This window comes from Acinetobacter sp. YH12064 (assembly GCF_013419735.1).
GTDB lineage: Bacteria > Pseudomonadota > Gammaproteobacteria > Pseudomonadales > Moraxellaceae > Acinetobacter > Acinetobacter amyesii.
In genome coordinates this window covers 115343-173013 of record NZ_VOZP01000008.1, presented here as the reverse complement: position 1 = coordinate 173013, position 57671 = coordinate 115343, and the positions used below count along the sequence as shown (strand labels likewise).

At 39.6% G+C, this 57671-nt stretch carries 62 protein-coding genes and 1 tRNA gene (2 of these 63 running past the window's edge); 28 read left to right on the top strand and 35 right to left on the bottom strand.

Annotated elements, in window-relative coordinates; all coding sequences use genetic code 11:
- The 5 genes in view from lptB to FTU13_RS10320 are tightly spaced (at most 35 nt apart) and all read right to left on the bottom strand, a layout consistent with a single transcriptional unit that may run on beyond the window.
- Positions 1-421, bottom strand: partial view of an LPS export ABC transporter ATP-binding protein gene (gene lptB / locus FTU13_RS10340; protein WP_078188759.1) — the 5' portion only. Its footprint begins 323 nt before the window's first position; 421 of the gene's 744 nt are visible here — the first part of the coding sequence; its start codon is at positions 419-421; its stop codon lies off the left edge, out of view.
- On the bottom strand, positions 421-987 hold the full coding sequence (gene lptA, locus FTU13_RS10335; RefSeq protein ID WP_111883783.1) for a lipopolysaccharide transport periplasmic protein LptA: 567 nt from the start codon (positions 985-987) through the stop codon (positions 421-423). The genes lptB and lptA overlap by 1 nt, the downstream gene beginning before the upstream one ends.
- Positions 977-1519 carry an LPS export ABC transporter periplasmic protein LptC gene (lptC, locus tag FTU13_RS10330; RefSeq protein WP_180027055.1) on the bottom strand — a complete coding sequence of 181 codons (543 nt, stop codon included), beginning with the start codon at positions 1517-1519 and terminating at the stop codon, positions 977-979. The genes lptA and lptC overlap by 11 nt, the downstream gene beginning before the upstream one ends.
- Before the next feature lie 35 nt (positions 1520-1554).
- A complete protein-coding gene (locus FTU13_RS10325) occupies positions 1555-2094 on the bottom strand; it encodes an HAD family hydrolase (protein WP_078188762.1) in 540 nt (179 codons plus the stop codon).
- Between the two features lie 4 nt (positions 2095-2098).
- On the bottom strand, positions 2099-3076 hold the full coding sequence (locus tag FTU13_RS10320; protein ID WP_078193567.1) for an SIS domain-containing protein: 978 nt from the start codon (positions 3074-3076) through the stop codon (positions 2099-2101).
- Between the two features lie 355 nt (positions 3077-3431).
- Here FTU13_RS10320 and cysS point away from each other — a divergent pair, with 355 nt between their 5' ends.
- The 3 genes from cysS (at position 3432) to FTU13_RS10305 (ending at position 7754) form a co-directional block, all read left to right on the top strand.
- A complete protein-coding gene (cysS, locus tag FTU13_RS10315) occupies positions 3432-4853 on the top strand; it encodes a cysteine--tRNA ligase (RefSeq protein WP_180127916.1) in 1422 nt (473 codons plus the stop codon).
- Positions 4854-4915: 62 nt separating this feature from the next.
- A tRNA-Gly gene (locus FTU13_RS10310) sits at positions 4916-4991 on the top strand.
- Positions 4992-5654: 663 nt separating this feature from the next.
- Complete coding sequence (locus tag FTU13_RS10305; protein ID WP_180127912.1) at positions 5655-7754, top strand: TonB-dependent siderophore receptor; 2100 nt, start codon at positions 5655-5657, stop codon at positions 7752-7754.
- 87 nt (positions 7755-7841) lie between these two features.
- Here FTU13_RS10305 and FTU13_RS10300 read toward each other — a convergent pair whose 3' ends face one another.
- Entirely contained in the window at positions 7842-8117 is a 276-nt protein-coding gene (locus tag FTU13_RS10300) for a hypothetical protein (protein WP_078193570.1), read from the bottom strand.
- A gap of 419 nt (positions 8118-8536) precedes the next feature.
- On the opposite strand from FTU13_RS10300, the gene FTU13_RS10295 reads away from it, so the two are divergent.
- The gene (locus FTU13_RS10295) at positions 8537-9244 is read left to right on the top strand and encodes a glutamine amidotransferase (protein ID WP_180127911.1); all 708 of its coding nucleotides are present in this window, start codon (positions 8537-8539) and stop codon (positions 9242-9244) included.
- 66 nt (positions 9245-9310) lie between these two features.
- Complete coding sequence (locus FTU13_RS10290) at positions 9311-9940, top strand: LysE family transporter (RefSeq protein WP_180127909.1); 630 nt, start codon at positions 9311-9313, stop codon at positions 9938-9940.
- A gap of 81 nt (positions 9941-10021) precedes the next feature.
- Here FTU13_RS10290 and FTU13_RS10285 read toward each other — a convergent pair whose 3' ends face one another.
- A complete protein-coding gene (locus FTU13_RS10285) occupies positions 10022-10618 on the bottom strand; it encodes a YceI family protein (RefSeq protein WP_078188771.1) in 597 nt (198 codons plus the stop codon).
- A 293-nt stretch (positions 10619-10911) separates the two neighbouring features.
- Here FTU13_RS10285 and FTU13_RS17470 point away from each other — a divergent pair, with 293 nt between their 5' ends.
- A complete protein-coding gene (locus tag FTU13_RS17470; RefSeq protein WP_249735018.1) occupies positions 10912-11427 on the top strand; it encodes a nuclear transport factor 2 family protein in 516 nt (171 codons plus the stop codon).
- 65 nt (positions 11428-11492) lie between these two features.
- Here FTU13_RS17470 and FTU13_RS10275 read toward each other — a convergent pair whose 3' ends face one another.
- From FTU13_RS10275 to FTU13_RS10260, 4 genes are all read right to left on the bottom strand, one after another.
- On the bottom strand, positions 11493-11936 hold the full coding sequence (locus tag FTU13_RS10275) for a GNAT family N-acetyltransferase (RefSeq protein WP_373423551.1): 444 nt from the start codon (positions 11934-11936) through the stop codon (positions 11493-11495).
- Between the two features lie 187 nt (positions 11937-12123).
- A complete protein-coding gene (locus FTU13_RS10270) occupies positions 12124-12339 on the bottom strand; it encodes a hypothetical protein (RefSeq protein ID WP_180119888.1) in 216 nt (71 codons plus the stop codon).
- Between the two features lie 183 nt (positions 12340-12522).
- A complete protein-coding gene (gene tkt, locus FTU13_RS10265; protein ID WP_180127907.1) occupies positions 12523-14511 on the bottom strand; it encodes a transketolase in 1989 nt (662 codons plus the stop codon).
- A gap of 463 nt (positions 14512-14974) precedes the next feature.
- Entirely contained in the window at positions 14975-15400 is a 426-nt protein-coding gene (locus FTU13_RS10260) for a pilin (RefSeq protein WP_180127905.1), read from the bottom strand.
- 444 nt (positions 15401-15844) lie between these two features.
- Here FTU13_RS10260 and metK point away from each other — a divergent pair, with 444 nt between their 5' ends.
- The 5 genes from metK (at position 15845) to FTU13_RS10235 (ending at position 20310) form a co-directional block, all read left to right on the top strand.
- Entirely contained in the window at positions 15845-17011 is a 1167-nt protein-coding gene (gene metK, locus FTU13_RS10255; protein ID WP_078188779.1) for a methionine adenosyltransferase, read from the top strand.
- Between the two features lie 169 nt (positions 17012-17180).
- Positions 17181-17621 carry an SMI1/KNR4 family protein gene (locus tag FTU13_RS10250; protein WP_180127903.1) on the top strand — a complete coding sequence of 147 codons (441 nt, stop codon included), beginning with the start codon at positions 17181-17183 and terminating at the stop codon, positions 17619-17621.
- Positions 17622-17772: 151 nt separating this feature from the next.
- Positions 17773-18117, top strand: coding sequence for a hypothetical protein (locus FTU13_RS10245; protein ID WP_078193577.1), 345 nt, complete (start codon positions 17773-17775; stop codon positions 18115-18117).
- Positions 18118-18262: 145 nt separating this feature from the next.
- Positions 18263-18964, top strand: a complete 702-nt coding sequence (locus FTU13_RS10240) for a VIT family protein (protein ID WP_180127901.1) — start codon at positions 18263-18265, stop codon at positions 18962-18964.
- A 134-nt stretch (positions 18965-19098) separates the two neighbouring features.
- Entirely contained in the window at positions 19099-20310 is a 1212-nt protein-coding gene (locus FTU13_RS10235; protein WP_180127899.1) for a YeeE/YedE family protein, read from the top strand.
- A gap of 38 nt (positions 20311-20348) precedes the next feature.
- Here FTU13_RS10235 and FTU13_RS10230 read toward each other — a convergent pair whose 3' ends face one another.
- From FTU13_RS10230 to FTU13_RS10220, 3 genes are all read right to left on the bottom strand, one after another.
- On the bottom strand, positions 20349-20870 hold the full coding sequence (locus FTU13_RS10230) for a hypothetical protein (RefSeq protein ID WP_180127897.1): 522 nt from the start codon (positions 20868-20870) through the stop codon (positions 20349-20351).
- A gap of 65 nt (positions 20871-20935) precedes the next feature.
- Positions 20936-21715 carry a TIGR03915 family putative DNA repair protein gene (locus FTU13_RS10225; RefSeq protein ID WP_180127895.1) on the bottom strand — a complete coding sequence of 260 codons (780 nt, stop codon included), beginning with the start codon at positions 21713-21715 and terminating at the stop codon, positions 20936-20938.
- Between the two features lie 9 nt (positions 21716-21724).
- A complete protein-coding gene (locus FTU13_RS10220; RefSeq protein WP_078193581.1) occupies positions 21725-22984 on the bottom strand; it encodes a putative DNA modification/repair radical SAM protein in 1260 nt (419 codons plus the stop codon).
- A 214-nt stretch (positions 22985-23198) separates the two neighbouring features.
- On the opposite strand from FTU13_RS10220, the gene FTU13_RS10215 reads away from it, so the two are divergent.
- On the top strand, positions 23199-24242 hold the full coding sequence (locus tag FTU13_RS10215; protein ID WP_180127893.1) for a nitronate monooxygenase family protein: 1044 nt from the start codon (positions 23199-23201) through the stop codon (positions 24240-24242).
- Between the two features lie 218 nt (positions 24243-24460).
- Here FTU13_RS10215 and dusB read toward each other — a convergent pair whose 3' ends face one another.
- On the bottom strand, positions 24461-25465 hold the full coding sequence (gene dusB / locus FTU13_RS10210; protein WP_313042773.1) for a tRNA dihydrouridine synthase DusB: 1005 nt from the start codon (positions 25463-25465) through the stop codon (positions 24461-24463).
- Between the two features lie 519 nt (positions 25466-25984).
- Between dusB and FTU13_RS10205 the strand changes: the two genes are divergently transcribed.
- Positions 25985-26314 carry a hypothetical protein gene (locus tag FTU13_RS10205; RefSeq protein ID WP_180161109.1) on the top strand — a complete coding sequence of 110 codons (330 nt, stop codon included), beginning with the start codon at positions 25985-25987 and terminating at the stop codon, positions 26312-26314.
- Positions 26315-26629: 315 nt separating this feature from the next.
- Positions 26630-26800, top strand: a complete 171-nt coding sequence (locus tag FTU13_RS10200; RefSeq protein ID WP_180127889.1) for a hypothetical protein — start codon at positions 26630-26632, stop codon at positions 26798-26800.
- Positions 26801-26892: 92 nt separating this feature from the next.
- On the opposite strand, the gene FTU13_RS10195 is transcribed toward FTU13_RS10200, so the two are convergent.
- Together FTU13_RS10195 and FTU13_RS10190 are read right to left on the bottom strand one after the other, a co-directional pair.
- Complete coding sequence (locus tag FTU13_RS10195) at positions 26893-27108, bottom strand: acyl-CoA thioesterase (protein ID WP_306422792.1); 216 nt, start codon at positions 27106-27108, stop codon at positions 26893-26895.
- Positions 27109-27223: 115 nt separating this feature from the next.
- Positions 27224-27406 carry a hypothetical protein gene (locus tag FTU13_RS10190; RefSeq protein WP_180106573.1) on the bottom strand — a complete coding sequence of 61 codons (183 nt, stop codon included), beginning with the start codon at positions 27404-27406 and terminating at the stop codon, positions 27224-27226.
- 277 nt (positions 27407-27683) lie between these two features.
- Between FTU13_RS10190 and FTU13_RS10185 the strand changes: the two genes are divergently transcribed.
- From FTU13_RS10185 to FTU13_RS10175, 3 genes are all read left to right on the top strand, one after another.
- Complete coding sequence (locus tag FTU13_RS10185; protein WP_180003816.1) at positions 27684-28889, top strand: DUF1615 domain-containing protein; 1206 nt, start codon at positions 27684-27686, stop codon at positions 28887-28889.
- The gene (locus tag FTU13_RS10180; RefSeq protein ID WP_180064243.1) at positions 28856-29485 is read left to right on the top strand and encodes an HAD-IB family hydrolase; all 630 of its coding nucleotides are present in this window, start codon (positions 28856-28858) and stop codon (positions 29483-29485) included. Before FTU13_RS10185 ends, FTU13_RS10180 begins: the two co-directional genes overlap by 34 nt.
- 176 nt (positions 29486-29661) lie before the next feature.
- Positions 29662-29865 carry a hypothetical protein gene (locus FTU13_RS10175; protein WP_180003812.1) on the top strand — a complete coding sequence of 68 codons (204 nt, stop codon included), beginning with the start codon at positions 29662-29664 and terminating at the stop codon, positions 29863-29865.
- Between the two features lie 82 nt (positions 29866-29947).
- Here FTU13_RS10175 and FTU13_RS10170 read toward each other — a convergent pair whose 3' ends face one another.
- Positions 29948-31042, bottom strand: a complete 1095-nt coding sequence (locus tag FTU13_RS10170; protein WP_078193588.1) for an acyl-CoA desaturase — start codon at positions 31040-31042, stop codon at positions 29948-29950.
- 12 nt (positions 31043-31054) lie between these two features.
- Positions 31055-32122 carry a ferredoxin reductase gene (locus FTU13_RS10165; RefSeq protein ID WP_180111071.1) on the bottom strand — a complete coding sequence of 356 codons (1068 nt, stop codon included), beginning with the start codon at positions 32120-32122 and terminating at the stop codon, positions 31055-31057.
- 144 nt (positions 32123-32266) lie between these two features.
- On the opposite strand from FTU13_RS10165, the gene fabR reads away from it, so the two are divergent.
- A complete protein-coding gene (gene fabR, locus FTU13_RS10160; protein WP_180127887.1) occupies positions 32267-32965 on the top strand; it encodes an HTH-type transcriptional repressor FabR in 699 nt (232 codons plus the stop codon).
- A 62-nt stretch (positions 32966-33027) separates the two neighbouring features.
- On the opposite strand, the gene FTU13_RS10155 is transcribed toward fabR, so the two are convergent.
- A complete protein-coding gene (locus FTU13_RS10155; RefSeq protein ID WP_180102653.1) occupies positions 33028-33825 on the bottom strand; it encodes an alpha/beta fold hydrolase in 798 nt (265 codons plus the stop codon).
- A 106-nt stretch (positions 33826-33931) separates the two neighbouring features.
- Positions 33932-34195 carry a PAAR domain-containing protein gene (locus tag FTU13_RS10150; protein ID WP_111883851.1) on the bottom strand — a complete coding sequence of 88 codons (264 nt, stop codon included), beginning with the start codon at positions 34193-34195 and terminating at the stop codon, positions 33932-33934.
- Between the two features lie 514 nt (positions 34196-34709).
- On the opposite strand from FTU13_RS10150, the gene FTU13_RS10145 reads away from it, so the two are divergent.
- On the top strand, positions 34710-35147 hold the full coding sequence (locus tag FTU13_RS10145) for a hypothetical protein (protein ID WP_180102654.1): 438 nt from the start codon (positions 34710-34712) through the stop codon (positions 35145-35147).
- A gap of 112 nt (positions 35148-35259) precedes the next feature.
- On the opposite strand, the gene rapA is transcribed toward FTU13_RS10145, so the two are convergent.
- The 6 genes from rapA to FTU13_RS10115 all read right to left on the bottom strand — a co-directional run bounded on the left by rapA (position 35260) and on the right by FTU13_RS10115 (position 41384).
- Positions 35260-38097 (bottom strand): RNA polymerase-associated protein RapA, encoded by a 2838-nt coding sequence (gene rapA / locus FTU13_RS10140; protein WP_180127885.1) that lies wholly within the window; start codon positions 38095-38097, stop codon positions 35260-35262.
- A gap of 141 nt (positions 38098-38238) precedes the next feature.
- The gene (locus tag FTU13_RS10135; RefSeq protein ID WP_180127883.1) at positions 38239-38883 is read right to left on the bottom strand and encodes an RluA family pseudouridine synthase; all 645 of its coding nucleotides are present in this window, start codon (positions 38881-38883) and stop codon (positions 38239-38241) included.
- A 133-nt stretch (positions 38884-39016) separates the two neighbouring features.
- Positions 39017-39721: a phosphopantetheine-binding protein gene (locus FTU13_RS10130; RefSeq protein ID WP_180127881.1), complete on the bottom strand. Its 705-nt coding sequence runs from the start codon at positions 39719-39721 to the stop codon at positions 39017-39019.
- A 161-nt stretch (positions 39722-39882) separates the two neighbouring features.
- On the bottom strand, positions 39883-40023 hold the full coding sequence (locus FTU13_RS10125) for a hypothetical protein (protein ID WP_180077730.1): 141 nt from the start codon (positions 40021-40023) through the stop codon (positions 39883-39885).
- Positions 40023-40214 carry a hypothetical protein gene (locus FTU13_RS10120; RefSeq protein WP_180127879.1) on the bottom strand — a complete coding sequence of 64 codons (192 nt, stop codon included), beginning with the start codon at positions 40212-40214 and terminating at the stop codon, positions 40023-40025. Before FTU13_RS10120 ends, FTU13_RS10125 begins: the two co-directional genes overlap by 1 nt.
- Positions 40215-40601: 387 nt before the next feature.
- Entirely contained in the window at positions 40602-41384 is a 783-nt protein-coding gene (locus FTU13_RS10115) for a hypothetical protein (protein WP_180127876.1), read from the bottom strand.
- A 156-nt stretch (positions 41385-41540) separates the two neighbouring features.
- Between FTU13_RS10115 and FTU13_RS17645 the strand changes: the two genes are divergently transcribed.
- Positions 41541-41729: a LysR family transcriptional regulator gene (locus FTU13_RS17645; RefSeq protein ID WP_373423887.1), complete on the top strand. Its 189-nt coding sequence runs from the start codon at positions 41541-41543 to the stop codon at positions 41727-41729.
- Positions 41689-42456, top strand: a complete 768-nt coding sequence (locus FTU13_RS10110) for a LysR family transcriptional regulator (protein ID WP_373423888.1) — start codon at positions 41689-41691, stop codon at positions 42454-42456. Before FTU13_RS17645 ends, FTU13_RS10110 begins: the two co-directional genes overlap by 41 nt.
- Positions 42457-42571: 115 nt before the next feature.
- Here FTU13_RS10110 and FTU13_RS10105 read toward each other — a convergent pair whose 3' ends face one another.
- The 4 genes from FTU13_RS10105 to FTU13_RS10090 form a co-directional block, all read right to left on the bottom strand.
- A complete protein-coding gene (locus FTU13_RS10105; RefSeq protein WP_180127874.1) occupies positions 42572-42982 on the bottom strand; it encodes a heme-binding protein in 411 nt (136 codons plus the stop codon).
- Between the two features lie 102 nt (positions 42983-43084).
- Positions 43085-44383: a glutamate-1-semialdehyde 2,1-aminomutase gene (gene hemL, locus FTU13_RS10100; protein WP_180127872.1), complete on the bottom strand. Its 1299-nt coding sequence runs from the start codon at positions 44381-44383 to the stop codon at positions 43085-43087.
- A gap of 35 nt (positions 44384-44418) precedes the next feature.
- The gene (gene thiE / locus FTU13_RS10095) at positions 44419-45039 is read right to left on the bottom strand and encodes a thiamine phosphate synthase (RefSeq protein WP_180077723.1); all 621 of its coding nucleotides are present in this window, start codon (positions 45037-45039) and stop codon (positions 44419-44421) included.
- A 592-nt stretch (positions 45040-45631) separates the two neighbouring features.
- Entirely contained in the window at positions 45632-46015 is a 384-nt protein-coding gene (locus FTU13_RS10090; RefSeq protein WP_180077721.1) for a DUF962 domain-containing protein, read from the bottom strand.
- 321 nt (positions 46016-46336) lie between these two features.
- Between FTU13_RS10090 and FTU13_RS10085 the strand changes: the two genes are divergently transcribed.
- Positions 46337-47797, top strand: coding sequence for an inorganic triphosphatase (locus FTU13_RS10085; protein ID WP_180127980.1), 1461 nt, complete (start codon positions 46337-46339; stop codon positions 47795-47797).
- A 225-nt stretch (positions 47798-48022) separates the two neighbouring features.
- Positions 48023-48454 (top strand): hypothetical protein, encoded by a 432-nt coding sequence (locus tag FTU13_RS10080; RefSeq protein WP_078193600.1) that lies wholly within the window; start codon positions 48023-48025, stop codon positions 48452-48454.
- 40 nt (positions 48455-48494) lie between these two features.
- On the opposite strand, the gene FTU13_RS10075 is transcribed toward FTU13_RS10080, so the two are convergent.
- The gene (locus FTU13_RS10075; protein ID WP_257226739.1) at positions 48495-49211 is read right to left on the bottom strand and encodes a TetR/AcrR family transcriptional regulator; all 717 of its coding nucleotides are present in this window, start codon (positions 49209-49211) and stop codon (positions 48495-48497) included.
- 116 nt (positions 49212-49327) lie between these two features.
- Between FTU13_RS10075 and FTU13_RS10070 the strand changes: the two genes are divergently transcribed.
- A complete protein-coding gene (locus FTU13_RS10070; protein ID WP_180127870.1) occupies positions 49328-50572 on the top strand; it encodes an MFS transporter in 1245 nt (414 codons plus the stop codon).
- A 35-nt stretch (positions 50573-50607) separates the two neighbouring features.
- On the opposite strand, the gene FTU13_RS10065 is transcribed toward FTU13_RS10070, so the two are convergent.
- Entirely contained in the window at positions 50608-51240 is a 633-nt protein-coding gene (locus FTU13_RS10065) for a hypothetical protein (RefSeq protein ID WP_111883861.1), read from the bottom strand.
- A gap of 108 nt (positions 51241-51348) precedes the next feature.
- Between FTU13_RS10065 and FTU13_RS10060 the strand changes: the two genes are divergently transcribed.
- Both FTU13_RS10060 and FTU13_RS10055 read left to right on the top strand, forming a co-directional pair.
- A complete protein-coding gene (locus FTU13_RS10060) occupies positions 51349-51750 on the top strand; it encodes a DUF3144 domain-containing protein (protein ID WP_078188837.1) in 402 nt (133 codons plus the stop codon).
- Between the two features lie 172 nt (positions 51751-51922).
- Positions 51923-52987 carry an amidohydrolase gene (locus FTU13_RS10055; protein ID WP_180111719.1) on the top strand — a complete coding sequence of 355 codons (1065 nt, stop codon included), beginning with the start codon at positions 51923-51925 and terminating at the stop codon, positions 52985-52987.
- 80 nt (positions 52988-53067) lie between these two features.
- On the opposite strand, the gene FTU13_RS10050 is transcribed toward FTU13_RS10055, so the two are convergent.
- Positions 53068-55836 (bottom strand): pitrilysin family protein, encoded by a 2769-nt coding sequence (locus FTU13_RS10050; RefSeq protein WP_180127868.1) that lies wholly within the window; start codon positions 55834-55836, stop codon positions 53068-53070.
- Positions 55837-55985: 149 nt separating this feature from the next.
- The gene (locus FTU13_RS10045) at positions 55986-56807 is read right to left on the bottom strand and encodes a PhzF family phenazine biosynthesis protein (RefSeq protein WP_180127866.1); all 822 of its coding nucleotides are present in this window, start codon (positions 56805-56807) and stop codon (positions 55986-55988) included.
- Positions 56808-56911: 104 nt separating this feature from the next.
- Here FTU13_RS10045 and FTU13_RS10040 point away from each other — a divergent pair, with 104 nt between their 5' ends.
- Together FTU13_RS10040 and gloB are read left to right on the top strand one after the other, a co-directional pair.
- The gene (locus tag FTU13_RS10040; protein WP_180127863.1) at positions 56912-57520 is read left to right on the top strand and encodes a flavin reductase family protein; all 609 of its coding nucleotides are present in this window, start codon (positions 56912-56914) and stop codon (positions 57518-57520) included.
- A gap of 109 nt (positions 57521-57629) precedes the next feature.
- Positions 57630-57671 carry the 5' portion of a hydroxyacylglutathione hydrolase gene (gene gloB, locus FTU13_RS10035; RefSeq protein WP_180127861.1) on the top strand. 690 nt of this gene lie beyond the right edge of the window, so only the first 42 of its 732 coding nucleotides appear in the window; it begins with the start codon at positions 57630-57632; the stop codon falls past the right edge of the window.

The following is a 57671-nucleotide window of genomic DNA, read 5'->3' as shown; positions in this document are numbered from 1 at the left end:
CAAGAGAATCTTTGATGTGTGTGATTTTAAAGTCGGCAAGCAATTCCGTTAAACGTTGCTGACGTTGTTGCTTATTTAGATCTTTACGGGTTTCTAAAATCGACATGATATTTTCAGAAATGGTTAATTTTCTAAAAATAGATGCTTCTTGGGGTAGATAACCAATACCTTTACGTGCGCGCTCATGCATTGCCAAGTCAGACAAATCAAGATCATCTAAATGAATCTCACCTTTATCCATACGCACCAGGCCAACAACCATATAGAAACTTGTGGTTTTACCTGCACCATTTGGACCAAGTAAACCCACAATTTGACCACTTTGCATGCTAAAGGATACATCCTTTACCACCCAACGCTTACTGTAGTTTTTGGCTAAATGTTTAATACATAAAGTTTGAACTTGCGAGGTTTGCTCCATTAATCACGTGCTCCTGGGAAGGACTTAGTGCTTGATGGTGGAATTACGATCTGTACACGACCCGAAGAAGATCCAGATTTATTTGGTGTACCCTCAGCAACGATGTCACCTTTATTCATACTGTATTTCAGGCTATTACCCCGAATACTTGCACCATCTTGTTGTAACAAAGCACCACCTGTCATGGTGATAATACCCGTTTCAGCATTGTAGACAATTTTCTGAGCTTGGCCTTTTGCATAGCCTTTGGCAGGGTCAGTTTTTTGTTGGAAATGTGCTGGCCCACCCGTTGCTGTAATCGTACTGATCTCTTTTTTGCTGTTTAAGTTCGCAACGATTGAGTTTGCCTGAAGCTTCATCGAACCCTGTTCAATGATGACATTACCGGTATACGTCGTAATCCCGGTTTTTTCGTTAAATGTTGCACGATCGGCAACCAATGAAATCGGTTGATTACGATCTGAAGGCAAAGCAAAAGCTGCAACTGAACATAACGCCAGTGAACCGAGTAGCGCTGTACGTTTTAGGAAAGTTTTTGCAGTTTTTCGATTAAAATTATGGTTCATACTTTCCTCGAATATTAAAAAATTCGTATTGACCGTCGTTTAAATTTGCTTTTAAACCTTGGCTGACAAATTCGGCTTGTGGTGAAATCACCGTTACAGTCTTGTCCGTTTCTATTTCACGCTTTTTTGGAAAAGCAGTTAGTTCCTCAGTACGAAACTCCATTTGCCCTTCACGCATCAATTTTGTTGCAACCACATTGTCACTCAGTACGACTTTTTGGTTATCATCCATACCATTGGCTTGTTTGGCAAAGAACGTGGCATCGACAGCACCATCCTGATAGGTCGATGCTTTCAGATTCACCAAATGAGACGTTTGCTTTTGCAAATCCTGCTCAAGTCGATCGACTTGCGCACGAATATGCAATTTTCCCTGCTCATCAGTCTGCGTCAGGTTAATGTTTTCAGCTGAGTAAGTCATACTTTTCGAAGAGTCCGCCTGAAGCTTATTACCCTTTCCACCGAAATAGTAAAAACCACCGCTTACTGCAGCAATGACCACAGCTGTCACGTATAAAACTTTAGTATCCATAAGCGGAGATTCAATCCAGTGACTGCATCAATTTATTAATAAGGTGCACTTGCATATTTTTCAAGTAGTTCCTGGTATACACCTTTAGAAACTAAAAGCATATCGCAGATTTCACGAACAGCACCACGTCCACCCATCGCCTGCGTCACAAGATCTGCACGGCGACGTACTTCTAAATGTCCATTTGGTACGGTCACTTTCATCCCCGCAATAGCGAAGGCTGAAAGATCGGGCCAGTCATCGCCCATATATAGGCAATCTGAAGGATCAATACCGAACTGTGCGCAGGCTTCAGTCAAGGCAACGCCTTTATCTTCACGACCTTGAAAAACCAAATCGACACCTAAGTCAGACATGCGTTTTTCAACAATATTACTTTTACGGCCAGTAATAATGATGACTTTGATACCCGCTTTTTGCACCAACTTCATGCCTAAGCCATCTCGAATATCAAAAGATTTGATTTCATCGCCGCTATTGGTCAATGTTACAAATCCATCACTTAAAATTCCATCTACATCCAGTACCAGTGCTTCTATGTGACGCGCTTGTTCTAGCAATACATACGATGCCATTTTCTTAATTTACCCCAGCCTGAATCAAATCATGCATGCTGATAATCCCAATCACTTTATTGACATCATCAACAACTACAAATTGTGTAATTTTCTTTTCGTTCATACGTTCTAAAGCATGTACCGCGCGTTCTTCTTGTGAAATGGTCAAAGGATTTTTAATCATCACTTCTGAGACTTTCATATTCACATCAAAGCCTTGCTGTTTATCAATCAAACGACGTAAGTCACCGTCGGTAAAGATACCCAATAAGGTATCGTTTTCATCGACAATCGTGGTGAGTCCCAAACGTTTATTTGAAATTTCGTAGAGAACTTTATTCATTGGTGTCTCTGGCGACACTTTGGGTAAGTCTTCACCTGTATGCATTAGATGTTTTACATGCAATAACAAACGCTTACCCAACGCTCCAGCAGGATGAGAGCGTGCAAAATCATCCGAGGTAAAGCCACGTGCATCCAATAAAGCAACCGCAAGGGCATCACCTAAGGCTAATGTTGCAGTGGTACTTGAGGTCGGAGCTAGACCCAAAGGGCATGCTTCTTGAATATTACCCAAGGTCAATGCGACATCGGCATTTTGTGGCATTGGGCCTTTATTGTCGCCACTCATAGTAATGAGAGGAATGCCCAAATGTTTGATCAATGGCATCAGCATCATAATTTCATCACTCTTACCTGAGTTTGAAATTGCAATGAGCACATCACCTTTAACCAACATGCCCAAATCACCATGTCCAGCTTCACCCGGATGCATGAAGAAAGATGGCGTACCAGTCGAGGCAAATGTAGCGGCCATTTTACGACCGATATGACCCGATTTGCCCATACCAGTAATCACTAAACGCCCTTTGCACTGTAAAATGATTTCGCAGGCTTGGCTAAAACGATCATCTATTTGCGTCGCTAATACTTGTAAAGCATGCTCTTCAATACGCAAAGTTTCTAATGCGACTTTCTGAAAATCGACTTGATTCGGCATATTTGGTGGATTCAAAGTTGTTATACCTTAAGCCGTGAGAGGTGCGCTCTCACTTTCAAAATAAAAAATTTTCACAATTTTATCATATCTATGCAAATAGCACGTTTCCAAATGTATAAGAATTCATGAATTATGCAGAAAAGATGCATTTCTTCATTTTTATCTTCCGGACAGATAAATTGAATTCAGCACTCGAATGAGATTCAGACTGAATCCAATTAACCTTCTACGCTATTTTTAGCAACGCAAAGACATCAAGCATTAAAAAATATCTGCTTTTTTGGGTTTTAACTTTATGAAAAAAAATGCTTAGGTTAAGATGAGCCATCTTTTGGTAGAAACAATTTGAAGACCTATGCAACCTTTTGTTCTATATAACTCAGAGCAACGTAAAAAAGTAGAATTCGTACCTCGCAAAGAAGGACATATCGACATGTATGTCTGTGGAATGACTGTGTATGACTACTGTCATATTGGTCATGCTCGAGTTATGGTTGCATTTGACTATATTATCCGTTTCCTGCGCAGTCAGGGCTGGAGCGTTAAATACGTTCGAAACATTACCGATATTGACGATAAGATCATTGCCCGTGCCAATGAAAATGGCGAAAGCATTACTGCTTTAACCGACCGTTTTATTAAGGCCATGAACGAAGATGCTGCCAATTTAGGTTGTGCAGCACCTGATGAAGCACCACGTGCAACAGACTATATCGATCAAATGCAGAATATGATTGGTAGCTTGGTTAACAAAGGTACAGCCTACCCATCTGCAAATGGCGATGTTTATTTTGAAGTTGAAAAGTTTGCCAAATATGGTCGTCTTTCGGGTCGTAAACTTGACGATATGCAGGCTGGTGCTTCTGAACGCGTTGATGTAGAAGTAGAAAAGAAACATCCTTTTGACTTCGTGCTTTGGAAACATGCCAAAGAAAATGAACCTTCTTGGGCTTCGCCTTGGGGCAATGGCCGTCCGGGCTGGCATATTGAATGTTCAGCGATGTCGACCTGCTGCTTAGGTAACCATTTTGATATTCATGGTGGCGGTTCAGACTTAACTTTCCCGCATCATGAAAATGAAATTGCGCAATCTGAGGCATCTACTGGCGAACAGTATGTTAATTACTGGATGCATGTCGGCTTTATTAATGTCGATGGCGAAAAAATGTCGAAGTCTTTAGGTAACTTCTTCACTATTCGTGATGTGATGGATAAATTCCACCCTGAAGTGATTCGCTTCTTTATTGTGTCATCACATTACCGTAGCCCAGTAAACTTCTCTGACACTGCTTTAAAAGAAGCGAAAAATACCCTTTCCCGTTTCTATCATTCATTTAAAGCTTATCAGCAAGTCTATGGTGAAAAAACCGTAGAAACTTTGGATGATGCTTTAGTTGAGCGCTTTAATGCCGCTATGCGTGATGATTTCAACACCGCAGAAGCAATTGCGGTATTGTTTGAAGTCAACAAAGAATTGAACCGTGCCGTAAAAGATGAAAATGCTGAACAAGCGGCTGTGTATTATTCGACATTGCGTCACTTGACCAATATTTTAGGTTTGGTTCAGCACAATGTTGATGAATTTTTAAAATCAGATATTGGTCAAGAAGCACTAGGTCTCTCTGAAGAGCAAATTGAAGATTTAATTCAACAACGTAAAGATGCGAAAAAGGCAAAAGAATTTGCCAAAGCAGATGAAATTCGTCAGTCTTTACTGGATCAGGGCGTAGTTCTGGAAGATACACGTCAAGGTACTATTTGGCGCCGTGCTGATTAATTAAGCAAACAGAAGCATAGAGAGTTGACAGCTGTGTGAAATTCTCTATAATTCACCTCATTGCGGGAATAGCTCAGTTGGTAGAGCATAACCTTGCCAAGGTTGGGGTCGGGAGTTCGAGTCTCCTTTCCCGCTCCAGAATACGAAAAACCCTCATCGAAAGATGAGGGTTTTTTTATGTTTAAATTTTTCTTCAAAGGCTTATTTTTAGATGTATTTACTCATGTTATGCACATGAAAGCAATTTCGCATTTTTAAAATAATATATAAGTCTATTCGACGGAGCCTTACATTTAGGGATTGAATACAGGGATTAGCTTCCAGCTGAAAGTACTCTTACGAAACGTTGTTTCTCACTCGGGAAAATGAGATGCGAAGCTTCGCAAGGAAACCATCTTGCGGCGCAATGCACCTCACAGACAAAACTCGTTCACTACCGTCAAATTATTCAAAGTATTCAAAGTATTCAAAGTATTCAAAGTATTCAAAGTATTCAAAAACATTTTGATTAGAAGTCGTCCTGTCTCAAACAATTGCGGATGACATTACCGCGTATCTTTATTATTTGAAGCAAAGTACGCTTCTGATATTACTGCGTAACATCTGTTATTTATTATATTGTAGCCACGTTAATAGGCCTTAATTTCTCCCTAACGAATAAGGCTGCCCCTATTGCCACACGACCTCTCACCCACCTGTTAAAAAATAATCTGATGAAATGCTCATCTCGCCAATTTTCCTCAATTTTTCTCCATAATTTTCCGTTATTCTTTGCCAAAATTACATTTGGACAACCAAATAATGCACGGCGCGCACACCACACTCAAACTGACCAGCTTAAGTTACGCATTACTTACGATCTCAACATCAATTTGGGCCGCAGATACTGTTCAAAATCTCCAAGAATCTGCAGCAGTTCAGCAAATGGAAGCTTTAACATTTGAAGTTCCAACAGCAAGCACTAAGCCCAAAGACCCAGATATCAGTGCTGTCGCAAAAACCATCATAAGCCGTGATGAAATGTTGAAATTTGGCGATCAGTCAATCAATGATGCACTGCGTCGTGCTGCAGGATTTCAACTCCCCGGTGTCGACGGTGGTCCACGTGGTGGTGCAGGTGCTGGCGGCATGCGTTTTCGTGGTGGTGGCGCACCCGTGTTTTTAATCAATGGTGAACCTGTACAAGGTGGTCCTCGTGGGGGCATGTCAGTTGTTGATAGCATTACACCGGAAATGATCGAACGCCTTGAAATCACCAAACAACCAAGTGTAGCTCAAGGCTCGGTTGCTTCATCTGCAGTCATTAATATTATTTTAAAAGAACCATTGAATGGCACGCGTTTGAGTGGTTCTGTACGTGCTGGTTATGGTCTAACAAAGTCAAATACACGTGAAGAAGAACGCACTAATTTAAACTTTCAAATGGATGGTCGTTCAGACCCTTGGATCTATAGTTTATCTGGGAGCCAAATGTGGAATGATTCAGATACGCTCATCCGTACACAAGATGCAACAGGAACGAAAACTCAAAAACGCATCACCAATCGTACGTCGCAAATGCTGACCCCACGTGTTGAATATCAACTTGATGATCAACAAAAATTGGTCGCTGAAATGTTTTATCGCAACAATGAAAGCAAAGGCACAAGTGGCACCCAAGTCCAAAAAGATAAAAATGACAGCATTCGACTCAACACACGATATGAGCGTAAAGACCAAGGTAATTCCGACAAAATTCGCTTATCAATCGAGCAGCAAAATGAAACCGAATTAACAGAGTATAGAAATTCTCAATCGTATATTGATGAACAAATTAATGAATATGGCTTGGGCTACGACGGTGTCCGAAAGTTCGACTCAAAACGCCAAATAAAATTTGGTACCGATCTACGTAGTAATGAACTTGAAAGCAATATTGCAGAGACCTTAGATGAACAATTGTATGCTGCTTATGTTGAAGGAAGTTGGAAATATACGCCGCGCCAAACCTTAACTCTAGGTGTACGCCAAGAGTGGATTGATCGTTCAGGTTTAGTGGATTATCAAGATCAGCATTTAAGTCCTGTATTAGCACACCGTTTTGACTTTAATGACCAATGGTCACTTCAAACCAATTTGAGTCAGGCTTTTAAAAACCCACGTAGCAATCAATTGATGCCGACGGTTTCAGTTTCTACAGATAGTGATGCAGGGACACTAAACAACCCTGATCGTGGTGGTAATCCTGACCTAAGACCTGAAACTATTAATGCTTACGAAACAACCTTAGGCTATAACACCCCTGCTGGCGGTGTAAATATCACTGCCTATTATCGAGAAATTAATGACTATATCGAAAAATCGATCCTGTCAGAAAATGCTACAGGCGGTCGTTGTGAAACAGGAAATACCGATTGCCGTTTTGTCGAACGTCCTTATAACCAAGACAGTGCAACCACCTATGGTGTGGAAATTTCTGGACGCTATGCACTGAAGCAAACGGAGAATGGCCATTCATTTATGTTGAATGCTCAACTTTCAACTGTACGTGCAAAAATTGAAGAAACTGACGGCTCTGATCGTTTGGCAAGCGATGTTGCACCTTATACCGCAAGTGCTGGTTTATCTTATAACTATCAACCGTGGCGTATTGCAACAAGTGTGAACCTCAATTATACCCCTGAATATACACGTGGGCTGAGTAACGAACCTTACAATCGCACCAGCAATGAACGTGTCAACATGGATGTGAGTTTTACTAAGCGCTTTGATCAAAATTGGTCTGCATCAATCAATGCACGTAATATTCTCAGCTCAGATTATAAAGAAGTGTTAAGAGAACAAAGTTCTGGCGCGCTATACCAATCTCGTATTAATGAAGCAATTCAAAGCTTTATGTTTACCTTAGAAAAGAAATTCTAAACCGTTTCTAAGAGCTTCCAATGAGATTTAAACTAAAAAAACCGATACGGATACGTATCGGTTTTTTTATTCGTACATGATCGCAAACTAGCGCTCAATTGCCTTCAACATTTTCGCAATTTTTAGGGTATGTTCCTTCTGCCCTTTTTTCTCTAAGACCTTTTGCTCAACCCACCATAAATATTCAAAAATTTCTGATTCACTTGAATCCTCTTGAATTAATTTAAAAATATTGGGCAAATAATCATCATATTCATCACGTAAAGCAGGAATACGGCGAATCCCTAAGGGGTCCCATTCCTTTAATAAAATTTTATGTATCGCATGCAAGAGACTAGCATCTCGATTATGTTTTGACTGCATACAAGTTCCCTGGCTTATATTTTTTTACTTTTAAAATCAGTTATCTAATTATGTGATGATATTAAAAGAAAAATGAACTGTTGTTTGTCGAAGATTTCATCATACGCATCTCTAAACGCTTTTCCATTGGTTTTTCATCTTTTTTTTATACTAAACCAAAGCTTTATCAAAATATCATGCACTTTTTCTCATAAATTTTGCCAATAAAGCCTTTCGAGAATCCCTTACTTCACAGTACAAAAGTTTTAAATGCTAAGTTCAATTTTCAGACCTAATCATTCAAAGAAAAAAACAATACGCTTCAGCCAACTTCTATATTTATCTCTTTTCGCAATTGTGAAAAATTTACAGTTTTCCTTTTTAATCTCCGACAATTCAAGCTACATTCTATTTTGAAATTTTAATCCTGAAAAATCCCTATGAGTACTGCATTAAACGAAACCATTTACGTCATTCAACACCTTGCATTTGAAGATTTGGGTTCATTGGAAGATGTATTTTACCAACTGGGTTATCGGGTAAGATACTTCGAAGCTGGTGTCGATGACCTCAGTAAAGCTATGCAACATACAGGGCTTACCATCATTTTGGGCGGCCCGATCGGAGTTTATGAAACTAATGACTACCCTTTCCTACAAAAAGAAATAGACTTACTTAAAGTACGTTTAGAGAGTAACTTACCGACTTTAGGCATTTGCTTAGGTGCTCAGCTTATTGCACATGCATTGGGAGCGAAAGTCTATCCAGGTCATAGCAAAGAAATCGGTTGGAGTGCCTTAGAGCTTGATGCCATTACTCACAATATTTTAGCGCCATTAGATCAAGTGCCTGTACTGCATTGGCATGGTGATACCTTTGATTTACCTACAAATGCACAGTTACTAGCCAGCTCAGCAATTTATCCAAATCAAGCGTTTAGTTATGGACCCAATATTCTAGCTCTACAGTTTCATATTGAAGCAGAAGCTCAGGCCATGGAAAAATGGCTAATTGGGCATACATGTGAACTGCATAAAGCACAAATTAACATTCCAAATTTGCGCATGGAAAGCCAACAACATACACCTCATTTAGAACGTGTTGCTCCCCTTATTTTGCAACAATTTTTACAACAGCTTGAGCTTTAAAACAGCTATTAATTTAAAACTAAATGGCTTATAACAGTTGCACTTCAAAACGTATAAGCCATTAGAATGACTCCCTTACTCAGCATTGCACTCATCCACTTTTTTGCTCTCATCAGCCCAGGCCCAGACTTCTTTTTTGTCACTCAAAGTGCTATTCAACAATCCAGATCACATGCATTATTTGCCGCATTAGGTATTTCACTTAGTATTTTAGTTTGGTCAATTTGTGCAATAAGTGGCTTACATTTTCTATTTCAAAAAATGGCTTGGTTACAACAATGCCTCATGATTTTGGGTGGCTTATATCTTTTATATTTAGGCTCTCAGTTATTAAAATCTGCATGGAGTAAAGACCTCGGCACAATAACGAAATCAACCGAGCAAGCTGTACAGAAAAAATCGCCTTTGACGCTGTTATTCCAAGGTTTCTTGACCAATATGGCCAATCCTAAAGCATTGGTTTATTTCACTAGTGTATTTTCCATTGGGATCAGTGCAAAGGTCAGCATTTTTGATCAAAGCTCTTTATTGGCTTTAGTCTTTATTGAAAGTTTGATTTGGTTTGCATTGGTTGCGGTCTTATTCTCAGCACCTAAAATGACCCATTACTATCAAAAATTTAGTAAAAAAATTGACGCCATTACCGGTGGAATTTTCATCAGTTTTGGCTGCCTATTGCTGCTCAATCGCGATTGACCACTCATCAAATACTCATCTACGAGACATAAAAAAGCACCCAAATGGGTGCTTTCCTAACTTAGCTGAGGAAGCTAAATCTTATTTCGCTGCTGCCTTTGCTGTAGACACAGCCGCTTCAGTCGTAATATTTACCGTAATTTTGTCGCCTACATTTGGTACATATGCACCGACACCAAATGCTGAACGATCAAAAGAAGTCGTTGCATTAAAACCAATCGTTTCCGCCTTAGTCATTGGGTGAACGGCTTGCTTGTTCAATACAGCATCCAATACCACTGGTTTAGTCACATTTTTAACTGTTAAATCACCCGTGATTTTGTATTTAGTTTTGCTGATCGCTTGAACTTTTGTACTTTTAAACGTGATATTTGGATATTTTTCAGCATCAAAGAAATCAGCTGTTTTTAAATGATCATCTAATGCTTTGACATTGGTATTTAAGCTCGATAATGGAATCGTCACATTCACAGACGAATTTGCAGGTTTTGCATTATCGACATTAATTGTCCCTTGAATGTCACTAAAGTTTGCAGAAGGCGTTGAGAAACCAAAATGATTCCAAGTAAATACTGTTGCTGTATGAGTAGGATCAATTTGATAGGCAACAGGTTTTGCCATAGAAATTGTTGTAACTGATGCTACCGCCAAACCGATTGTTAATGCTTTAAAGTTCATGTTTTTATCTCACTATCGAATACTATTAAGTCTATAGGTTTTTAGCCGTATTACAGCTTTAAAGATAAAACGTTTTGTTGCATGTTTAGAACGATAGTTTTGTAAAATCTGTAGCAGCATCTACAACCACTCTCAATTATTAAATTTCCCATATATTTCAAATAATTAATAATTTAATTGATCCATGAGTTATTTATCCTAAATTTAGGAAACATCAACCTATCTGAGTCGTAGGTTTTCTAAACAAATCCACTTAAGATTTTTAGACATCATAAAAATCTGAGTACCCAAAAATGACAGAACAATCGCTGGCTATTGAAAAAGCCTTAAATACTAAAATGCCCAAAGATGTCGTTTTGGCATTTCTTATGAATACTTCAAAAGAACTCGTCGAAAATGCAACTCAGCTGCTAGTTGCAGAAGACGCGGCGTATGTTTCCTTAAACTTCAGCAACCCAGAACTTAAACAAATTGAGCCGTGGGCTGGGTCTGGCACAGGCAGAGACATTTATATTTATACCTTTGCCAACGTCGGGACCTACTGGAATATCGACGACTTTCAAATCACGGATATGATCGCTGAAGATGAAACCGTAGCTGTATTTGGTCAATTCACCTACACCTCAGTCTATGCAAAAAATACTTTCACCTCGCCTTTTTCAATTAAAGCCAAAGTTCAAAATGGTTTAATCAGCTATTTCCAATTCATGGAAGATACCTATGCCTCAGCATCATCTTTCCGCGTAGGCGGAGAATGGATCATTCAGCAAGATGCAGACTCAGCTAAAAACTTTAAAGTTTCAGCTTAATACTTAGATGCAGCAGCTCTTCACGCAAGAGCTGCTGTTGATTTGGAATGGCCTTTTACATTAAGTTAATGACAGCGATATTGGATAAACCCAGTTTTTCTCGCGATTTGATCATACAGCTTTTGTGCTGTTTCATTGTCCTGATGCGTAAGCCAATACACACGGTCACACTGCCGCTGATCACAATATTCTTTCACTTTCGCGATCAGCGCCTTGCCAATACCCTGCCCGCGATATTCTTCAAGCGTATATAAATCTTGCAAATAGGCATAAGGCTGCAATGTCCAGCAGCTCTCATGTTCAATGACATGCACGATCCCAACCACTTGATGTTCAATTACGGCTGCAAAGCCATACATATGTTCGCACTCAGCAGCATGTAACCTTTGCCATGTTCGCTCGGTCACTGCATCCGCCACCTGACTTTTATAAAATTCTAAATACAGCTCCCAGAGCGGCTGCCATTGGCTTTTTAAAATTTCAGTTAAATTTTTAATTTGTATTTGCACGTTCAATGTCTTTTTTAAATGATCACTGGATTTTTATAACTGAAATAAAGCTTTTTGTGTTGAAAACACTGTATTTTATGCGCTCTTTTTAAACATGATGAGTCTTGAAAGAACGTTTTCTTATCTGTTTTATAAATACAATAGACAAATAAAAAGCCCGAAGATTCGGACTTTTTAACCATTCAGCTTATAGCTTTTCAACCAAGATCCGATCTACCTGCTTTAAACCTGTATGCTTTTCATGGTTCTTACGGCGAATCTTAATCACTTTGTCTTCTTGCAAATCTTGCAACATCAATTCTACTGCAACCATGGCTTCAAGCTCTAAGTTCGTGCCTATCCATTTCTGTTCACCAGCATCCATCAGTACAATTTCATCATTTATCTGATCGTAAAGGCTCATCGTTTCCTCACTTGGGGCAACATTGCACCCGTGGCTGAATACTGCATGAATGAATTAATTTTAAACCAATGCTTTAATTCATTCGTTACAAATCGTTATTTCACAATTAAAAAATATATTTGATCTCTGCAATAAAAAACGCCCCTTCTCTGGGGCGTCTTTTTTACTGTTAATCTTTATAGATTAAGCGGTAATTTCTTTCACTGCAGCAACAACAGCATCAGCTGTGATACCGAAGTGTTTGTACAAGTCTTTTGCTGGAGCAGATTCACCGTAAGTCGTCATACCGATTACACGGCCATCAAGACCTACAAATTTCCACCAGTAGTCCACATGCGCAGCTTCAACAGCAACACGCGCACGGATTGCAGCAGGAAGAACCGCTTCACGGTAAGCAGCGTCTTGTTTTACGAATTCTTCAGCACATGGCATAGAAACAACACGTACGCCGTCAAGCTGTGCGTAAGCATCCATTGCCAATGAAACTTCTGAACCAGTCGCAATGATGATTGCTTTCAATTCGCCTTTTTCTTTTGCAAGTACATAACCGCCTTTCGCAACGTCAGCAATTTGATCTGCTGTACGAGTTTGGAATGGCAAGTTTTGACGAGAGAAGATTAATGCTGTAGGGCCTTCTGAACGAAGCAGCGCAGATTTCCAAGAAATAGACGCTTCTACAGTGTCACATGGACGCCAAGTGTTCAGATTTGGTGTACCACGTAAAGATGCAATTTGCTCTACAGGTTGGTGTGTAGGACCATCTTCACCTAGACCAATTGAGTCATGGGTATACACATGAATCACACGCTGTTTCATCAATGCAGACATACGTACTGCATTACGCGCATATTCCATAAACATCAGGAATGTTGCTACATAAGGAACGAAACCGCCATGAAGTGCAACACCGTTAGCAATCGCAGTCATACCGAATTCACGTACGCCGTAATGAACGTAGTTACCCGCTGGGTTAGATTCAACGCCTTCTGCGCCTTTCCATAAAGTCAGGTTAGAGCCTGCAAGGTCAGCAGAACCACCTAGAATTTCTGGAAGTTGCGGTGCAAATGCTTGAATGGCATTTTGGCTAGCTTTACGAGTAGCGATTGTTTCAGCTTTAGCATTTACTTCAGCAATATAAGCATCCGCTTTTGCTGCGAAGTCAGCAGGAAGGTCACCAGAAAGACGACGTTTTAGTTCAGCTGCTTCTGCTGGATATTTAGCAGCATAAGCAGCAAATGTGTCGTTCCAAGCAGATTCAGAAGCAGTACCTTTGGCTTTTGCATCCCAAGCTGCATAAACATCAGCAGGAATTTCAAATGGACCTTCTGTCCAGCCCAAAGCTTCACGAGTTAAAGCGATTTCATCATTACCAAGCGGCGCACCGTGGCAATCTTCTTTACCTTGTTTGTTTGGTGAACCTAAACCAATAATGGTTTTACAAATAATTAGGGTTGGTTTCGCAGTTTCAGCTTTTGCTTCAACAGTTGCCGCACGGATTGCATCTGCATCATGACCGTCAACTTTAAGTACTTGCCAGCCGTATGCAAGGAAACGCTGTTCTGTATCATCAGAGAACCAGCCTTCTACTTCACCGTCAATCGAGATGCCGTTGTCATCGTAGTAAACAACTAATTTACCTAGACCCAAAGTACCAGCCAATGAACATGCTTCGTGAGAAACACCTTCCATTAAACAGCCATCACCTAAGAAACAGTAAGTGTTGTGATCTACAACTGTGATGTCTTCTTTGTTGAATTGAGCCGCTAAAGTTTTTTCAGCAAGTGCAAAACCTACAGCGTTTGCAATACCTTGACCCAATGGACCAGTCGTTGTTTCGATACCCGGTGCATAGCCCAATTCTGGGTGACCCGGAGTTTTAGAATGCAATTGACGGAAAGATTTTAAATCTTCAATAGACAGGTCATAACCTGTTAAGTGCAATAGCGCATATTGCAACATAGAGCCATGGCCGTTTGACAATACGAAACGGTCACGGTTTGCCCATTGTGGGTTTGCAGGGTTGTGGTTGAGGAATTCACGCCATACCACATCAGCAATATCTGCCATCCCCATTGGAGCACCTGGATGTCCTGAATTTGCTTTTTGCACAGCATCCATTGCCAATACACGAATTGCGTTTGCAATACGACGTTCGTTAAGCGGGGTTGTCATAGGTCAGAGTCCAAACAAATGGTTTAAAAGAGTAAGATGAATAAGAATTCAAAGATGCGTATATTGTCTTAAAAAAAGCGGAATGGGTAAAGCCTCAGGGGCAAATTTTCGCTAATTATTCTTGCACCACCTGTATTTTGGGCGCTTATTGCACAATTTCAGGCCTATGCATGTCGTTTATTTTGTATACAGTGACGCTTTTATATGGCGAATCAATGACAGCGCAATGCATATTTAGAGTTAAGTGGCGAAAGCAAACACTTCGTAATTGATAAAAGTCCAATACATCGAATGGAAAATGTGAATATAAATAGCAGCCAAAGCCGATCCAGATAAATGGCCATTAAAAATATGAAATATATTCAATAAAGAAACCTATGAATATTTATGAAACTCTAAGAGCATACTCATTCCTGTGAAATCAGCACTGATCCAATATCTTCGAGACCCTAAATACAGAACTTTAGATACCACGACATGTAGCAGGTAAATTTCGCTGCGAAATATCATCCGAATGACAATTCCAAGCACCATTTAAACCATCTGGAATACTAAAATAGATCTGCTTTGAGCGAAGAGCAAAATTGACATCTGTTGATTTAAACGTAAAAACCACTGAACACGTTCCTGCCACATCAGTAATTTCACTACTCGCAATATATTTGGTACTGATACTTTCATTCAGCGCTGTATTCAAATCTATGCAGCTTTGTTCTGCTGAATAATTTTCAATCAGTTTCAATTTATAGGATGAAATCATTGTTAAAACTTCAGCCACTTGCGCTCGAGCGACATAGCCATTGTAAGATACAGTAGCAATTGCAGCCAAAATGCCGATAATTGCCACTACCATCATGATTTCAATGAGTGTAAAACCAGACTGTTTCATTACGTTTCCCCATTCAACGTAATGACAACTAGGCAATTTGCGTACCAAGTCTCAAAGGTCCGCATTTAGTGTGTTTTATTTTTCAAATTAAACGAATAATTGTCGTTTACAGTCATATTCTGGCAGTTCATGACATTCATTATTGATAAATCTCAGGATATTGATTTGATTTTTTCTTATAATTGATTCACTTAAAATGCCACTTTAGGCATTTTAACGCCTAATCACATTGTTGCTTGTGCCAAAACAAAATATCTCAGTTTTATCTCATCATAAAAAATTAAATTGAGAAATCCATTGCTCATATCAATTTTTTAGATGCCTATATCAATTAAAAAGTCATTGAAATGAATTAATTTCATCCAATTTGGTCATGTTAAGCTAGTCCTAAACGCTTTCTCGATGTAACATATTGCGTCTTTAAATTTAACTGTGATAGGACTTATGCGCGAGTACGCTGTATTTACCTCGGAATCTGTAAGCGAAGGCCATCCGGATAAAATGGCTGACCAAATCAGTGATGCTATTTTGGATGCAATCTTAAAAGAAGACCCATATGCACGGGTTGCTTGTGAAACGCTTGTAAAAACGGGTGCGGTTGTACTTGCCGGTGAAATCACAACAACTGCAAATGTTGACTTTGAAGCGATTGTTCGTAATACCGTAAATGGTATCGGATACCACCATTCAGATCTTGGCTTTGATGGCTCAACATGTGCCGTGATCAACATGATCGGTAAACAATCACCTGAAATTGCTCAGGGCGTTGACCGTCAAAAACCTGAAGATCAAGGTGCAGGCGACCAAGGTTTAATGTTTGGATATGCAAGCCGTGAAACTGATGTGCTTATGCCAGCACCTATTTCATATGCGCATCGCTTAATGGAAAAACAAGCTGAACTACGTAAACAAGGCAAACTTGCTTGGTTACGTCCTGATGCAAAAAGCCAAGTAACATTTGCTTATGAAAACGGCATGCCAGTTCGTTTAGACGCAGTTGTACTTTCGACTCAGCACGATCCAAAAATTACTCAAGCTCAATTGAAAGAAGCGGTAATTGAAGAAATCGTGAAAAAAGTGATTCCTGCTGAAATGTTCCATGCAGACACTAAATTCCACATCAACCCAACAGGTATGTTCGTGATTGGCGGCCCTGTAGGCGACTGTGGTTTAACAGGCCGTAAAATCATTGTAGATACTTACGGTGGTATGGCTCGTCACGGTGGTGGTGCGTTCTCTGGTAAAGATCCATCAAAAGTGGACCGTTCTGCTGCTTATGCAGGCCGTTATGTTGCTAAAAACATTGTGGCTGCTGGTCTAGCTGACAAATGTGAAATTCAAGTGTCATATGCGATTGGTGTTGCAGAACCAACATCTATCTCGATCAACACATTCAATACTGCAAAAGTATCTGAAGATTTGATTATTGCACTTGTACGTGAACACTTTGACTTACGTCCATACGGTATTACTCGTATGTTGAACTTGATCCAACCGATGTACCAACAAACTGCTGCGTATGGTCACTTCGGTCGTGAAGGTTCTGATACCGCATTTACATGGGAAAAAACTGACAAAGTGGAAGCGCTTAAAGCATCTGCTGGTCTTTAATCTTAATAGATTAATTTCTCAAAAAAGCCTGCATTGATTGCAGGCTTTTTTATGCCCCATATGTCCATAACTAAATCATCTAGGATAAAAATAACGAGTGTAAAAAATATTGACTAAAATTTACGCCTAGCTTATTCATAAAACACCAAAATAATTTAAGAACAACATCATGCCCTTTCCATTAGACTTAAAATTTATTACTGCAACTGAAGAACAATTAGGATTTAAGTTTCCAGAAAAATATAAAGCCAGAATGCAAATTGAAAATGGTGGCGAATTCGGCATTAGCTTTTCTAGTGCGGATGAATTTAAAGATGGTGATGACATCGAAGCTTGGTGGCTTTTTCCCTTCCAAGACACCAGCGATGTGAAAAGAATAAAACGTACGATGAATCATCTAGCCGTAGAACATCAATCCATCAGTGAAATAGAAGACTTCCCTGAAAAAAGCATTGCTATTGCACATAACGGCGATGGCGATTATTTATTGATGCGTACGATAGACGATACACAATTGGGGGAAGAAATATATTTATGGCGCCATGAAGACAGTGAATTTATCTATCTACTTGTGACTTCAATTGAAGAATTATTTAGTCAAAACCCTTAACGCCATAAGCAGATATAAAGCCTTTCAAACTACAAAATAAGCTGGATAAAATTACACTAAATCAACAATTTTTGATCAAATATCGAATATTTTTTCAGCTAATATTAATTCAGCCCATGCTACGGGCATAACAACAAAAGGAAAGATCAAAATGAATAAATTACTTGTTGCTTTAGGTTTGGCTGCAACTGTTGCACTTGTTGGCTGTAATAAAGACAAAGCGCCAGAAACAGGTGCAACAACTGGTGAACACCTAGAAAACGCTGCTGATCAAGCAGGCCATGACATCGCTGATGCAACTTCAGATGCGGCAACTGCGACAGCTACTGCTGTTGATAATGCTGCAACTGCAACTGCGACAGCAGCCGAAAATGCTGCAGAAAATGCTGAAGCTGCTGCACACAATGCCAAAGAAGCAGCTAAAGACGCAACTGCTGCAACAGCAGGTGCTGTTGAACAAGGTGCAGCTGACGTGAAAGAAAAAGCGCAGCAATAAGCATTTTATAAAAAAAGCACCTTCGGGTGCTTTTTTATATCTGTATTTTATTCAACTTACTGTTTCAATCTATTTTTAACTTGAAATTTAACTGATGTCAGGTCAATCTTATGAGGTCATATAAATAACAAACTTAGAGAAAATAATGTCTTACTCACATCATGCCGAAAAACATTTTATGGAACGTACGGGTTGGCTACGTGCATCTGTACTCGGTGCAAATGATGGCATTATCTCCGTTACTAGTTTAATTATGGGCATGGCTGCAAGTGGTGCTTCTAGCCATACCTTACTCATTACCTGCATTGCAGGACTTATCTCTGGTGCAACCTCTATGGCGGCGGGCGAATATATCTCTGTGAAATCTCAAGAAGACGTCGAAAAAGCAGATCTTCACATGGAGCATAAAGAACTGCAAAAGAACCCTGAGCTAGAACTTAAAGAACTTACCCAAATTTATATTCAACGTGGTTTAGAGCCTACACTTGCCCATGAAGTCGCAGTCCAATTAACTGCACATGATGCACTTGAAGCCCACGCCCGAGATGAAATTGGAATCCATGACAATACAGCAGCAAAACCTGTTCAAGCAGCGCTATCATCGGCTTTAGCCTTTTCAATAGGTGCAATATTTCCGATGATTGCGATCTTGATCAGTGCTGACATGCATATTGAAAAAACTGTTATGGCCGTTGGCGTGATTTCCCTAGCACTCCTCGGTGCTTTAGCCAGTTATGCAGCTGGCACTTCTATGTTGAAAGGCAGTCTACGTGTTGCGCTTTGGGGCATTGCAGCCATGCTTTTTTCTAGTTGGATTGGTTCTTTATTTAATGTAAATCCAGTTTAATGTTTCTTTTATCAGTTTTACAAATATTGAAAATCAATTATTCACAGCAATTATTGTGTGAATTCTAAACAATATTAATTTTTACAATATATAAAAACCGTAAAATAGAGATACATTTTTTAAGCTTTTTTTCCATGTCTTTTATTGCTGCGCCAGCCAATCGATCCAATGTATCGATTTGGATGGCTTTTGTTTTATTAATTTTAGGCACCATTGGTGCTTATCTGGTTGTGGGCGTTAACCAAGCATTGCTATTTTTAATTGGCGGTGCTTTGGGTATGACGCTTTATCATGCGTCTTTTGGTTTCACCTCGAGTTGGCGTGTCTTTATTAAAGAGCGTCGTGGTCGTGGCTTGCGTGCACAAATGATCATGTTGGCTTTGGCTGTATTGCTCTTCTTCCCTGCTTTAGGTGCGGGTGAATTATTTGGCAACCCAGTCAAAGGTAACGTTAATCCTGTTTCAATGTCCGTGATGATCGGTGCCTTTATTTTTGGTATTGGTATGCAACTTGGCGGCGGCTGTGCATCAGGGACCCTGTACACCGTGGGCGCAGGTAGTGCACGCATGATTGTAACGCTGATCTTCTTCTGTACAGGTTCATTGATTGCAACTTCGCATATTCAATGGTGGTTTGACCTTCCCCACTTTGAGCCGATTTCTTTAGTCAAAAGCTTTGGTGTAGTCCCTGCACTGGCATTAAACTTTGTGCTTTTTGCAATCATTGCCGCAGCAACAGTTTACTTTGAAAAGAAACGCCATGGTCAGCTTGAAGTTGAACCGCAAGCAATGCAACACGGCTGGAAACGTTTTCTACGTGGACCATGGCCATTGGTTTGGGGCGGAATTATCCTGACTTTACTGAACTTTGCCACACTCGCACTTGCAGGCCGTCCTTGGGGCGTGACCTCTGCCTTAGCCGTTTGGGCCGCAAAATCAGCAAGTGTCATGGGCATCGATGTTTCATCTTGGGCATATTGGCAGCAGCCTGCAAATGCCAAAGCACTCACCGAATCATTATGGTTTGATATCACGTCGATGATGAATTTCGGCATCATGCTCGGTGCCTTACTCGCAGCGAGCCTAGCTGGTAAATTTGCACCAAACTTTAATATTCCAAAACGTTCACTGCTAGCGGCTGTTATCGGTGGTTTGATGTTGGGTTACGGCGCACGTTTAGCATACGGCTGTAACATTGGTGCGTATTTCAGCGGTATTGCTTCAGGTAGTTTACACGGTTGGTTATGGTTAGTATTTGCCTTCATTGGGAACGGTATTGGCGTCAAACTACGTCCAATCTTCTTCCCTGGTGAACGTCCACAACCGGAAAAACTAACAGGCTGCTAATTTCAGTAAATAAAAAGCCCCTCAAATGAGGGGCTTTTTTAATCTGTCAGAGCTGCTTTTAGATTACAACCATATTGCATAGTTTCTTGTGCCTGTTTATATGTGGTATAGCGGTTGATAATAAAATCATAAAATTGGTCTGCATTCGCAAATACCTGACTCAAATCTTCGTTTGCGGCATTTGGCAGTTTAACGTCTTTCACCAAGGCTAAGTTCACATGTCCGAGATGATACATTTCAGAAAAATAATGATTCATTACTTCGCAATAGGCAATTTTGGAGCTTTTTAAAGCGGTATTAGCAACAAAATGCTGATTTAAAGTTTTTAAGTTCTGAACATCTAAAGCGGATTGATCTGAAAAAGCCATACTTTCTACTTTTTTTAGTTGACTAAAATCGGCTGCTAGAGTTTGATTTAATTGTTCAAAGCGTTGTTGTAATCCCGCTGTATCGGCAACTTGATAACTTTTTGGATTGAATGTTTTCTTTTCTTGTTCATTTGCAGAACACGCCGTTAATGCCATTGTCGTCAGAATGGTCGTAACAAGAAATAATTTCATCAAAGTCTCACTTAAACAATCAAAAGCGCAATCATTATGCCCGAAATTCTTCAAATGATTTGAAATTAAATCGCTTTCTCATTCATATAACGCCAATAACGACGTGGCACATACTGCACATGTAATTTCATATTACGTCGGGCTTCAATATTGACACTTCTAAAATAATCTTTCCAAAGCTGATCATACAAAACCTCATCATCATCCAGTTCGATATTAAAGGATTGACTATGGCCTGATTGTATTTGCCTATCTATGGTTGTGGCATCCATATCCACTTGATGCACCTGTTTTAAATCATAATAAATGCCATAATTGCGTTTTTCATCGTAAATCAGCCAGCGTTGATCTTGATAGCGTGATTTAAAATGCAGTTCGATCAAAGGCAATACATTAAAGTCAGGTGAGACTAAACTGATAAACAAGCCATCCTGACATTTTTTAAAACGCACAAAAGCTTCCATTCGGTGCTTTTCACGCCCCACTTGCTTCGCCCACTGACTCATCCCTAATACATCAGCATGACCATAGTTTTTAGACACATCACGCTGTTGCTGGAACACATAAATCGCAAAATTAAAACAATGTTGAAAAGCCTGCTGCTGCTCGGATAAAAACGCATAATAAAACTGCTTTAAAGCACTTTCAGATGCTTTAAGCTTTAATCCTTGCCATACCCGCTGTGCTTGTTCATCGTGACTAGCCACATCAATGACTTCGGCGAAAAGACCTGCCTGCACTTGCCCATCTGTACAAATCTGAATGTCAAATTGCTTAAATTGAAAGGCCCGAAAAACACAACTTAACAATCCTGTCATCGTGCCATCAAAGACATAAATACTCACGACTGTGTCCTAAAAACCGAAGTTCAATTGTGGAGAAATTTGCTGCGTATATTTCGACTGGCCACTTTGCAAAATCTGCTGTCTTATTTGATGAGGCTGTTGTTCACGAATAAATTTAGGTGAATCTTCACAGCGTATAAAATGTTGTGCTCTGTTGTAGGAAATACCCATACGTTTTAATTGGTCGATATGAATTTTACCAAAACGTCGTGCTTGAACAATTTTTTTAGCAGAACGCACACCGATGCCCGGCACACGTAAGATCATTTGATATTCAGCACGATTGATATCCACGGGAAATTGCTCGGGATGACGCAGTGCCCACGCTAATTTAGGGTCAATATCCAATTCTAAATTTGGATGCTCTTCATCGACCAACTCTGTCGCTTCAAATCCATAAAAACGCATTAACCAATCACTTTGATACAGCCGATTTTCTCGTAATAAAGGTGGCGCAGACCCCACAGCTGGCAGCGCACGCTCCTCTTCATTAATGGGAATATAACCTGAGTAATACACACGCTTGAGCTTAAACTCTTTGTAATGACGGTCTGCCATCAGTATTACATCACGGTCAGACTCTTGATGTGCGCCCACCACCATTTGCGTCGTTTGTCCTGCGGGTACAAATTTAGGGACTGTACGTATTATTTTTCGTTCATCTTTGAATTGAATCAAACGATCTCGCACAATACCTAAGTCTTTTTGGACTTCGACATGACTTTTTTCAGGTGCAAATTTTTTTAAACCATCTTCTGTCGGCATTTCTAAATTAATGCTCATACGGTCAACATATAAACCTGCTTCGGTAATGATTTCCTGAGATGCCCCCGGAATAGTCTTCAGATGAATATAACCATTAAAATTTTCTTCTAAACGCAGTTTTTTTACCACCTGCAACATACGTTCCATGGTGTAATCCGCCGATTTAAAAATCCCCGAACTTAAAAATAGCCCCTCAATATAGTTCCGACGATAAAAATTCATAGTCAAATCGACCACTTCCTGTACCGTAAATGCTGCGCGCTTTACGTCGTTACTTCGACGGGACACACAATATGCGCAGTCAAAAATACAAACATTGGAAAATAGAATTTTTAATAACGAAACGCAGCGGCCATCTTCTGTATAGCTATGGCAAATACCGTTTCCAGTATTACCCAGACCTTTGTCTTTATTTTGGCGCTTACTACCACTCGAAGAACATGAGACATCATATTTGGCAGCATCGGCTAAAATTTGCAGTTTTTCACGGATACGTTCAGACATGGGAGAATTATAAAATTTAAAGTGAACACAGCATTATTTTAAAAGGATCCACCTCAAAAGTCGGGTCATACATCATTACTACGACACGAGGTGTCGCTTAATTTCAAGTACAACTTTCGTGTAAGCATAAGACCATTTTGATATGAAATAACGAATATTATTTGCTTAATTTCACTCGCTTGGGCAAAGTATTTAGAGTGATTGGAGTATGCACATGACTTTATTAGAAAAACTTGGCATCAAACACCCTATATTTCTTGCCCCAATGGCAGGTGTTTCTACACCTGAACTTGCTGCAGAAGTGTCAAATCAAGGTGGACTTGGTTCACTGGGTTTAGGTGCAAGCAGTGTTGAGAATGCACGTCAACAAATATTACAAACTCAAGAACTCACTGAACAACCCTTTCAGGTCAATTTTTTTTGTCATGACACAGTAGAACTCGATGAACAAGTTGCTGCCAAATGGATCATGCAATTTAAATCACGCTTTGCTCAATATAATGCAGAAGCTCCAGAAGCACTGAACTGTATTTATCCAAGCTTTAAAGATAATGACCATTTTCTAAACCTCTTACTGGAAACGCGCCCTAAAGCGGTAAGCTTCCATTTTGGTATTCCACATCCACATCAAATCCAAGCCTTGAAACAAGCGGGTATTTTGACTCTAGTTTCTGCAACCAACTTAGCAGAAGCTAAACTGATCGAAGCTGCAGGCATTGATATCGTGATTGCTCAAGGTATTGAAGCTGGTGGTCACCGTGGCATTTTCAATGAAAACTTTGATAGCAGCGTTAAGACTCGTGATTTGGTTCAGCTCTTGAAACGCCATATTCAATGCCCCGTTGTTGCTGCTGGCGGCATTATGAATGGACATCAGGCCTATCAAATTATGGAGTTGGGTGCAGATGCTGTTCAATTGGGCACTGCTTTTGTGCAATGCAAAACATCAAATGCAAATGAAGCTTATCGCAAAGCATTATTTGATGCACCCATCACGCAGATTACATCTAGTATTTCAGGCCGCCCTGCTCGTGGCATTATCAATAACTGGCACACAGATATTGACACACCAACACGCCCGACCGTCCCGGCTTACCCATATAGCTATGATTTAGGCAAACAATTACATGCCGCTGCTAGCAAGCATGGTATACATGAATATGGTGCTTTTTGGGCGGGAACCAATGTCTCTCAAATACGTGAATTGGAAGCACCTGACTTGATCAATCAATTGGTTTTAGAAATGCGCTTTAACTAAGACCTCGCTCAACGCGACATTCAAACATGAATGCCTATAAAAAGCCCTCAACATTGAGGGCTTTTTATGTGCAATTTAGGCTGTCATCGATGCACAATTTAATAATTGCTTCAGATCATTTGAATCAAGTTAGTTAAATCTATTTCAAATAAATCCAGCTAATTTTAATCGACCTACTTTGTATCACATTGCACAGATCCATTTCGATTGGCTTTAAGTTATTTGGTTTCAAGCAAATTGACCTGATCAACTTGAACATCACTCATGATCTGACCATGATCAAGTAAGTGATTAAAATAGTTCTCGACGACTTTATATTGATCTGCTGTAGATTCAACTTTATACATATTTTGGCGGAACTCATTACTAGAGCGTAAACCCTTGGTGTACCAAGCAATATGTTTGCGTGAAATTCGACAACCTGAATATTCACCATAAAAACCATATAACTCAGATAAATGTCCGAGTAATACGTCACGGACTTCCATAATACTTGGCGCCGCCATATGCTCACCCGTCGTCAGGTAATGTCCTATTTCACGGAATATCCATGGGCGACCTTGAGCTGCACGGCCAATCATGACTGCATCGGCACCAGTATAATCCAGTACATATTTGGCTTTTTCAGGTGTATCAATATCACCATTGGCAATCACAGGAATATTGATCAACGATTTCACATCTTTAATTAAGCTATAACGCGCCGTATTCAGATACATATCTTCACGTGTACGACCATGAAGTGCCAATGCAGCAATGCCAGCTTCTTCGGCACGTTTCGCAACGCGCATAATGTTTTCATGGCCATTGAGATAGCCCAAGCGGGTTTTTAAAGTCACGGGTACATCAACTGCATCAACCACAGCATCTAAAATGCGAGCCACCAAGTCTTCATCTTTGAGCAGCGCGGAACCTGCCAATTTATTACAGACTTTCTTCGCCGGACATCCCATATTAATGTCGACAATTTGTGCACCATTTGCCACTTGATAGCGAGCGGCTTCAGCCAGTTCAGCTGGATCTGATCCTGCAATTTGAGCTGAGATAGGTGCTATTTCACCATCAAAATTCGCACGATAAAGACTCTTTTTACTCATGCGTAAGGTCTTATCAGCCGTCATCATTTCACTGACAGCATGACCTGCGCCAAAGTATTTGCAAAGTGTACGAAATGGGCGATCTGTAACCCCTGCCATAGGTGCCACCCACAGTTTTCTCTCGATGGGACGATCGAATAATTCTTGAATGACAGGATGTTGACTCAATGTTTTAACCTCTAGCTATATTTAGCAAATGATGCGCGAACCACATTCGAAATCTTCCAAGCCACTTTTACAATGCTAAATTCAAATCTATGTTCGCAAAATCAGTTGAGCGTAAAAACGTTTCATGGCAATGATTATGCAATTGAATTATGACAATGAACATCAACATCGTTCAACGCTTAAATTGAGGAATTTGAAGCTTCGGAATTGGACGGCAAATTTGCAATGCGATAGTTTAGTAATTCCAAACAAAAATTTCTACGCTTTTGCTTAAGAGTCGTTGAAAGTTATGCATATACCTTCTAGCTAACACACTATCGATTCAACATCAGACTTTCAGCAGATCTGCCTGTACAGGTGTTACTATAGCGGGATACTGCTAAAATCATTGAAAACTTAAATCTATAAATTCACATCAGTGAGTTGAACTTTATGAAAAAATTGAAAATTCTCTCTTTTATATTTTTCGCTACCATATTGACTGCCTGCCAACAACCGAATGACGAGGTAGCTGCAGCTGAAAGTCAAAACGCTGATTTAACAACGGAACAAGCGACTCAACAATTTGAGCAGTCAGATGCGCAAATCAGTCAATACCTTGATGTTTTAGATGCTCAAAGTACATCGATCAAGGAAAAAACCCAAGTCTTATGTCATGACTACCCTCATGAATATAAAACCAACTATATGCCTGCCATGCTCAAACTCGCAGCCCAAGATTATACTCAAGATAAAATGTTAAATGATTTGAAGATTGCACAGGACTACTACAAAGTAAAACTCAAAATTGAATGTCCTGCCGAATAATCTCCCTTTCATCATGGCGTCATATTTCAGCGATAAATTGTAATTAAGCGAAAAATGTGTAAGTTTCGGTGTAATAACAACGTAAAATATACTTCCCGATTTATTCGGGTTTTTCTTTTTTTAAAGTCTTTAAAATATTAAACGATATTTGAATGACACATATTATTTTGTGATGGATTTCAAGCCATTGATTTATTGTGATAAATTTTTCGTTGGAATTCACAATTTGGACACAGAACAATCTATTTTAATTACACTTTTCTCATGATTAATACATTAAGTTGTTTTTTCCAAAAATAGACTGAAGATTGAATCATGAAAACTTTAAATAAAGCACTTTTTGCTGTACTTATCTCTACGGCGGCTGCAACTACATTTGCTGCTGAAGAACAAAAAGTTGAAGCTGCTCCATCTGAAGTTCAAACAACTGAAGTTGCTCAGGACGCGACTGAAGTAGCCTCTGCTTCTGAAGCTGTTGCAAAATAATTGAGTAAACATTTAAAAACCCACAGTTTGTGTGGTTTTTAAATTCACAGGCATTTTAAGTGTTCCGCCGTTTTCAATGATTTTGACTTCAATTATTTAAAATATAAACGTTGAATTTGACGTGCCCGCCGGTTTAAACCTAATATTTCTTTTCTTTGTAAAATGTCTTCTTCACTAAATCCCAAGCGCTGGATTAATTCAGACATAGCTAAATCTGCATGTTCGATCAACACGGCATCTTGTTCCGTTGACCAAATCACGGTTGATACCGTTAATTTGTGCTGACGTTTTAACTTTCTCATTTGCATAGTATAAAAGACTTTTGCCTAATTCACAAAAAAGCCCACCCTAGGTGAGCTTTACGCAAAGACTGTTTATTCTTCATTTATATAGATTGAAATATTGATTCACTGTGCAATGACGTTAAAGATTTTCATCCTTTGTGATCATCACTGAAGTTAAAATTGGAACTGCAAAACAAGGTAGTAAGAGTAAGATCCAATATTCCACCATTGGTTTAGCCACAACAAAGTTAATAACGATTACCCCTAATACCATAACTAACGCAATCAAACCTAAGAAACGACTGAAAAATTTAGCAGGCATAACAATCCCCTTAAAAAAATTATGGATTTCAGCTAGTATATACCTTCATTTTTTATAATCTGTTGAAAATGATATTGGAATATTCATCTATTTAGCTCAAAAAGCATTCTTTTTCCAATCATCCTGACAGAACTGCTTGTTTTTACACGCGTAGATCTCCATAAATAGATTGACAGTCCCCTATGAGGCATATACATATTTATTCATAATTTATGTAATTTGCATAGTATACTGCTCCTGCTTTGTCGCCCCCATATGGCTGAGTTTATTGGAAAATATGAACAAAACTTTTTCGACCACATTATGCTTTAAATCCCTTTCTGTACTGGCTTTATCCATTGGCTTGGCTGCTTGTGGTAATGGTTCATGGTGGAGCAAAGATGAACCCACTATGGAAGCGGAACAGATTAAAAAAGCCATTCCACCTCGCGTGAATGAACGTCTGTCATGGGCCAATGATATCTACGACATTAGTGATCAGCTCGGTATTCCGACCACGAAAGAAAATGTCTGTACGATTGTTGCTGTGGTCGATCAAGAGTCCAATTTTGTTGCTGACCCACATGTGCCGGGACTCGGTGAAAAAGCCGTCAAAGAAGTTCAAGATCGTCTTGAAGAAAAGTTTAAAGATAAATTGGGTGATGGCATCGGTGGTACAGTCGCTGGCTATTTCCAAGATGTGTTAAAAAATCAGCCAAGTCCAGAAGATAACTATCTCAGCCAAATGCGCCGTGTTCAAACTGAACGTGAGCTAGACGAGCTATATCGTGAAATTTTTGACTATATGTCTAAACATTATCACGTGAGTGCGTTAACAGGCGCGGCGAAACTGGTTGGACAAGATATTGGTGAAAAGCTCAACCCAATTACTACTTTGGGTTCGATGCAAGTCCATATAGGCTATGCCAAAGACCACAAACGCCAAGGTGGAAATATTGCCGCACTACGCACAGACATGTATAGCCAATATGGCGGTTTGTATTATGGCATCCACCGTTTAATGATGTATCCGGCTGAATATGACAAACCGATTTATCGTTTTGCAGATTATAACTCGGGTCGTTATTCGAGTCGTAATGCGGCATTCCAAAGCATGTTGAATGACTTAACCCCTGCTGAGCTCGGTTTAGATGGTGACCTCTTACTTTATAATAAAGATGGTTCTCCACGTTCAGCTAAAAGCCAATCGGAAACCGCGCTGATTGCCGTTTTTGCAGAAAACAATGTGATTGCGACTCCACGTCAAATTCGTTCAGATCTTAAAAAAGAAAAAGATCAGGACTTCGAAGATACTTTGACGTATAAAGCGGTCAAAAAGTTGTACCAAGAAAAGACTGGTAAAGAACCGTTTTATGCCATGATGCCTGAAGTCGTAATTTCTGGGCCGAAATTAAGCCGTGATTACAATACCAATTGGTTTGCCACACGAGTCGATGGACGTTATCAAACATGCATGCGCCGCATCAAAAACCTAAAACTCTAGCCTTATTTGATTTTGACGGAACCCTGTGTAACAAAGACAGTTTTACAGGGTTCATCTTCTATTCCCTGCCTAAAAGGCATATCGTGCGCCAAGGGATTAAAATTCTCCCTTGGATTCAAGGCTATTATCTCAAGCTATATCCTGCACATGCAATGCGTCCTCGCCTATATGCCGCAATGTTTAGCCAAGCCAATCATGAGCAGGTTTTAAATCAAGCAGCGCAATATGCTGAACATTTGATGGCAGAACTCAATCCTTCACTGTATGAACAATTACAGCAACACCAAAAACGCGGTCATGAAGTCGTATTGGTTTCTGCATCCGTCGATTTATATCTTAAACCTGTGGCCAAAAAGCTTGGGGTCAAACTGATTTGTACCGAAACAGCAGCCAATGACCAAATACTGACTGGTTTGTATCAAACCTTAGACTGTAGTGGCGAGCAAAAGAAAATTCGCGTTTTGGAGCAATTTAACCTTCAAGACTATGAGCATGTTTATGCCTATGGAAATAGCGATGAAGACCTCGCTATGTTTGAATTGGCCACCCACCATTTCATGAATGGAAAGGATAAACGCCTACCTGAACTCGACTAAAGTCGAGTGATTTAGTTTGGTTTATTAATCAAAGTTAACAATCACAAACTTAAATTTAAGTCGCTCTAATATATGATTAAATTTTGAAAATTCTGCTTTTATTTTGACTTTATAGTGTGCTATTTTTCTCATTAATTAGAAATAATGCGGTCAAATATTAAAAGCGGGAAAAGAATATGAATCAATTCAATCCACCGAAATATGTAAAAGGCCTCCATATTAAATTTGGCGAAAATCCATTTGTACTCCTTGCTCAATTTGCCTTCTCAGCCACTCGCCAGATGTGGACGAAAGAAGAAATTGAATTGGTCATTCGTATGGCTAAAAAAGGAAATTATATGAATTTGATTAAGATCCTCAAATTACATATCAAAAATTGAAATAAATATTTTCCCCAAAGTTAATATAAAAAAGCCATGCAATTGCATGGCTTTTTTTCCCGTAAATTTAGTGTAGCGTTTATTACTTTTTAAATGGAAACGCATATTTCACAATACGTTTTAGTACACTGCCGTACTGTTTCACTAAACTTGCGTTGTTATAGTTCAGACCATATTTTTCACAGACCGCCTGCACTTTTGGCGCCATTTTACGATAACGACGTGCAGGAACGTCAGGGTATAAATGGTGTTCGATCTGATGGCTTAAATGCCCTGTCAAAATGTGAAATGCTTCTGAACCAGTAAGGTTTGAAGAACCACGGATTTGACGCATGTACCAATGTCCACGGCTTTCATTTTCAAGTACTTTTTTCGGGAAAACTTCAACATCTTTGGTGAAGTGACCACAGAAAATAATGCTAAACGTCCAAATATTACGAAGACCATTCGCAACGAGGTTCCCTGTGAGCACAGGTAATGCTGCAGGCCCTGCAATAAGCGGGAAAAACACATAGTCTTTAAATAATTGCTTGCCGATTTTGGCTTGCATTGGCTTCCATTCTTCTTTGGTCTGCTGTTTTGTTTTGCGACCTTTAAAGTATTTACCCAATTCAAGGTTTTGAATGGCAACACCCCATTGGAACAATAAGCAAAATGGAATGCTATAAATCGGTTGTAATAGATAGCCCGGCTTCCAACGCTGTTCTGGGAATAAACGAACGAGACCATAACCAATATCATCATCCATACCTTTAATGTTGGTATAGGTATGATGTTTAAAATTGTGAGTTTGGCGCCAGTTATCTGCAGTACCCACAATATCCCATTCATAAGTCTGACCATTGAATTTAGGATCATTCATCCAGTCATATTGACCATGCATGACATTATGGCCTAATTCCATGTTTTCCATGATTTTGGCAAAACCTAAAAGACCTGTGCCTAAAATCCATGCTGGCGGAAACCAACCTGCAAACAATAATGCACGACCCGCCATAGATGAATATCGAATGGTCGAATACACACGGCGAATGTATTTCGCATCCTTTTCACCTAAGTCATCTAAAACTTCTTGCTTAATCGCGTCAAGCTCACGCGCAAGTTCATCTAATTGCGATTGGGTTAACTCACGGTTTTTAGGATTTTTAAAATATTCAATTTTTACAGGCATGTTCATATTTTTTCTACCTTATAAATCAATAACGAGATCTGACTGTGCTGAGTTCACACAAATTTTCAGTAAATTACCCGGTTCTGTATTTTGGCTACCATTGACCATATTTTTAGTCGAACCTTCAACTTTGTTGCAGGCACATTTATTACAAATGCCCATACGGCAACCGTGATTTGGTTTGATATTTTGCTGTTCAAGACTGGCTAAAATTGATTGGCCTTTTGGGATACTGACGGTTTTATTGGATTGTGTAAGCGTGACATTCACAAAGCCAATGTCATCCGTTTCAATTGGGCTCATGCTAAATGCTTCACTCATAAAGCATTGTGCATGATCAAATAACGCTTCGGCCTGAGTGACGAAACCCGATGGACCACATGCAAACACAGTACTGTGCTCAATGTCGTCAAATTGAGCAGCGTGAGAGGCATTTAATCGTGGATCGGGAACATCTTCTTGGGTAAAGAAAATTTGAAATTTAAAGTTTGGATATTGATTTGCCAAAGCTTCGAAGCGTAATTTGAATGCAGCATCATCGTGATACTTAACCCAATACATTAACTGAATTGGTTGCTCCGCAATTTGCTTAGTTTTGCTCATCCCTTTCAACAAACTCAACATTGGCGTAATACCACTACCCGCAGCCAATAGTAGCAAGGGTGTAGAATTTGACACCAAAGTCATATCACCAAAAGGCTGACCAAATTCTAAGATGTCACCAACTTGTGCTTGTTCTACCAGCCAAGTACTCACAATACCCGTATTCACTTTTTTTACGCTAAGCAATACGTGTTGATCATCTAACTGAGTCAAACTATAAGTACGTTCGTAACGGATCCCATTTACACGAGCAAAAACAGGATGATGCTGACCAGCTTCACCCATTTTAAACAAACGGTTCACCTGTATAGTTAGGCTTACCATCTCATTTGCTGCATTTTCTTTTTGTACAATTTTGCCGAGAGCCTGATTACCAGACCATAACGGATTAAATTTCTGCAACCAGAAATTTACCGCATTGACGTCTACAACACTGTCTTTGAGTGCGTTTAAAGGCTTTTTCGCTTTTTCGAGTACATGCATAATCAAATACAACTCATGGGAGGTTTTTAATTATTATACATATGTATATATATTTGTATATACGCTTGTGCATTTAATCGACATTTTCACAAAAGCTATTAGCAGACGCTATAATATGTTAATGTTTTTAATCTATTAAAAAATATGACTCAGTCTGCACAGACGAATATGGTTAGCATGTACCAGGAAGAATTACATTCTGAAGCTGAAACTCCACTTGCAGTTCGCACTGTAGGTCGTAAAGCAACGATTACCAAGGAAGAACTGTTTCAGGCAGCGCTTAATTTAATTGGTCCACAAAAAAGTATTTCATCACTGAGTTTGCGTGAAGTTGCACGTGAAGCTGGCATTGCTCCAAATAGTTTTTATCGTCACTTCAAAGATATTGATGAATTAGCCATTGAGTTGATTGATCGAGCTGGCGGTGTGTTACGTCAAATTTTGCATGAAGCACGCCTTCAGGCATCACGCCAAAGCAGTATTATTCGTAGTTCAGTTGAAGTATTTATTCAGCAGCTAGATGCCGATGAAGGCAACTTAAGCCTTTTACTTCGTGAAGGCTATACTGGTTCGCATTCCTATAAAAATGCAGTTGAGCGTCAACTTAACTATTTCCAACAAGAATTAAGAGAAGATTTAATCGTCCTAGAACGTTTAAATCAAAGCAAGTTGGCTCATCCTGACATCGTGGCACGTGGTATTACCCAATTGGTGTTTAACATGGGTGCAAAAGTCATTGATCTACCGACAGAACAACGCAAAGAAGTTGCCGAACAAACCATGATTATGATTCGTATGATCCTGGAAGGCGCTCGCCATTTAGACGAAGCACAGATTCGCTAAAAGTTAACGGTCAAAAAAAGGAGACGTTCAGGTCTCCTTTTTTATGAGCAAAATTTATTTTTCTAATGCTGTAAGTACTGCATGACGTGTAGCGCTGTCTGTTTCGGCTGCTCAAGTGGAAACATGTGCCCACCTTCAACTACACTATAATCTATACCATAGGTTTTCTTCATTCCGTCAGGCAAACCTTGTTTATAAAAATGGCTGTTATCTGCGGTGATAAGGTGTACAGGCATTTGAGGGGCTTTTCGTGGAGTACGCCACCACCATGCAGGTACTGTACGGAAAATTTGCGCTTCCACGGCTTTTGGAATGCTGAGGGTCACGCCACCGCGTTTTTCATCAGTGCGAACACCTTGTGCAAAATAATCCTCAAAACATTGCGGATCAAAACTTTTAAATAAACGATTATTCCGTAGTGCCGTATAGGCTTCATCCAAATTTGGCCAATGGTCATTACGCTTCAATGTAATTGCCGCTGGGGTAATTTTATCGACAGCTTTGAGCTTTAATTTTTGCATACCTTCAAAAATGGCAGACTTAGGACCGATTACGAAAGGTGGATCCATAATAATCAGTTGTGAAAACAAATCTGGACGTTTATAAGTCGCCATAAGAGTGACTAAAGAACCAAAAGAATGTCCAAGCCCAATCACTTGTTGTTTTGGAAATTGGTGCTCGATATCTGCTATGACTTGATCGACCAAATATCGCCAATCTTTGGTGATCGGATAGCGCTCATCCATACCAATAAGCGGAATCGCCTTCACATCAAATTGCGGTGTAAAGTAGGATAAAAACTTTCGATAACTTGCAGCAGGAATACCATTGGCATGGGTAAAATGGATCGCGCTTTTCATCTAGAACTCATCCAATCAACTGATGATGCCACATCATAAAGAGATCAATACGATTTAAACAGGACTCAATGAGTTTATCTAGATGACCTCAAAGTCAGTTTGCAGATTATTTTTGTGAACCGACCATTGATTGATTCGGTAAAAATGTTGCGCCACAAGTAGTTTTATCTCCAGCAACCACAACACCTCGCCCCTTTACCGTTGTACTTTGATCTGCCGCGATCGCAGCCACAGTCGAATTACATTTCGGGCAATAATGTTTCATGCCATTTAAATGTACTGCAATACCATTAATCACAAATGAAGTTTCACATTCTGAAACCACACCACCGTGTGACGTTTTACTACCTAAGGTAATTAAGGATTTCATATTTTTATTTTCTTCTAACGAACTGCTGAAATTTGAAGCATTTTAACGGAACTGCCCTCAACTCGCTAGCATCGACGTATAAATTTAACCAAGCCAAAACTTTACTTAACTAAAGCATCAAAACACGACATTAAGACAGTTCGTGAACAATCATTTGATTATGATGCTATCGCTATATGTCCGAATACATTTAATCATTTCACTTTCAGGATTCAATCGATATCAATAACGACAGTTTATGTCGCGATGCCGATTATTTTACTAATCAAAGCATGTATATTGGGTCTAGCAATGAGCATGAAGCAAAGCGCCCCATTTTACAATTTCAGTATTTAACTGAACTTCGAATCAGAACAAGGTGTGTTTCTACACCATGATTAACTTTAGATCGTTCAAAGATTGAAAACATTATTCAAAACCATTTTTAGTAAATATTTAGACTCAATACGTAGCACAACTTCATATAAATAGCGCAGATAAATAAAGCATAACCATTCTATTTTCAGGAGGTTTTATGATTTTAATAAATGACTTTAATTTAACCCAACCGCAAAAAGTCATGGTGTTAGACCATATACTGGATGACACAACGCTGTTAAGAGAAATACTCGCCTTGTGTAAGACTGCAGACCCAGAGCTCATCGTGGCGGAAAGCAAAGAGGCTGATTTAGTTCTACGCTTATTACCTGAAATACATGATTATTGTGGTGCCATTGCCTTAAAACAGCCGCTATGTAATGACATCGACTTTGATTTACTTAGTGTTCATTATGTAACACGCAGCCAAGCAGAACGAAGTACGATCCAAATTCAGTTAGCAAAAAATCATCCTGACTATACAAAGCTTGATGGCATATTTTATATGTTGGATGAAAATGAAGATTTTGATCAAGCTGTAGAATTGCTGAAGAATAGTTACTTTTTTTATGCCGATGTCGACAATTTAGATTAAAAATAAACAATACAAAACTTAGATTTAGCGTAAATCTGTCGTGATTAATTTTACAGTTATAATTTTAGCCATAAAAAAAAGCACCCTAAGGTGCTTTTTTAATATTCTTAGCTTATGGCTTAACCACTACCATAATTTGAATCGCTTCTGGTGTAACTGCCAAACCATCAAGCAGTGTTAAACCTTCTTTTTGCAGTTTTTGTAAACGTACAATTTCATCTTCACGAATACTTGGGTTGAACTGCTTCAAATAAGTCAAACGGTCAATTTCATACTGCCATTTGCTACCGTAGATTTCTTTGGCTTGTTGTTTAAAGCCCGGTAATGCACCACGCGCAATTTCAAGCGCTTGCGTATAACGCTGTTCAATGACATCACGACGCGCCTTAACCACTTGGCGGCAACTGTTACCATCAAGATGATGTAAATAAGGACGTAAAATTTCAGGTGCAATTTTTTGCGATAAATCCTGACCTTTTTCGCTCAGTAATACACGAACCAACTGTTGTGGCAAACTTGACGGCAAATTCAATGCTTTCGGTGCAACAACATCGACTTTAAACCACACTTCCATTAACACAGAACCTTGCGGTAAAGCGGCCGATTTCAATACAGCAACGTTGGTACTACCAAAGCCTTGCGTATTAATCATTTCCATCACACTTTCAGTGAATGGATGCTCAAGTGTTAAATACTGAGCATCTTCACGAATCTGTGCTTGGTCACGATAGAACGTCGCCGTCATGCCTTCTTCGTCCAAAGTCAGACCCTGAACTTGCATTTGATCTGTTGGCTTGATGATCACTGTACCGTTACTTTGTTCATCAAAATCAATGTTTGTAGACGCCATGAAGCGCTTCATAAACATTGGCAACGTAGTATTGTCGTCGTAGTCTTCAAGTGCAGTCACAATTTCTTGTGCCACGATTGGACGGCAAGAGTTGTACTCAAGTAAACGGTCACGACCTTCTTGAAGTTCAGCTTCAAGTGCTTCACGTTGTACACTCACCGCTTCGAGCAAATCTTCAAACTCTTGGCCTTTATCTGCTAACAAACAATCTTTCAGATTGACGATAAAGTTTTCTTGTAAGGTTTGCGCAGTCGGCGAGATATTACAGAAAATATTTAATGCTTCGTTATACCAACGGAACATACGCTCTTGAGCAGTACCAACCAGATAAGGCACATGAATTTGAATACGATTTTCTTGACCAATACGGTCTAAACGACCAATACGTTGTTCAAGTACATCTGGGTTTGCAGGCAAGTCAAACAAAACTAAGTCCGATGCAAACTGGAAGTTACGACCTTCAGAACCAATTTCTGAACATAGTAAAATTTGCGCACCGTATGACTCTTCAGCAAAATAAGCTGCTGCTTGGTCACGCTCTAATAAGCTCATGCCTTCATGGAACATCGCTGTACGAATACCCGCATGCAAACGAAGTACATTTTCTAAAGACTCAACCACTGGACCACTACGTGCAATCAATAACACTTTTTTGTGTTTCAGGTCTGTACGCAGACGTTCCATCAACCACATCACACGTGGGTCTGTTTCCATCCACGAGCCATCAAGCTGCGCTTCTTCAGGCCACATTTGTTCACGTAGCTTGCCATCTTTAGACCAGTTTTCTGGTGCAGGTAATGGCGCAGGCTGACAGTCACGACCTGGGAAGCCTTGAATCGCTTCACGGGTATTACGGAATAAAATACGACCAGTACCATGACGGTCTAATAATTCGTGAATGGCACGGAAGCGTTGTTCAGGTTCATCAGTAATACGATGACCTAATAGGCTTTCAATCGCTGCCAAATGCCCTTCTTCGAGTGGCAGATCAGACATGAGTACTTCAGCAATTTTAGCTGTTTGGTGATACTGCTCTTCTTCATCCAAGAAACGATCAAGCGAACTAAAACGTTGTGGATCGAGCAGACGCAAACGTGCAAAGTGACTTTCCACACCTAATTGTTCAGGCGTTGCGGTTAATAACAAGACACCCGGCGTTTTTTCAGCAAGTTCTTCAACAAGGTCATAACGGTCATTGCCGCCTTCTTCTTCTGACCACATTAAATGATGGGCTTCATCGACTACGAGCAAATCAAACCCAGCTTCAAGCGCTTGTTCACGCAAGTCATCATGGTCGATCATCAAATCGACACTGGCAATGATGCATTGTTCTGTTAAGAATGGGTTGAGATCTGGATCGTGTTCTTTAATCGATGCTGTACGTGTCAGATCAAATAATGAGAACTCAAGATTGAAACGACGACGCATTTCAATCATCCATTGATATTGCAATGAATCAGGTACTAAGACCAAGATACGTTCTGAACGACCTGTTTTGAGTTGCTGATGAATAATCAGACCTGCTTCGATGGTTTTACCCAGACCAACTTCGTCAGCAAGTAATACACGTGGAGCAAAACGTTTACCAACCTCATGCGCAATATACAGTTGGTGTGGAATGAGACCCACACGTGAACCTACCAAGCCACGTAGAGGGCTAGACTTCATATTGGCTTGAAGAAGCAGTGCTTCGATACGCAGGTCATACCATTCTTTATAGTCCACTTGGCTTGCAAGCAAACGATCTAATGGTTTTGCTAACTGAATACTTGCACCAATACGTGTTTCATTCAGTGCTTTACGCTCTTCTGTGCCATCGGCAAGTTTACGTACCGCGTTATAACGAACCACACCACCACGGTCTTCAAGCGATTCAACAATCCAAATTTGACCTTCTTGGTCTTGGACTTCGTCATTTACATTGAAAACAATACGAGATAAAGGTGCATTGTGACGGGCATAGACACGAGTTTCATCACTTTTCGGGAATAAAATGCTGACCGATCGCTCATCAACATCAATAAGAACACCTAAACCCAGTTCCGTTTCTGTATCTGATAACCAACGTTGACCAATAGCAAACTGCTGCAATTTTTCCACCTTTTTCTCAAGTTCGGTCTGAAAATATTATGCTCAAACTGTGAACGTTATTTGAGCAAAAATCTAGACCATAAAGCAATATATTTTGACATAAAGCCCACTAAATAGTGAGCAGAATTCTTAGGGATTTAAATGATTTTCCTAAAATGGGACAGGACAGTGAAATTCCACTGTTTGCTCTGTTTCAGGATGGTTAAAACTCAAACGCTCAGCATGTAAACATAAGCGCGGCATCAGCTGTTGTTGTTCAAGTGTTGCATATAAAGTATCACCTACAATAGGATGACCTAAATATTGCATATGAACACGAAGCTGATGTGATCGACCGGTAATAGGAGTTAAAACTACACGTGTTACGGCTTGCCCCTGAATCTCAAAATGTTCAGTGGCTTTCCAATGCGTAAGCGCAGGCTTATTGTGTGCAGGATCGGCAATATGCAGTGGCGGATGTTCTGGGTCATATATGACCGGTACATCGACAGTACCTTCACCTTCAAGCGTACCCGCAACCAATGCCTGATATGTTTTTGAAGTTTGACGTTCTTGGAACTGGCGTGAAATTCGATTTTGCCCTTGACGGGTTAATGCAAAAACCAAAATACCTGAGGTATCACGATCCAAACGATGAATGAGCAAAGTATTCGGCTCAATTTGTAATAATCGATTGATAACACAGTCTTGTAAATCTGCTGTTTTTCCCGGAACTGTGAGTAAACCTGCTGGTTTATGGATCACCATAAAGTCAGTGTCACGATGTATCAGGTGTTCGGTTAGAAAATTACTCAAAGTTCAATCCAGTTCTGATCTCGAAAAACAAGGCGGCAATAATAAAAAGCTTAGCCAACAATTACAATGCACAAAGCCATATTTCCCGACGTATTTTCCGATTTAGAACAAAAATAATTCCAATTGGCTTTGTTTAGTCTGTACTGAGCAATTTTTCTAGCAATGCTTTTAAACTTGCATCATCTAAAAAGTCTTCATAACGGATGTTTGCACCATTGGCACGCCACAAACCAATTAAGCTGACCATGGCAACGGAATCAAGCCCATAACTGCGTAAATCGGTTAAGGGATCTATTTCCAATGCCTCCATATCTAGCTGCTCTGCAATAGCCAATAATATGCCTTTGGCTGACAAAACGAATTCCGTTGGCGCTGACAGATTCCAAAGCCGCATCAAATTATAACTACTCATATGATGAATACCTTGGCCTGACATGGAGTCCACCCACTGAATATGCTGTTCCTGATTATTCAGCACAATTGCGTCATCAACAATACAGATTTGCTCTGTTACCCTATATAGATACAGCAAGATCTGTTTCAGCATAGGCGTGATTTGCCCTGCAAAGATGAGCTGAGGGTGTATGGTTGCATATTCACCGAGCTGCTGCATGCCTTGAAGTAAATCATCGCCATATAAATCGACAATAGGAATCTCTAAGGCTTTGGCTTTATTGGTCAGCTGGATCAAATTTTCCATCAACTGCGTATCTTGTATGCCCTGCTGCATGCGTAAGTTTTGCAGTCCTGCTAATACCAATACTGACTGTGTTGAAGACAGCTGCCATTTTGCTTGAGATGGTGAAAATTGGATTTTTTTAGGCATGGGATAAAGCATACAGACTCGGTACATAACTCAAGTTGGAACAATTGATATGCTAACGCAGAATCATATCTGAAGGTGACTTTCGGCTACTGATGATTTACTTTTTGGTCAACTTTAAACTTATATATTTTTTTAATTCTATTAAGTTTATTAGATAAACCTAAGTTTTGGTTTTATTCAAATTGGGATAAAAAATAATCTTGTAAATATTCAAGTGACTTACCCTCATACAGCAAAGAAAAATCACCATCGTGCTCTTCTAAACTTGAGCTGCCATCAATAACACCCAATACATTACTAATTGAATCAATCATTACTTGTCGTAAGATTGAAAAAAAATTCTCTTATGTTCGTCTGGCAAATTATTAAAAAAACTTATTGCATCAATAAAATAAGGATCTTTTATTTCTGATGGTGAGTAGTCTGTGAACAATCCTTTATAAATTTCTAGGTTTTCGTTAATAATTCCTTTTTTGAGCAGATGAGCTAATTCTTTTGAGTCCATAGCTTTCCATTTATTTTAATTTGTATAACGTCCATTCTTTTTTAAATGAGCATAAAAAATTTTCAAATATAGATATTTTTCTTCAAATATCATTTTTTTATTTTACGATAATTTCTTTAATATTCTTTTCATCCCCAAACAATATTCGAGATACATCAATACTCATAATTGTAAAATATATGTATCGCTGCAGCTCATCCCTAATATACATCGCATCAAGAATTACATTATTTAATGTAATTCCTAAATCAGTATATTACATAGCATATAAAACTAGCACTTATAGTACCCTAATAAACCCTGATACTTCAAACGACCACATTTTCTAGACTGTTTTACTACAATATGAATGCTGACAAGAGCACGACCCCTGTCAGCTTATCGTATTTATTTTTGTGGTTCGACGGTAGGTGCCGCCAATGGTGGTGACATCGGATGTGCCGAAGGTTCACCGCCTGCAACACGAGATAGAGGCAGCCACTGTGCAAGTATTGGATTGGTTCGGTCGAATAGTGGCGTTAACTCTAACTCAGAAGGTAACAATTCACTCAAAGAGCTCATGCTTTCAAGTTTAGCCAAAGCCTTAATGCTATCTTCAGCCGCATTACCTGTATCCACTTTGGCAGCCACAGTCACAATACTGACTTGCTTTTCATCTTGATTAAACATCAGCCAAGCACTGGACAAACCTAGCGCCTGCGCTTGCTCTCGCAAAGTCGGCCAAACCTCTTTTAGCAGCTGATCTAACTGATCATGCTGTGTAGAAAACCGTTCAAAACGCACAACATGATGTGATGTTGCTAAGGGTTTAAAATCATGAGCACCAGCAACACGCCAAATATTTCGCTGTACATTCAAGAAAAATGGACGGCTCCAAAACTTTACATCCGGCTCAAATTCCAATTCTTCACTGGTGAAACGCTCATAATCTTTTACATTTTCCCAAGTATCAAATAAGTAGCGTCCACCAGTCCAAAGCGCACCACTAAAACGGTCAAAACCAAGTGGCATATATTTGTGGCGCATGCCCGGGCGCACATCCATGGTGCGACGTTCAATTTCCTGCATATTCACTAAATCATGCATCTTGATTTCACTTGCAACTGGGAAGTCTGAAGTAAACGCTGCTTCTGCCTGAATCGGGCCTGTTTCGTAGTTGAGAGTCGCCATATGTATCTCCGATATTCGTTGTGGAGTTGTATAAATAATTGCTCTCAGCCAGTGCTGAATCAGCTGTTAAACCCACTTTATCGAAAATAAATTCTTGAAAAAGACCTTCAAATTTAATTTACTTATTACATCGTGTAATTAATAAATAGAAATATTATGCTGCGTCACTATGATGATCTACAAATCGGCAGTCTTGAATTGTTTTGTTTAACCGTGGAAAAGAAAAGTTTCTCTGCTGCAGCAATTGCAGCAGGCATTTCTCCTGCCGCAGTCAGCAGAGCGATATCACGCTTAGAAGCAAAATTTGGGGGTAAAGCTATTTGTCCGCACTACACGCCAACTTAAAATTACCGATGCTGGGCAGCATTATTATTATTTTTGCAAACAAGCCCTTAACAGCCTACTCGAAGGTGAAATGCAAATCAGCGGTGAACAGGAACACCCCATCGGCTTACTGAAAATTAGCGTGCCCACAGCTTATGCACATTATCGTCTGCTGCCTAAAATGGCTAAGTTTACCGAACTGTTTCCACATATTAAGCTCGAGATTCATGTCAGCAACCATAATGTAAATTTAGTGACTGATGATTATGACATTGCGATTCGCGGTAATGAGTTAACCGACTCTGGCTTAATTGCACGTAAACTTGAAGATGCTGCATTATGCATTGTGGCTACACCTGAATATTTGAAAAGGCACCCTGCACCTATGAACATCCAAGACTTACAGCATCACGAATGTATTTTGTTTGAATTACCGAGTTCGGGTAAGTCTGGACCGTGGTCACTCATGGATGCAGGCAAAAAAATTATGGTTGATGTCCAAGGAAAAATTACCTGTAAAGATGATTATCTCTCGACCTTAATCTTAGCTAAATCTGGTGCAGGACTGATGCAGGTCTACCGCTTTTCAGTGGAGCAAGAATTACAAAGCGGCGCGTTGGTGGAAGTTCTCAAATCTTATAGCCAAACAACTCGGCCTTTTTATTTACTCTATCCAAAGTCTAACTATCAGTCTTCTAAACTCAAAGTATTTATCAATTTCATGCTGAATGCTTCGGCTCAATCTTAGAAAATTTCGATTTAATGCTATGGGCGAAGTTCCTAGACATTTAAATCAAAATAAAAAAAAGCCCAACATATCGATTGGGCTGAATTATCTATTTCACTCAAGATCATGCTTAGTCTTACTGTTCCAAAAACTTCTCAATCGCCTGCTGTGCAATTTCTGCATCCTGAAAAGACTTTACTCCAGACACACCCATTGCACCCACCAATTGCCCCTCATACAAAATCGGCTCACCACCTTCCAGCATACCGTTAAACGTCTGCATAGTTAAGAAACCCATCTGTCCGCCTTTTATCAAGTCTTCAAATAATTTTGAAGGACGGCGACTAATCGCAGAACATTTGGCTTTTTCTAAGCATAGATTTGCTGTCATTGGCGATGCACCATCCATACGCTTCATTGCCAATAAATTGCCTGTTTCATCCATTACCGCAATGCTGACATTAAAGCCATTTTCTACTGCATAAGCATGTGCTGTGTTTAGTAAAAATTCTGCATCTGCCAAAGTTAAATAATGCTTGGTTTTCATTTAAAAATCCTTTTCTTAAAAAGCCGAACTTAAAACAACAAAAAAGCCCACAGCAGGCTGCGGGCTTTATTCTAAAGCAGAATTTACCGATTTAAATGAAAATTACTTCATTTCGGCAAAAACTTCTTTCGCCATTTCAATGGTAAATGCAATATCTTCATCGCTATGCGCGCTTGAGAAGAAACCTGCTTCAAATGCTGAAGGCGCTAAGTTTACACCGCGCTGTAACATGCCGTGGAAGAAAGTACGGAAAGCATCTACATCACATTTCAAAATTGAATCAAAACCAGTAATTTCAGTTTGATCAGTGAAATAAATACCGAACATGCCGCCCACTTGCTGCGTAAAGAACGGAATGCCCGCTTCGTCTGCAGCTGCCTGTAAACCAGCAAGCAAACCTGCCAATTTTTCAGTCAAAGTTTCATAGAAGCCCGGCTTACGCAGATGTTTAAACATCTCAATACCGGCACGCATAGCCAATGGGTTACCAGACAATGTACCTGCTTGATAAACCTTGCCAAGAGGTGCAATGCATTCCATCACTTCACGCTTGCCGCCAAATGCACCCACAGGCAGGCCAGCACCAATAATCTTGCCTAAAGTGGTCAAGTCAGGCGTTACACCGTAATGCGCTTGCGCACCGCCAAGACCGACACGGAAACCTGTCATTACTTCGTCAATGATGAAGACAGAACCATGTTCATCACATACATCGCGAATGGCTTGTAAGAAACCGTCAATTGGTTTCACCAAATTCATGTTGCCTGCAACTGGCTCGACAATTACACCAGCAATTTCTGAACCGAACTTTGCAAAGCATTCTTTCAGCATGGGAATATCGTTATATGGCAGGGTTAAAGTGTGTTTGGCAAAATCAGCAGGTACACCGGCCGAAGTTGCTTCGCCTTCACCTTTAGTTAAAAGACCAGAACCTGCTTTCACTAAAAGTGAGTCTGAGTGACCATGGTAGCAGCCTTCAAATTTTACAATCTTGTCACGCCCCGTATAACCACGAGCTAAACGGATAGCAGTCATCGTTGCTTCAGTCCCTGAGTTGGTCATACGAACCAATTCAATAGACGGCATAATTTCGCAAATAATATCCGCCAAAGTTGTTTCATGAACGGTTGGCGCACCAAAACTCAAACCATCAACAGCCGCGTCTTGAACTGCTTTGATAATGTCGGGCTGCGCATGACCTAAAATCATTGGGCCCCAAGAGCCGACATAGTCGACATAGCGTTTTCCGTCTACGTCATAGAGATATGCACCTTGCGCTTTTTCGATAAATACCGGTGTACCGCCTACACCATTAAATGCGCGTACAGGAGAGTTTACACCGCCAGGAATATGCTTGCTGGCTTGTTTAAATAATTGTTCTTGCTTAGCAGATAAGCTCATAAAAATTCTCTACTTATTCAATCTAAAAAATAAAATTAAGCTTGTTCAGCAAAAAGCTCAGACCATTCATAAACACGACTGCTAACAGCAGACATTGAACGACCTAATACATCACTAATCACAGCACAAAGATCAGCACCTGCTTCAATGACTTCTGCTGAATTTTCTACAGTTAAACCACCAATTGCACAAATAGGTACATTTAGTTTCGCTTTGGCTTGTTTTAGCGTTTCTAAGCCAATATTGCCTGCTTCAGGCTTAGTTTCAGTTGCAAAAATGGCACCAAAAGCCACATAGTTTGCACCGTCTGCAATTGCCTGCTCAGCCAGTTCTAAAGAGTTATTACAGCTTCGACCGATCAAAACATTTTTAGGTAAGCGTGTTACAGCTTCAGCAATTGAACCGTCATCTTGCCCTAAATGGACACCCACACCATATTGAACTGCAGCTTCTAGATCGTCATTAATGACAAAAGGCACTTTGTACTGATTACACATATTTTTCATGTACTCAATTTCATAAGCCTGATCTTCCTTTGCCACTTTTTTACGACGATATTGCAAAACAGCAACTTCATAAGTTGCCATCGCGCCTTCAAGCTTGGCTAAAAGCAATTCGATTGGATCATCATTGGTAATGAGGTATAAACCACGCATAGTTCAATCACAACTTAAAACTTTTGAATATTATAACGATTAGGTCTATGAAATGTTGCTTGGGATATAAAATTTTAATGCTTTGCTGCTGAGAAAGTTATATTCCTTTTCACAGGACTGCTTATATAAATGTTTAATTGAATTTTCTGTAGAAAATGGCAAAAAATACCTATTTTCAGGTATAGAACAAAACTGATACAAATTATTTAATAGTGCACCAGAAGAACTCAAAACGCAGCGCATAAAAACACAACACTTTTATAAAAATAAAAATGTGTAACCTATTAGACTTTTTGGTGCTTGGTAAGAAACGTTTTGGGGAGCGTTCAGAGCATCAAAAAGTCTAACCTATTTTATAAAAGTTTTTATTGTTATATATTTCAAACAATAGACTTTTCTAAGGCCATAAAAAAAGCCTAGAGAAGGTCACTCTAGGCTCGGAAAACTGGGGTTTATCGACTATTCATGTTTTAGATAAGGAGTAAATAAACAATATGAACATTATTAGACTAATCACTCTAATTTTGCAAGTCATTTACTCAAAAAAATCACACCCATATCCATAAAAATTAAGCGTTTGATTAATAAACAATTAACTATCAATCTTATCTAAATTGCGGTCTTTTAAGCTTAAGTTCCCCTTCACAATATCAGACAGCATGCGCCAATCGGAAATAAAACTGTACAAAGGTTGCTTGAAACTAGCTGGCTTATTTTTTTCAAAGAAAAAATGTCCGACCCATGCACAGGCATAGCCTGAAACCAGACCATAAGCAAAATATTTCGGTTGTTTTTTTAAAATTGCTTTTGCAAAAAAATAGAGACCTATACTGCTGCCGGTGACATGTAAACGTCGACTCATGATATTTCGATGTTCAGTCAAATAAAACCGATAAAATTGCGAATACTCACGAATAGGTAACTGAAATTCGGGCTTTAAATCTCGATTAAACTCGGGTTGTACTTGTGAATTCATGTTGTGCTCATCCTGAACTTATTTTAACCAACATAGCTTAAAACTCTCCCACTTTAAAGGCGTAAAATTTTATTTTGATCCCATGAAAATCGAACCATTGTGAATTATACAATTGATGGAATATCCATCTTTTAAAACTTTTCTTAGTCCCAAAGCTGAGTTTTCAAATCCGTCAAGTCTTACTTCTCAACTGTTTTTCGCTACAATCGATACGCGTTTAGCTGATAGAAAATTTACGCGCATTTTAGTTTTTCATTTTTATAAAAATTTAAAGATCGCTTCATGCCAGATCATGAAGTTGTGACATCAGGACAGAAAACCATGGTTGAAGTTGAATTAAAGTTCCAGATTCCAGAAGCACGTCGAACTGCATTATTAAAAGCACTCGATCCAAAAAAATCGGAACAAATTCAACTTAAAGCTAAATATTTTGATACCCCAGATCGGAAAATGGCACAGCAGCATGCAGCCTTGCGTCAACGTCTAGAGGGAACGCGTTGGATTCAAACCTTGAAAGCTGCAGGTAAAAGCCACATTGAACGGTTTGAACATAATCTTGATTTGGGCGAGCAAGAACAAGCTCCTGCCCTAGATTTATCGGTCTATGCCAATGAAGCTGAAGTTCAGTCAGTTTTAAAAACCACTTTAGGCGATCAGCAGGATTCGTTACAACTTCAGTTTGAAACAGATATTCTCAGAACTTATCGCGTCATAGAGTTTGAAGATGCCAAGATCGAAGTTAGCTTAGATGTCGGCTGTATCCGCAGCAACAGCACAGAAACAGAAGTTCATGAAGTTGAATTTGAGCTTAAAAATGGCTCTATTCAATCACTCCTTGCCTTTAGTTTCGAATGGGTTAAAAAGTATCATTTATGGTTAGATGTCCGCAGTAAAGCGGAAATCGGGAATTTGCTGGCGTTTAATCAAACTGTGAGTCCAGCAGTTGAGGCTAAAGAATTTCAACTCAGTAAAAAAGACACTGCCGCAAAAAACTTACGACTTTTAATTGCACAGGAAATGCAGCATCTTCTGCCTAATATTGCCGCAATTTCTGCAGGTGTGGCTCAGGCTGAGCACATTACACAAGCTCAGAAAGCACTCCATCATTTACAATTAACCATTTCGCTATTTAAAGATTGGAACAGTGATATCGTTGAAAAATGGGCTGTGCAATTAGGCGCATTTAAGCAGCAATTTGAACAATTACACCATTTTGAACACATGCAAAATACCTTGGGTGGCTTTTTACAAAACCCAACGACTTCAGAAAATTTAACTAAAGATATTTTGTATTGCAAAGAGAAGTTAGGCAATTTGGTTAAATCGACTCAAAATGTACATCATTATCTTGAGCTTTTAATGTTTAGTTTGAAATTCGATGATGCGCCGCAGCAACATGATTTTAAATGGTATGCTCAAACAACCCTGCAAAACCAATATAAAGCCCTCCAAGAGTCTTTAAATGATGCCGACATTAACAATTTTGAAAGCTTAGACGTGCTTTCTCAACGCATACAAGAGCTTAAATTTAGCTTCCCAGTTTTGACGTCGATTTACGATGTAAAAAATTTGCAGAAATACAGTAAAGCACTCAATGATGCACAAGTTGCGGCACAGGAATACCAAGTCCTTTCCTCTTCTGCACAGTATATTCAGCAAACAGAGCTGGAAGCTAGCGATTGGTTTGTTCTCGGTTGGTTGACGGCAAAACTAGAGGTTTATGCTGATAAGCTATTAGAAGCGACAGAACAATTCCTGGTGAGTCGAAAACTCATTAAGTAAAATCAAAAAGGGAGATTCAATGAGTCTCCCTTTTTATTTGCATCCCACATTGTCGTATAGATATTCATTTGTTGAACATTCAGATTCAAAGTCGGTTAATTTCAATTCATCATTTCTTTAGTTTGACTCAGTTACATTGAAATATTTTGAGAAGCTATTATTTTTGTTTTCTGGATAAAAACTTTTAAAATAAGCTATCTGAAAAATTAGATTCAGGGTGGTTTTATGTTGAATAGTCACATACCTGTAATTCATCCCCTATTTTCATTTTCACTTATATTTATCCTTTTCCCATTACTAAGTGCTTGTAGTGAACAACATAAGCCTGTGCAAAGCACCGAATTAAGGCGCACGGCATCCTTACAAGTAGAAAAGCCGCTTTCTCCAACTCAAAACTTTGATCAGACACGACGAACCTTTAAAGTCCTGCGCAATAATAATGAGGACTATGGTGATGAGTCTTACCAAATCAAAACCGATGCTGGCACACTGAGTATTTACAGTATGAACTTGAATCCGCAGCAAGGTCAGCTACTATCCAGCGTCAAGTCTGGAGAATGTCTAACTCTATCGAGTCAAAGTGACAATTTAATTGCGGTTGATGGTTATATCAGTGTGATGGAATTGGGCGACATTAAAATTCATCCCTGCAAATAAGCGTCAAAAAATTGTTTTTGTATAACAGTCATTTAAAAAACTAAGAAAATTGCCTTAAGGCTACGCTGCTATTGGGGTTTAATTCATAATCCATACTGATTTGACCTTGTGCTAATAATCCCCATGATTTCATCGCATTACTCACCATACGCTGTAATTGCGTCAGGGCCATACCATCACGTGCTTGTATGGTCATCCCTTGCAATAAGGTCATATAAAAATCAGTCAATTGCTCTGCATGAGCCAAACTTTCAATTTCCGAATTTTGCACGCCTATAGCGAGCCGATCCATAATTTTTGTTTTAGTATAGGCACGACGTTGTTTGAGCTGTTCTTGTACGGTTTGGTTTTGCTGTGAACAATTCATTGTTGCCACCACCACCATACAACCTTTAGGTTTATTGGCTTGTACCAAATGCTGAATACTGTCATATAGGTACAATTCCATCGCAATTTTAGCCGTTTGACCTGCTTGTAGAATTTTTTCTGCAGGCTGAACTTCGTGTTCACTATAGTATTCAATACATTTTTCAAAAAGCGCCGTTTTGTCGCCAAATGTGCCATATAGGCTAGGTGCGGTGATATTCAAAGCTTGAGTTAAATCACTGATGGACGTTCCTTCATAGCCAAATTGCCAAAACAACATCATCGCCTTTTCCAAGGCTTGCTGTTCATTAAAACATTTAGGTCGTCCACGCTTCTTGACCGAATCGGCTGGATTAGCGTGCTGATTTTCTTGCTTTGAATCATTCATCATAAGCTAACATTTATATTTTATAACGTTCACTAATAAAATAATTGACGCTCACAATTTAATCAAATAATTTATTTTTATAACAGTCACTATTAAATTAATAATTAAGGTGTAACGCTATGAATCCGCATGCTACAGCTTTAAAACCAGATAAACAGTTGACGCAGCAGCCTGATGAATCTTCTCCCAATCAAGGGAATTGGTTTGCAATCCTCACGGTTGCCATTACAGCTTTCACCCTTGTCACCAGTGAGTTTTTACCTATTGGTGTGTTAAATGCCATTGCTCAAGATTTAAAGATTAGTGTAGGTACCGCAGGTTGGGTGATTACCCTCCCTGGCATTATGGGTGCGATCGCAGCGCCCCTGGTGTCTGTTGCTGTGAAGCAACTTGACCGTCGTATCTTACTGATTGCCTTAACCGTGATTATGGTCATTTCTAATTTTATAACTGGCTTCGCAGAAAGCTTTGCGCTGTTGTTGTTTAGCCGTTTTCTATTGGGTATTGCTATCGGTGGATTTTGGGCAACAGCCATAGCCTTGAGTGGACGTGTCGCACCCAGTCATCTCGCCATAGCCAAAGCCACTGCGATCGTCATGGCAGGTGTTACCCTAGCGACGGTATTAGGTGTTCCACTAGGTACATGGCTGAGTGACTGGTTAGGTTGGCGTAGTGCATTTCAAATCATTGCAGCAATCGGAATCATCATTTTAGTTTTAGAAATCAAATTTCTCCCAAAACTTCCACCGACATCGGCTATTCGATTTAGTGATTTACCTGCACTGATTCAACATGATAAAGCACGTAAAGGCCTCATTATTATTTTATTAATTGGTTTTGCTCATTTTTCTTCTTATAGCTATCTCGCCCCATTTTTTAAGAATCATGCAGGCTTTGATGCGACCACCATCAGTTCATTATTATTGATCTACGGTATAGCCGGTTTCTTTGGTAATTTATTTGCGGGTTATAGCAGTAACATCAATGTCCGCTATACCCTTGCTTTTGTTGCCTTCAGTTTTATCGTGGTATTTTTTAGCTTTCCACACTTTGCAGTTCATTTATTTGGTGCATATCTTTTAACCGCATTATGGGGTTTCGCCTTTGGGGCATTTCCTACAACGGCCAATATCTGGATGTTTGTACATGCCCCTGAAGCTGTTGAAAAAGGCATGCCACTGTTTATTGGTATTTTCCAACTAATGATTGCGTGTGGCTCACTGTTTGGCGGCTATATTGTTGATCATTTTAATGCCAATACCTTATTGTATTCGGTGATGATCTTTGTCGCATCTGCCATAGTGGCTATATTCACTTTAGGACGTGGATTAAATAACCCGAAGCTTCCTTGTACAGCGAACTAAGTCCACGCTCTAAGTGATATCGTCAATACATTTGATTAACGATATTTCCCAAAGATTTTCCACGTATTGTTATCGGCTAAAGGGTCGCTATAGCTATCACTACGGGCTTTACGTGGTTTATCACGGGCATCCACCAATTTAAAGTCGTTTTCGACACTGAGAACAATGCCATTCACATAAAAACGGGTACGGGTGTATTCACTTTGTCCATGTTGAAATACATAGGTTCTGAGGTCAATAAATTCACGGTGTGCGACCAAAGCTGCCGTATCATCGCCGTCTAGCCATAGTCGCATCGCTTGAATTTGATCTGCTTCAAATTGCCCACATTTTTCAACTAAGCTGGCAATACCACGAAAGGTTTTAGATTCTTTCGCACGTGTTTTGTTGATTCGAATACGATCCACGTGAAAATAAAAAAGCGGCAGATTCAAATGACTCGGCAAATGGACTGCATCGAGGACTTCATCTTCCATAAAGGGCTGAAATAAGTCCTGAGCACGTTCAATTAAGCCAGTCCACTGCGCATAATATTCGGCTACTTCAGACGCTGTACCATAATAAATGGGCAGCCCCTCTACATTGGCTAAGGTTGAGGGCGGCCAAACATTTTGTCGAAGTAATGCAATATCACTTTTCAGACTTTGCACTGCGATTGCATCTTGCATGGGGTATTACACTTTACTTAGGCTATTTTTTTAGATTAAGTCAAAGGTTTAGTTTCTGCAAGGCTTTGCCTATAATACTGCATTAGATTTTTATGCTAGGACACATTCATGGTTCAAAAGATTGAAGCTACTGATGTAACCGAAGAAGAAGCGTTGAATGCAGCTTTCTTTGAACGTGCGGATGAATTTATTAAACAAGCCAATGAATTTTGTCGTGTTGAAAAAGGTTCTCAAGTCAAACCGGCAGAAATGCGCGGTCAAGTGAGCGCTGCCATGTTATTTGGTACCGCTCGTTTTAATACTTGGGTTGCTGCAAATGGCTTCAAAGATGGCAAAGAAATGCGTGATGCCAAAGATCAAGTGATGTCTTATATTCTTCAACAATTTCAAATGATGCTTGAAGATAATTATGATGAATATTGCGAACAGTTTGAAAACTATCTTCGCTTCCGTCATAACGAAGAATTCCATGCAAATAAGCATGATCACGACCACGATCATCAGCATTAATCAAAAGCCCTTCGGGGCTTTTTTTATACAACTTCTCTTTCACAAAGCTTTGATTTAATATTTAGTCATAACGTTGTATTTTCATCATTCATGCTATTTTCAGTGCCTCGCGTATTCGAAAATACAATGAAATACGCAAGAAATGGACATGGTTTTAAGGACAAGGATAGCAATGCAGACGCTCGATTTTGCCATCGTGGATTCACATATACATCAATGGGATCCGTACAATACCCCACATGCCGCTTCACTTGCCGTGAAATTATTGGGTAAACATCCCTACTTGCTCGACAAAATGATGCGCTTAGTTAAGCCGCAAGAGTTAATTGACACAGTTGGTTTGACCAAACATGTGACGACACCGTATTTGCCTGAAAATTATAAGCAAGATGCAGGACATTATCAGGTCGATCAAATCGTACATGTAGAAGCGAGCTGGCATGACCATAAAGGTAAAGGGGTAGTTGGTGAAACCAAGTTCATTGAATCCTTAGACTTTAACGCTCAAAAAATTAAACTTGGCGCCATAGTCGGCACTGCAGACCCATGTGACAGTAGTTTTAAGAAAATTCTTAAAATGCATAAACAAGCCTCCCCACATTTTCGTGGCATACGAAAAATGGCAGCTGTACATGAAGACCCAAAAGTTCATGCATGGACCAATGAGCCCCATCTCTATACCAATAAAAAATTTATGAAAGGTTTTGAAGCTCTTGCTCAAATGAATTTAAGTTTTGATGCATGGGTTTATTCAGACCAAATTCGTGATTTAACCGCTTTAGCACGTGCTTTCCCTGAAACATCTATCGTTCTGGATCATTTTGGGACACCTGTCGGTGCCTTTGGACCTGTCGGCTCACATACAGGCTTAACCCAAACTTCACGTGACAATATCTTGTTTCGTTGGAAAGATGATTTAGCTGAACTGGCAAGTTGCCCAAATGTTTATACCAAAATGTCTGGATTATTCATGCCGGTGCTGGGTCATCAGTTTCATAAAGAACAACGCCTTGCATCTAAACAAGAGATTTTCGATTGTGCCTTCCCGCTTATTTCGCATGCTCTACAATGCTTTGGGAAATACCGTGTGATGTTTGGCTCAAACTTCCCGATGGATAGTGTGAGTGCATCTTTGGTGAATATTATTGACGCATTTTCAGATGCGGTGGCAAGTTATGATCCTGATGCACTGACTTTAGTCTTCCAACAAAATGCCCGTCAGTTCTACCGCCTATAAGTTCGTTAAGAAAATCTCGCTATCAAGTTATCCATTCTAGCTCAAAAAAAATCCTCCATCTGGAGGATTTTTTATTAAGTTTATTTTTGAGTAGATTTTACAGCTTGACCATATTGGTCAGCCATCACCTCAACCAAACGCTCAGGTTGAATATATTTTTTGATGACAGCATTAACATCCGCTTTGGTCAAACTAGCAATGTGTTGATCACGCTTTTCACGATAGTTTAAATCACGACCTTTTTCTAACTGTGGAATCAACATACTATGAATGCGACGGTCATCTTCAAGTGCAGTTAAACGCTTTTTCAAAATACTGGCTTTGGCTGCTTCTACTTCCTGTTCCGTCACGCCATTTTTCAATAAGTTTTGCAACACTTTATGAACAGACTGAGAAACTTGTGCTGATTTACCCGCAGTGTAGTTTGCATCAATACTCAGTACACCTGAATTCACCCATTCATCAAAATTAATGTCTGCACTAAAACCATAAACCAGTGCATTCTTTTCACGTAACTCTTGAGCTAGACGTGAAGATAATTGTGAATCACCAAGTATGTGGCGTAATACTTGTAGCGCAGGAGAATCGGTATGCTCTACACCTACAGGTAGAGTCATAATGGCTTGGTAACTACCAAACTCACGCTGTTCAGACAATGCATGCACTTTCTGTGCAGGATACGCTGTAAATGTAGACTCTAAGCGTTGATATGGCTCGCTGGTTTTCCAATCTGCAAATTCTTTTTTCAGAATTTTTTCTATTTGCTTGGTATCAAAATCACCTGTTACCGCAATTTGTGCATGCTGTGTTTTAAAGAATTTTTGATGTAACTGCTGCACTTGATCACGTGTAGCTGACTCAATTTGTTTTTTCGCAAGTTCAGGTTCGAAGTGATAACGAATATCCCCCGGCTGATAGATCTCAACAATACGCGACAGAGTCATTGCAGCAACGGTATCCGGCTCTGTATAAGGTCGATCCAAACTCGACAAACTTTGCGCTTTGATTAAATCAAATTGTGATTGTTCAAATGCTGGCGCTTTAATAACATCAATGACATATTGCAAAAATTCAGCAAACTTTTCTTTACGTGCAACCACTTGAATTATGAGGCCATTATCATTTGCACTGACCGTTGCACCACCACCAACATCAATAATTTTATCGGCAATTTGCTGTAAACTTTGATCTTTAGATGCACGGAACATGAGATAAGCTGTCAAATCTAGCAACTCACCTTTATTCATTAAGCTTTGCGCTGTACCAAAATCCAATGCAATCGTAGCATAGGTCTTGTCGTCACGGGTTTTAGTTGGAAACAACGCATACTGAATGCCGTTTTTAAATTTAGCGCGCTGAATCTGCTTTTCTTTCTGATTTAAATATTGCTTAGACTCTGCAACATATTGCTTCACTTCAGCACGATAAACACTCGCATCTTTCAATGGCTCTTCTGCAGGCGCTTGCTGATCTAAAGTTTCAGCAGGTTTTGACGCAGCCTGTTGCTGTGCTTTCTTCTGGTCTACAGGTGTCGGTAGAATATTTCCTGTGACACGGTATTCGGGCTTTAGAAAATCCTCATACACTTGATTCACGTCGCTTACACTCAGCTTTTGTACTTTATCTAAGTCTCGGAAATATTGAGACCAGTCCCCGTTATAAGCCACAGTATAAGAACTAAGATGCTCGCCAAGTGCTGTTGCGCTATTTTTGACATTGTCAGCCATATTTCGAGTCAGGCTTTTAACACGGTTTAGCTCGACGTCATTAAAGGCTTTGTTCTGCTCCACACCTTGTGCAAGACTGGTTGCCACTTTGTTTGCATCATGACTTGGGCCATATATCGCCCCCATAAACACCAAATTAAAATCTTTATCTAACCATGTGGTGGATTGAACTGCGGTTGCTGTCCCTGTTTCTACCATGCTTTGATACAAATGCCCACTCGGCTGTAAGGTATACAAGGTTGGAGATATCGCCAAAGCAGTTTTAATCGGTTCAACTGCACCATTTATATAAATATTAAATTTGCCAAAGTCACTACCCTTATGAACAGTAAATTCGCGTTGCTTTAATTTCGTTCCATCTAATTTAGGGACTTTGGCCTGTTCAGGAATTTGACGTGCGGCAATTGGGCTAAATTGTTGATCAATTTGTTTTAATACAGCCGCTTTATCAAACTTACCAGAAATCACCATCACTGCATTATTTGGCGCATACCAACGGCGATAGAACTGGTTTAATTCGTTCATATTAATCGATTGAAGTTCTTTCAAATCACCAATCGGTAAACGACCTAAAGATTGATTGCCATAGGCTTCTTTTAAAACTTGGTCGATTAACACTGAAAATGGCTGATCTAAACGAATTTCACGTTCACGCTTAACGATATCAATTTCTGTCGGTACAAATTTTTCCTGAAGTACCAATTTGTCCATCCGTTCTGCTTCCAAATGCAAAACTTGATCGATTGAACTTTGTTCAGGACGAATCACATTGGTGTATTTCGTTGAATAATAATCCGTACTGGCATTGGTCATCAGCGTGAATTGGTCTAAGCGACGCTGAAATTCATCACCCTTGACATTTTCAGTGCCTTTAAAGGCCAAATGTTCGAGCAAATGTGCCAAACCACCTTTGCCCGCAGGGTCATTTAAAGAACCCGTGAAATACACCGTATTCATAAACACTTTGCTTTCTTTATCGTTTTGCGCCAAAACCACACGAAAACCGTTATCTAATTTATATTCTTCAATGGCTTGTTCAGTTTTAACCAATACAGGTTGAGCAAAGAGGCTTGTACTTAAACCTGCAAAAAAAAGTGAAAGCGTTAAATGTTTAATACGCATGTAATTCAAGTGTCCTTTATATTTAGCATCGATCAGCGTAGTGCTGTCGATCAGATTGGTTTTGATTTTATGCTGAGCTTTTCTGGATTAAAAGTTACTTTTTATTAAATACATGCTGCAGAATGAGACAGCATGTATTTGATTTTTGTTCAGATATAAATGTCAGACTGCATATACAAACACGCATAGCCTGAGATTTCTATACGGTCATTTTCAAGCATTTGACAGTGTAACTCACCACCACGACTCGATGCTTGATACGCCAAGATTTGAAGTTTTTCTAAACGTTCTGCCCAAATAGGCACGATTCCAGTATGAATAGAACCCGTAACAGGATCTTCATTGATGCCATTGCCTGGTGCAAAATAGCGTGAAATGCAGTCATATTGCTGGGCTGCCGCAGTGATTGCAACATCAGTAATCGTACCCGGCGCTGTAATTGCGGTGCGGATTTTGCCAAGACGTTTTAAGATTTCAAAATTCGGTTGTTCGTCCAAGACTTGTTGAGCCATTTCGTATTCCACGATATACGCCTGCGCATTCAGATAAACCTGCTTAAAAGGTTGACTCAACCCTAGACGTAGCTCTTCAGGATATTCGCTCACGACCTGTGCCCGACGCACAGGGAAATTCATCAGAATTTTTCCATCTTCAGCTTTATTTACGCTAAAAATACCGAGATTTTTGACATGAAATTGGATATTTTTTTCAGCCGTATAAAACTCAAAAAGTACATAACTACTGGCCAATGTCGCATGTCCACAAAAGTCCACTTCAGTGGTCGGTGTAAACCAACGAATTTCATAATTACTGCTGTCAATTTTTTTCACAAATGCAGTTTCAGACAGATTATTTTCCAAAGCAATCTGTTGCATCAAGTGTTCATCTAACCATTCATCCAACACCAAAACCGCCGCTGGGTTGCCTTTAAATAACACTTGGGTAAATGCGTCCACTTGATACATTTTCATTGATAGAACTCCTGATTTAGTGATTTATATTAAAGGCTTTTGAAAATATTTCATGCGTTATATGCTATGTAGCAACACTTTTTAATAAAACATCTAAGTTTTAGATGAACTTAAATATAGGCACAATTTTGAAAACGCATATTCACCCCGTTCCTTTAGAAAAATCATACCGACTTTTAAATCATGGGCCGACTGTGCTCGTCTCTGCTCAGGATCAAACCCATACTGGTGTGATGACTGCTGCATGGGCATGCGCCTTAGAGTTAAACCCTGCAAAAGTGACAGTAGTACTGGATAAATCAACTAAAACACGTGAGATTATTGAAAATTCAGGTTATTTCGCCTTACAAGTACCAACACTGAAACAACTCAAACTGGTCTATGCACTTGGCATGATGAGCCAACGTGATGCGCCAGAAAAATTGCGCCAATGTGGCGTAGAATTATTTCAATTTAATCACTCAGATATTCCTGTAGTTGAAGGTTGTGCTGCTTGGCTACTGTGCAAACTTATTCCTGAGCCGCACAATCAACAAGCGCACGATCTGTTTATTGGCGAAGTCATTGCTGCCTATGCAGACGACCGCGTCTTCCGTAACGGACATTGGTATTATCATGAAGTAGCAGATGAATGGAAAAGTCTGCACCATGTTGCTGGTGGGCATTTTTATACCATTGGTAATCCTGTATCTGTAGACGAGACACCAGACTAAAATAGCGCTGTGAGATCTGTCGTTTATCTAGGGCTAAAAATGGATAATCATCCGTTTTGAGCATTTTCATGCTAACTTTAACTTAATTTTAAATATTGAATGAATAGATATGACGTTTAAAATACATACATTGGATGTCAAAAATTCACTG

What these genes read in the sequence shown, in the direction of transcription:
- FTU13_RS10270 (WP_180119888.1), bottom strand. Translation starts at nt 12,339, where the DNA reads ATGAGCCTTTACGATCAGATAAATGATGAAATTGTACTGATGGATGCT.
- FTU13_RS10090 (WP_180077721.1), bottom strand. Translation starts at nt 46,015, where the DNA reads ATGAATTCACAAGTACAACCCGAGTTTAATCGAGATTTAAAGCCCGAA.
- FTU13_RS10165 (WP_180111071.1), bottom strand. Translation starts at nt 32,122, where the DNA reads ATGCATGTACTCGAAAAAGCGAAAAAGCCTTTAAACGCACTCAAAGAC.
- thiE (WP_180077723.1), bottom strand. Translation starts at nt 45,039, where the DNA reads ATGCGTGGTTTATACCTCATTACCAATGATGATCCAATCGAATTGCTT.
- FTU13_RS10285 (WP_078188771.1), bottom strand. Translation starts at nt 10,618, where the DNA reads ATGAACTTTAAAGCATTAACAATCGGTTTGGCGGTAGCATCAGTTACA.
- FTU13_RS10260 (WP_180127905.1), bottom strand. Translation starts at nt 15,400, where the DNA reads ATGAAACAGTCTGGTTTTACACTCATTGAAATCATGATGGTAGTGGCA.
- FTU13_RS10235 (WP_180127899.1), top strand. Translation starts at nt 19,099, where the DNA reads ATGTCTTTTATTGCTGCGCCAGCCAATCGATCCAATGTATCGATTTGG.
- FTU13_RS10295 (WP_180127911.1), top strand. Translation starts at nt 8,537, where the DNA reads ATGAGTACTGCATTAAACGAAACCATTTACGTCATTCAACACCTTGCA.
- FTU13_RS10320 (WP_078193567.1), bottom strand. Translation starts at nt 3,076, where the DNA reads ATGCCGAATCAAGTCGATTTTCAGAAAGTCGCATTAGAAACTTTGCGT.
- FTU13_RS10055 (WP_180111719.1), top strand. Translation starts at nt 51,923, where the DNA reads ATGCAGACGCTCGATTTTGCCATCGTGGATTCACATATACATCAATGG.
- FTU13_RS10105 (WP_180127874.1), bottom strand. Translation starts at nt 42,982, where the DNA reads ATGAAAACCAAGCATTATTTAACTTTGGCAGATGCAGAATTTTTACTA.
- FTU13_RS10115 (WP_180127876.1), bottom strand. Translation starts at nt 41,384, where the DNA reads ATGGCGACTCTCAACTACGAAACAGGCCCGATTCAGGCAGAAGCAGCG.
- FTU13_RS10080 (WP_078193600.1), top strand. Translation starts at nt 48,023, where the DNA reads ATGTTGAATAGTCACATACCTGTAATTCATCCCCTATTTTCATTTTCA.
- tkt (WP_180127907.1), bottom strand. Translation starts at nt 14,511, where the DNA reads ATGACAACCCCGCTTAACGAACGTCGTATTGCAAACGCAATTCGTGTA.
- FTU13_RS10250 (WP_180127903.1), top strand. Translation starts at nt 17,181, where the DNA reads ATGCCCTTTCCATTAGACTTAAAATTTATTACTGCAACTGAAGAACAA.
- FTU13_RS17470 (WP_249735018.1), top strand. Translation starts at nt 10,912, where the DNA reads ATGACAGAACAATCGCTGGCTATTGAAAAAGCCTTAAATACTAAAATG.
- lptC (WP_180027055.1), bottom strand. Translation starts at nt 1,519, where the DNA reads ATGGATACTAAAGTTTTATACGTGACAGCTGTGGTCATTGCTGCAGTA.
- FTU13_RS10240 (WP_180127901.1), top strand. Translation starts at nt 18,263, where the DNA reads ATGTCTTACTCACATCATGCCGAAAAACATTTTATGGAACGTACGGGT.
- FTU13_RS10085 (WP_180127980.1), top strand. Translation starts at nt 46,337, where the DNA reads ATGGTTGAAGTTGAATTAAAGTTCCAGATTCCAGAAGCACGTCGAACT.
- FTU13_RS10155 (WP_180102653.1), bottom strand. Translation starts at nt 33,825, where the DNA reads ATGAAAAGCGCGATCCATTTTACCCATGCCAATGGTATTCCTGCTGCA.
- FTU13_RS10195 (WP_306422792.1), bottom strand. Translation starts at nt 27,108, where the DNA reads ATGCAAATGAGAAAGTTAAAACGTCAGCACAAATTAACGGTATCAACC.
- FTU13_RS10325 (WP_078188762.1), bottom strand. Translation starts at nt 2,094, where the DNA reads ATGGCATCGTATGTATTGCTAGAACAAGCGCGTCACATAGAAGCACTG.
- FTU13_RS10170 (WP_078193588.1), bottom strand. Translation starts at nt 31,042, where the DNA reads ATGAACATGCCTGTAAAAATTGAATATTTTAAAAATCCTAAAAACCGT.
- FTU13_RS10150 (WP_111883851.1), bottom strand. Translation starts at nt 34,195, where the DNA reads ATGAAATCCTTAATTACCTTAGGTAGTAAAACGTCACACGGTGGTGTG.
- FTU13_RS10300 (WP_078193570.1), bottom strand. Translation starts at nt 8,117, where the DNA reads ATGCAGTCAAAACATAATCGAGATGCTAGTCTCTTGCATGCGATACAT.
- lptA (WP_111883783.1), bottom strand. Translation starts at nt 987, where the DNA reads ATGAACCATAATTTTAATCGAAAAACTGCAAAAACTTTCCTAAAACGT.
- cysS (WP_180127916.1), top strand. Translation starts at nt 3,432, where the DNA reads ATGCAACCTTTTGTTCTATATAACTCAGAGCAACGTAAAAAAGTAGAA.
- FTU13_RS17645 (WP_373423887.1), top strand. Translation starts at nt 41,541, where the DNA reads ATGCTGCGTCACTATGATGATCTACAAATCGGCAGTCTTGAATTGTTT.
- FTU13_RS10070 (WP_180127870.1), top strand. Translation starts at nt 49,328, where the DNA reads ATGAATCCGCATGCTACAGCTTTAAAACCAGATAAACAGTTGACGCAG.
- FTU13_RS10185 (WP_180003816.1), top strand. Translation starts at nt 27,684, where the DNA reads ATGAACAAAACTTTTTCGACCACATTATGCTTTAAATCCCTTTCTGTA.
- FTU13_RS10040 (WP_180127863.1), top strand. Translation starts at nt 56,912, where the DNA reads ATGAACTTAAATATAGGCACAATTTTGAAAACGCATATTCACCCCGTT.
- FTU13_RS10215 (WP_180127893.1), top strand. Translation starts at nt 23,199, where the DNA reads ATGACTTTATTAGAAAAACTTGGCATCAAACACCCTATATTTCTTGCC.
- FTU13_RS10175 (WP_180003812.1), top strand. Translation starts at nt 29,662, where the DNA reads ATGAATCAATTCAATCCACCGAAATATGTAAAAGGCCTCCATATTAAA.
- FTU13_RS10120 (WP_180127879.1), bottom strand. Translation starts at nt 40,214, where the DNA reads ATGGACTCAAAAGAATTAGCTCATCTGCTCAAAAAAGGAATTATTAAC.
- hemL (WP_180127872.1), bottom strand. Translation starts at nt 44,383, where the DNA reads ATGAGCTTATCTGCTAAGCAAGAACAATTATTTAAACAAGCCAGCAAG.
- FTU13_RS10050 (WP_180127868.1), bottom strand. Translation starts at nt 55,836, where the DNA reads ATGCGTATTAAACATTTAACGCTTTCACTTTTTTTTGCAGGTTTAAGT.
- fabR (WP_180127887.1), top strand. Translation starts at nt 32,267, where the DNA reads ATGACTCAGTCTGCACAGACGAATATGGTTAGCATGTACCAGGAAGAA.
- FTU13_RS10130 (WP_180127881.1), bottom strand. Translation starts at nt 39,721, where the DNA reads ATGCTTTATCCCATGCCTAAAAAAATCCAATTTTCACCATCTCAAGCA.
- FTU13_RS10125 (WP_180077730.1), bottom strand. Translation starts at nt 40,023, where the DNA reads ATGATTGATTCAATTAGTAATGTATTGGGTGTTATTGATGGCAGCTCA.
- FTU13_RS10045 (WP_180127866.1), bottom strand. Translation starts at nt 56,807, where the DNA reads ATGAAAATGTATCAAGTGGACGCATTTACCCAAGTGTTATTTAAAGGC.
- FTU13_RS10220 (WP_078193581.1), bottom strand. Translation starts at nt 22,984, where the DNA reads ATGTCTGAACGTATCCGTGAAAAACTGCAAATTTTAGCCGATGCTGCC.
- FTU13_RS10290 (WP_180127909.1), top strand. Translation starts at nt 9,311, where the DNA reads ATGACTCCCTTACTCAGCATTGCACTCATCCACTTTTTTGCTCTCATC.
- FTU13_RS10230 (WP_180127897.1), bottom strand. Translation starts at nt 20,870, where the DNA reads ATGAAATTATTTCTTGTTACGACCATTCTGACGACAATGGCATTAACG.
- FTU13_RS10305 (WP_180127912.1), top strand. Translation starts at nt 5,655, where the DNA reads ATGCACGGCGCGCACACCACACTCAAACTGACCAGCTTAAGTTACGCA.
- FTU13_RS10145 (WP_180102654.1), top strand. Translation starts at nt 34,710, where the DNA reads ATGATTTTAATAAATGACTTTAATTTAACCCAACCGCAAAAAGTCATG.
- FTU13_RS10065 (WP_111883861.1), bottom strand. Translation starts at nt 51,240, where the DNA reads ATGCAAGATGCAATCGCAGTGCAAAGTCTGAAAAGTGATATTGCATTA.
- FTU13_RS10075 (WP_257226739.1), bottom strand. Translation starts at nt 49,211, where the DNA reads ATGATGAATGATTCAAAGCAAGAAAATCAGCACGCTAATCCAGCCGAT.
- FTU13_RS10060 (WP_078188837.1), top strand. Translation starts at nt 51,349, where the DNA reads ATGGTTCAAAAGATTGAAGCTACTGATGTAACCGAAGAAGAAGCGTTG.
- FTU13_RS10180 (WP_180064243.1), top strand. Translation starts at nt 28,856, where the DNA reads ATGCATGCGCCGCATCAAAAACCTAAAACTCTAGCCTTATTTGATTTT.
- metK (WP_078188779.1), top strand. Translation starts at nt 15,845, where the DNA reads ATGCGCGAGTACGCTGTATTTACCTCGGAATCTGTAAGCGAAGGCCAT.
- FTU13_RS10190 (WP_180106573.1), bottom strand. Translation starts at nt 27,406, where the DNA reads ATGCCTGCTAAATTTTTCAGTCGTTTCTTAGGTTTGATTGCGTTAGTT.
- FTU13_RS10245 (WP_078193577.1), top strand. Translation starts at nt 17,773, where the DNA reads ATGAATAAATTACTTGTTGCTTTAGGTTTGGCTGCAACTGTTGCACTT.
- FTU13_RS10200 (WP_180127889.1), top strand. Translation starts at nt 26,630, where the DNA reads ATGAAAACTTTAAATAAAGCACTTTTTGCTGTACTTATCTCTACGGCG.